Origin of the sequence: Bacillus hominis, from assembly GCF_030348325.1 — a bacterium.
In the GTDB taxonomy this organism is placed as follows: domain Bacteria; phylum Bacillota; class Bacilli; order Bacillales; family Bacillaceae_G; genus Bacillus_A; species Bacillus_A hominis.
The window spans coordinates 3,362,510-3,420,180 of sequence record NZ_JAUCFS010000005.1; the positions used below are offsets into that span (position 1 = coordinate 3,362,510).

Annotated in this window: 50 protein-coding genes and 1 riboswitch (2 of these 51 running past the window's edge); of the genes, 2 read left to right on the top strand and 48 right to left on the bottom strand. The window is 36.5% G+C overall.

The window, feature by feature from the left end:
• From QUF93_RS19925 to QUF93_RS19955, 7 genes are all read right to left on the bottom strand, one after another.
• Positions 1–208, bottom strand: the beginning of a protein-coding gene (locus tag QUF93_RS19925) for an FTR1 family iron permease (RefSeq protein WP_033731173.1). Its footprint begins 698 nt before the window's first position; only the first 208 of its 906 coding nucleotides appear in the window; its start codon is at positions 206–208; its stop codon lies beyond the left edge, outside the window.
• A gap of 18 nt (positions 209–226) precedes the next feature.
• Entirely contained in the window at positions 227–988 is a 762-nt protein-coding gene (locus QUF93_RS19930; protein ID WP_002121663.1) for a hypothetical protein, read from the bottom strand.
• Between the two features lie 64 nt (positions 989–1,052).
• Positions 1,053–1,799 (bottom strand): glycosyltransferase family 2 protein, encoded by a 747-nt coding sequence (locus QUF93_RS19935; protein WP_289359983.1) that lies wholly within the window; start codon positions 1,797–1,799, stop codon positions 1,053–1,055.
• A complete protein-coding gene (locus tag QUF93_RS19940; protein WP_289359984.1) occupies positions 1,796–3,271 on the bottom strand; it encodes an alkaline phosphatase family protein in 1,476 nt (491 codons plus the stop codon). The genes QUF93_RS19935 and QUF93_RS19940 overlap by 4 nt, the downstream gene beginning before the upstream one ends.
• Complete coding sequence (locus QUF93_RS19945; protein WP_353050850.1) at positions 3,259–4,188, bottom strand: lysylphosphatidylglycerol synthase transmembrane domain-containing protein; 930 nt, start codon at positions 4,186–4,188, stop codon at positions 3,259–3,261. Before QUF93_RS19945 ends, QUF93_RS19940 begins: the two co-directional genes overlap by 13 nt.
• The gene (locus QUF93_RS19950) at positions 4,154–5,101 is read right to left on the bottom strand and encodes an SDR family NAD(P)-dependent oxidoreductase (RefSeq protein WP_289359986.1); all 948 of its coding nucleotides are present in this window, start codon (positions 5,099–5,101) and stop codon (positions 4,154–4,156) included. The genes QUF93_RS19945 and QUF93_RS19950 overlap by 35 nt, the downstream gene beginning before the upstream one ends.
• Positions 5,102–5,187: 86 nt before the next feature.
• Complete coding sequence (locus QUF93_RS19955; RefSeq protein WP_289359987.1) at positions 5,188–6,360, bottom strand: hypothetical protein; 1,173 nt, start codon at positions 6,358–6,360, stop codon at positions 5,188–5,190.
• A gap of 721 nt (positions 6,361–7,081) precedes the next feature.
• Between QUF93_RS19955 and QUF93_RS19960 the strand changes: the two genes are divergently transcribed.
• Both QUF93_RS19960 and QUF93_RS19970 read left to right on the top strand, forming a co-directional pair.
• Positions 7,082–8,371, top strand: a complete 1,290-nt coding sequence (locus tag QUF93_RS19960; protein ID WP_289359988.1) for a UDP-glucose dehydrogenase family protein — start codon at positions 7,082–7,084, stop codon at positions 8,369–8,371.
• A 279-nt stretch (positions 8,372–8,650) separates the two neighbouring features.
• Complete coding sequence (locus QUF93_RS19970) at positions 8,651–8,836, top strand: hypothetical protein (RefSeq protein ID WP_002111324.1); 186 nt, start codon at positions 8,651–8,653, stop codon at positions 8,834–8,836.
• A 410-nt stretch (positions 8,837–9,246) separates the two neighbouring features.
• On the opposite strand, the gene mutL is transcribed toward QUF93_RS19970, so the two are convergent.
• From mutL to truB, 41 genes are all read right to left on the bottom strand, one after another.
• Positions 9,247–11,169 carry a DNA mismatch repair endonuclease MutL gene (mutL, locus tag QUF93_RS19975; RefSeq protein ID WP_289359989.1) on the bottom strand — a complete coding sequence of 641 codons (1,923 nt, stop codon included), beginning with the start codon at positions 11,167–11,169 and terminating at the stop codon, positions 9,247–9,249.
• Positions 11,170–11,177: 8 nt separating this feature from the next.
• A complete protein-coding gene (gene mutS / locus QUF93_RS19980; protein WP_289359990.1) occupies positions 11,178–13,850 on the bottom strand; it encodes a DNA mismatch repair protein MutS in 2,673 nt (890 codons plus the stop codon).
• Between the two features lie 325 nt (positions 13,851–14,175).
• Positions 14,176–14,718, bottom strand: coding sequence for an outer spore coat protein CotE (gene cotE, locus QUF93_RS19985; protein WP_001288802.1), 543 nt, complete (start codon positions 14,716–14,718; stop codon positions 14,176–14,178).
• Positions 14,719–14,845: 127 nt separating this feature from the next.
• Positions 14,846–15,277, bottom strand: a complete 432-nt coding sequence (locus QUF93_RS19990) for a YlbF/YmcA family competence regulator (protein ID WP_000649447.1) — start codon at positions 15,275–15,277, stop codon at positions 14,846–14,848.
• 3 nt (positions 15,278–15,280) lie between these two features.
• A complete protein-coding gene (gene miaB / locus QUF93_RS19995) occupies positions 15,281–16,810 on the bottom strand; it encodes a tRNA (N6-isopentenyl adenosine(37)-C2)-methylthiotransferase MiaB (RefSeq protein WP_033711961.1) in 1,530 nt (509 codons plus the stop codon).
• 494 nt (positions 16,811–17,304) lie between these two features.
• Positions 17,305–18,171, bottom strand: coding sequence for a 2-oxoacid:ferredoxin oxidoreductase subunit beta (locus QUF93_RS20000; RefSeq protein ID WP_002088040.1), 867 nt, complete (start codon positions 18,169–18,171; stop codon positions 17,305–17,307).
• A complete protein-coding gene (locus QUF93_RS20005; RefSeq protein WP_289359991.1) occupies positions 18,158–19,915 on the bottom strand; it encodes a 2-oxoacid:acceptor oxidoreductase subunit alpha in 1,758 nt (585 codons plus the stop codon). Before QUF93_RS20005 ends, QUF93_RS20000 begins: the two co-directional genes overlap by 14 nt.
• 227 nt (positions 19,916–20,142) lie before the next feature.
• Positions 20,143–21,066, bottom strand: a complete 924-nt coding sequence (locus QUF93_RS20010; RefSeq protein WP_002121680.1) for a dipeptidase — start codon at positions 21,064–21,066, stop codon at positions 20,143–20,145.
• A gap of 59 nt (positions 21,067–21,125) precedes the next feature.
• Positions 21,126–21,386 carry a stage V sporulation protein SpoVS gene (spoVS, locus tag QUF93_RS20015; protein ID WP_000404341.1) on the bottom strand — a complete coding sequence of 87 codons (261 nt, stop codon included), beginning with the start codon at positions 21,384–21,386 and terminating at the stop codon, positions 21,126–21,128.
• Positions 21,387–21,535: 149 nt separating this feature from the next.
• Entirely contained in the window at positions 21,536–22,330 is a 795-nt protein-coding gene (locus QUF93_RS20020) for a 2',3'-cyclic-nucleotide 2'-phosphodiesterase (protein ID WP_002014601.1), read from the bottom strand.
• Positions 22,331–22,508: 178 nt separating this feature from the next.
• Positions 22,509–24,071: a ribonuclease Y gene (gene rny, locus QUF93_RS20025; RefSeq protein WP_289359992.1), complete on the bottom strand. Its 1,563-nt coding sequence runs from the start codon at positions 24,069–24,071 to the stop codon at positions 22,509–22,511.
• Positions 24,072–24,554: 483 nt separating this feature from the next.
• Entirely contained in the window at positions 24,555–25,586 is a 1,032-nt protein-coding gene (recA, locus tag QUF93_RS20030) for a recombinase RecA (protein ID WP_002121682.1), read from the bottom strand.
• Positions 25,587–25,729: 143 nt separating this feature from the next.
• On the bottom strand, positions 25,730–26,968 hold the full coding sequence (locus tag QUF93_RS20035) for a competence/damage-inducible protein A (RefSeq protein WP_289359993.1): 1,239 nt from the start codon (positions 26,966–26,968) through the stop codon (positions 25,730–25,732).
• Positions 26,969–26,988: 20 nt separating this feature from the next.
• Positions 26,989–27,567, bottom strand: a complete 579-nt coding sequence (gene pgsA / locus QUF93_RS20040) for a CDP-diacylglycerol--glycerol-3-phosphate 3-phosphatidyltransferase (RefSeq protein WP_128281259.1) — start codon at positions 27,565–27,567, stop codon at positions 26,989–26,991.
• Between the two features lie 63 nt (positions 27,568–27,630).
• A complete protein-coding gene (locus QUF93_RS20045; protein ID WP_289359994.1) occupies positions 27,631–28,542 on the bottom strand; it encodes a helix-turn-helix domain-containing protein in 912 nt (303 codons plus the stop codon).
• Positions 28,543–28,563: 21 nt separating this feature from the next.
• Complete coding sequence (locus QUF93_RS20050; RefSeq protein ID WP_000574107.1) at positions 28,564–29,349, bottom strand: DUF3388 domain-containing protein; 786 nt, start codon at positions 29,347–29,349, stop codon at positions 28,564–28,566.
• 138 nt (positions 29,350–29,487) lie between these two features.
• Positions 29,488–29,736, bottom strand: a complete 249-nt coding sequence (locus QUF93_RS20055; protein ID WP_000114449.1) for a DUF3243 domain-containing protein — start codon at positions 29,734–29,736, stop codon at positions 29,488–29,490.
• A 75-nt stretch (positions 29,737–29,811) separates the two neighbouring features.
• Positions 29,812–30,525 (bottom strand): elongation factor P 5-aminopentanone reductase, encoded by a 714-nt coding sequence (gene ymfI / locus QUF93_RS20060; protein ID WP_002121692.1) that lies wholly within the window; start codon positions 30,523–30,525, stop codon positions 29,812–29,814.
• Between the two features lie 116 nt (positions 30,526–30,641).
• Positions 30,642–31,928: an EF-P 5-aminopentanol modification-associated protein YfmH gene (gene yfmH, locus QUF93_RS20065; RefSeq protein WP_289375799.1), complete on the bottom strand. Its 1,287-nt coding sequence runs from the start codon at positions 31,926–31,928 to the stop codon at positions 30,642–30,644.
• Positions 31,929–33,203, bottom strand: coding sequence for an EF-P 5-aminopentanol modification-associated protein YfmF (yfmF, locus tag QUF93_RS20070; protein ID WP_289359995.1), 1,275 nt, complete (start codon positions 33,201–33,203; stop codon positions 31,929–31,931).
• A 210-nt stretch (positions 33,204–33,413) separates the two neighbouring features.
• Positions 33,414–34,373, bottom strand: coding sequence for an ABC transporter permease (locus tag QUF93_RS20075; protein ID WP_000008852.1), 960 nt, complete (start codon positions 34,371–34,373; stop codon positions 33,414–33,416).
• Positions 34,374–35,432, bottom strand: a complete 1,059-nt coding sequence (locus QUF93_RS20080; RefSeq protein WP_001085263.1) for an ABC transporter permease — start codon at positions 35,430–35,432, stop codon at positions 34,374–34,376.
• Positions 35,425–36,957: an ABC transporter ATP-binding protein gene (locus QUF93_RS20085; protein WP_002121699.1), complete on the bottom strand. Its 1,533-nt coding sequence runs from the start codon at positions 36,955–36,957 to the stop codon at positions 35,425–35,427. Before QUF93_RS20085 ends, QUF93_RS20080 begins: the two co-directional genes overlap by 8 nt.
• Before the next feature lie 118 nt (positions 36,958–37,075).
• Positions 37,076–38,152, bottom strand: coding sequence for a BMP family lipoprotein (locus QUF93_RS20090; RefSeq protein ID WP_002121702.1), 1,077 nt, complete (start codon positions 38,150–38,152; stop codon positions 37,076–37,078).
• Positions 38,153–38,242: 90 nt separating this feature from the next.
• Entirely contained in the window at positions 38,243–38,968 is a 726-nt protein-coding gene (locus QUF93_RS20095; RefSeq protein ID WP_002121705.1) for a GntR family transcriptional regulator, read from the bottom strand.
• A 233-nt stretch (positions 38,969–39,201) separates the two neighbouring features.
• A riboswitch (purine riboswitch) is annotated at positions 39,202–39,303 on the bottom strand.
• A 204-nt stretch (positions 39,304–39,507) separates the two neighbouring features.
• Positions 39,508–41,892: a DNA translocase FtsK gene (locus QUF93_RS20100; protein WP_088059895.1), complete on the bottom strand. Its 2,385-nt coding sequence runs from the start codon at positions 41,890–41,892 to the stop codon at positions 39,508–39,510.
• A gap of 214 nt (positions 41,893–42,106) precedes the next feature.
• Positions 42,107–42,310, bottom strand: a complete 204-nt coding sequence (locus tag QUF93_RS20105; protein ID WP_002088064.1) for a YlzJ-like family protein — start codon at positions 42,308–42,310, stop codon at positions 42,107–42,109.
• Positions 42,307–43,056 carry a translocation-enhancing protein TepA gene (gene tepA, locus QUF93_RS20110; protein WP_289359997.1) on the bottom strand — a complete coding sequence of 250 codons (750 nt, stop codon included), beginning with the start codon at positions 43,054–43,056 and terminating at the stop codon, positions 42,307–42,309. Before tepA ends, QUF93_RS20105 begins: the two co-directional genes overlap by 4 nt.
• 102 nt (positions 43,057–43,158) lie before the next feature.
• Positions 43,159–44,829, bottom strand: coding sequence for a ribonuclease J (locus QUF93_RS20115; protein WP_289359998.1), 1,671 nt, complete (start codon positions 44,827–44,829; stop codon positions 43,159–43,161).
• Between the two features lie 607 nt (positions 44,830–45,436).
• Entirely contained in the window at positions 45,437–46,315 is an 879-nt protein-coding gene (dapA, locus tag QUF93_RS20120) for a 4-hydroxy-tetrahydrodipicolinate synthase (protein WP_002121725.1), read from the bottom strand.
• 11 nt (positions 46,316–46,326) lie between these two features.
• The gene (dapG, locus tag QUF93_RS20125) at positions 46,327–47,559 is read right to left on the bottom strand and encodes an aspartate kinase (protein WP_002121727.1); all 1,233 of its coding nucleotides are present in this window, start codon (positions 47,557–47,559) and stop codon (positions 46,327–46,329) included.
• A 23-nt stretch (positions 47,560–47,582) separates the two neighbouring features.
• Positions 47,583–48,629: an aspartate-semialdehyde dehydrogenase gene (gene asd / locus QUF93_RS20130; RefSeq protein WP_289360000.1), complete on the bottom strand. Its 1,047-nt coding sequence runs from the start codon at positions 48,627–48,629 to the stop codon at positions 47,583–47,585.
• 150 nt (positions 48,630–48,779) lie between these two features.
• Entirely contained in the window at positions 48,780–49,379 is a 600-nt protein-coding gene (dpaB, locus tag QUF93_RS20135) for a dipicolinate synthase subunit B (protein ID WP_002121730.1), read from the bottom strand.
• Positions 49,376–50,278 carry a dipicolinic acid synthetase subunit A gene (gene dpaA / locus QUF93_RS20140; protein WP_002111358.1) on the bottom strand — a complete coding sequence of 301 codons (903 nt, stop codon included), beginning with the start codon at positions 50,276–50,278 and terminating at the stop codon, positions 49,376–49,378. The genes dpaB and dpaA overlap by 4 nt, the downstream gene beginning before the upstream one ends.
• A gap of 264 nt (positions 50,279–50,542) precedes the next feature.
• Positions 50,543–50,794: a YlmC/YmxH family sporulation protein gene (locus QUF93_RS20145; protein ID WP_289360001.1), complete on the bottom strand. Its 252-nt coding sequence runs from the start codon at positions 50,792–50,794 to the stop codon at positions 50,543–50,545.
• Between the two features lie 135 nt (positions 50,795–50,929).
• Positions 50,930–52,171, bottom strand: a complete 1,242-nt coding sequence (locus tag QUF93_RS20150; protein WP_212935833.1) for a M16 family metallopeptidase — start codon at positions 52,169–52,171, stop codon at positions 50,930–50,932.
• Between the two features lie 86 nt (positions 52,172–52,257).
• On the bottom strand, positions 52,258–53,157 hold the full coding sequence (locus tag QUF93_RS20155; protein WP_002121737.1) for a polysaccharide deacetylase family protein: 900 nt from the start codon (positions 53,155–53,157) through the stop codon (positions 52,258–52,260).
• Positions 53,158–53,312: 155 nt separating this feature from the next.
• On the bottom strand, positions 53,313–55,466 hold the full coding sequence (pnp, locus tag QUF93_RS20160; RefSeq protein WP_002121741.1) for a polyribonucleotide nucleotidyltransferase: 2,154 nt from the start codon (positions 55,464–55,466) through the stop codon (positions 53,313–53,315).
• Between the two features lie 161 nt (positions 55,467–55,627).
• Entirely contained in the window at positions 55,628–55,897 is a 270-nt protein-coding gene (gene rpsO, locus QUF93_RS20165; protein WP_001229392.1) for a 30S ribosomal protein S15, read from the bottom strand.
• A 100-nt stretch (positions 55,898–55,997) separates the two neighbouring features.
• The gene (ribF, locus tag QUF93_RS20170; RefSeq protein WP_002121743.1) at positions 55,998–56,969 is read right to left on the bottom strand and encodes a bifunctional riboflavin kinase/FAD synthetase; all 972 of its coding nucleotides are present in this window, start codon (positions 56,967–56,969) and stop codon (positions 55,998–56,000) included.
• Positions 56,970–57,012: 43 nt separating this feature from the next.
• A protein-coding gene (truB, locus tag QUF93_RS20175) for a tRNA pseudouridine(55) synthase TruB (protein ID WP_289360002.1) crosses the window boundary here: on the bottom strand, positions 57,013–57,671 show its 3' portion. 265 nt of this gene lie beyond the right edge of the window; 659 of the gene's 924 nt are visible here — the last part of the coding sequence; the start codon falls outside the window, past its right edge; the stop codon is at positions 57,013–57,015.

Consider the following 57,671-nt stretch of genomic DNA (forward strand, 5'->3'; position numbering starts at 1 on the left):
CGCTACCCATAGCAGCAAAACCAGTAAATACAACTTGAAAGACTAGAGCAACAATATAACTTGCTACAACCGCAAGCCCTGCTCCTAGCCAAACATATTTCACATACTGTTTACTATCTGTGCGCTTTAAGTACGTTGTAATAATCCCAACGATAAGCAACGCTTCTAATACTTCACGAAATGTAATAAGAAATGCCTGAAGTTGCATTGCTCTTCCCCCTCATCCCTACTTGCGTTTTCTTACAGCATATACAATGACCCCAACAAGTATAAGTACAATAACTACGATTGGAGCCCAGTTTTTCAGGCTGCTTAAATCTGTCCACTCTGTTTTTCCCGTTTCATCAGAAACTGCTTTATCTTCTTGACTATTTGCACTAAAGTGTCCAACTTTAAAGTCTTTAATTTTAAACTCTTTTTGTAACTCTGTTAAAATAACGTCTTTGCTTTTCTTGAAAGCCTCTTGATTTGCTTCTTTTTGACCTACTCCAAATAAGCCTGGATTTCCTAATGACTCTAACGCTTTATTAAATTCATCCTTTAGCTTGTTATCCAACTCTTTATTGTGCTCACCAACAACTGGTGACAACGCTTCATATGTAGCAAATGCTTTAGCTAATAAACGTTTGCTTGTATCATAGTCTTTAAAATTTTCGTCTACATTTGTTAAACGACGATTAATATTAAGCGCAAGAATTTTTTGCATATCAGCAATAATATCTTCTTTATTTTGTTTATCAAAGTCCTTCATCATTGCTTTAGAAGGTTCTTTTCCCATATGCTGATCAATTTCTTCTTGCACATTTTCATATGCTTTTTTTGCTTCTTTAAAGTTTGCCGGATTTTCATCTAACTTGGTAACCATCTGCTTGTATGCTTCAGCTACTTTTTCTTCGTTCGGATTTCCATACGAATAAGCAAATGCACTTGTTTGCACAGAGAATAGTAAGAAAATACCAACAAATAATGATGTAATGATTCTTTTCATGAACGTTCCTCCCGAGGTTAACGATAATTATTACCACTTTCATTATTAAGATAAGAACCGCTCGCTACGAGCACCTCTTATCTTCTGTTAATACATGTGCAGCATAGTCAATTATAACTTTCTCTACTGGACGCTTCATTTCTTTCCAAATTGCCGGAAGCACACGCGTCATATACTTACGAAAAGATATGAAAGAATCGCCTGTTTCTCTTACTTTATACGTAATCGGTACTTCTTGTACTCGAAAGCCTTTTCGTACTAAATTCAAAGTAATAACTTGGGCATAGTTATAATCATGAATAATTTCCCCATGCTTCATCGCTTGTCTAGAAAAAGCACGCATACCTGATTGTCCATCACGAATCCACTTTCGCAATAACAAGCATTGCAGCGTCGTAAAACAATAATTTCCAAGACGTCGATGTAATCTCATTCCTTGAATGGTTCCACGAAAACGAGAACCCATCGTATAATCTGCTTCTCCAGTAAAGATAGGTTCAAGTACATTCGGAATTTCATTAGCTGGGTACTCATCATCAGCATCAATCATTACACTAATATCAGCCCCAAGACGATAGCTCTCCTGCAAACCTGCTCGAACGGCTGCACCAAGTCCGCCATTTTTTGCAAATGAAACGATGTGATCAGCCCCGGCCTTTTTTGCAACATCTACCGTTCTATCAGTTGAGCCATCATCGATAACAAGTACTTCTACCTTTACACTTGGATGAAAATGGCGCGGTACCTTTTGAATGACATGTGCAATAGAATCCTCTTCATTTAATGCGGGTATAAAAACAATTACTTTCATTCTTTTTCCTGATCCTTTAGTGCCTCTACTAAGACAGGACCACGACTATGAGATGGATACGGCGCTCCTAATAAATAAGCAATTGTAGGGGCCATAGAAACAAGACTCTTCTTTTCTTCTACTTTTATACCTTGAGCGATATGAGGGCCGCACATAAAGAATGGTACAAACCGTTCTCCTTCGTCTAAATGACCATGACCACCAATCCCATCTGCTTGTCCATGATCTGCACAAATGATAAATGTCGTATTTTCTGCTTTTCCTGTTTTCTCTAAATGCTCAATAAATTGCTTCACATGCTGATCTGCTTCATGAATTTTTTGTAAATATTCATCATATAGTACGCCGCGGCTATGACCTGTTTGATCTGTAGAAATAAGCTGAACGATAAATAGATCTGGATCTTGTTCATCCATAATCTTTCTTGCTTTCTCCATAATTTTCGAGTCAACAACATCATTTTTCATCACAGCAGTAAATGTTTCAACATCATCGCCAAACGCGTCGACAAGATGAGCAACCGCCAACATCTTCCCTGTTTTATCCACTTTACGAAGAGAATCAAAAATACTCTCTACGTTCACTCCATGCTTCCAAACCATATTCGATTTAATCCCATGCTCAAAAGAATACGTTCCTGTAAACATAGATGAGAAACATACAACTGTACGAGCTGGATATACAGTTTCCATATTTAAAAACTCTGTCCCTTGTTTTCGAAGGGAATCTAAGTACGGTGTATGTGCCGCCTCAAAACGATCTTTCCGCATACCATCTATCACAATCACAACTACTTTTTCATTTAATGCCTCTTGATTTTCAGGCATGTTTTCTGTATAGCTAGAAATTGCCTTTGGCTGCCAATCAAATAAATTACGGTGTAAAATAAGCGTATATATAAGAAGAGCACCATAAAATATACACAGCACTTTCCAATCTACACCGTTAAATGTACCGCCTTCTTGAAAGAAATCGTAATAGTAATACCAAAGCGAAAGTAATAGTAAGAACTTTGGCATCTGTTCTTGTGCATTCCCACTTGTAGAATCACTATTTTTTAAAACCAGCTTCCAAAATCGTGTGAAGTTCAGCCATGATGTACCAATTCGTAAATGATAATATAAAGTTCCCCAAAATAAAATTGTAAAGAAGAAATATAATCCTAATGCAAAAAAGAATAATGGCAAATGGACCATCTTAAATACAATTAAATATGCAATAAACGGAAACCATAAATAATTTCTTAAAAACAATGGAAAATCAAACAAATAATATAAAACAAGTAAAGGTACAATGAGGACAAAACTACTAAAAAATGCTGAAATAAAACCATTTTGTCCAAACTGCGAGATAGAAAACAATAAAAATGTACCGAATACAAAAATAGGCGTAAACGGTTTTCCTTCATTCAGTAAGTTCCAGCAACGGGCTGCAACTTTTTCAAACTTTGATGCTTTTTTTACTTCTTCCACCGGATGTTTTCCTCCTTCTGACTGACTAGTGAACGCAACTCCATTGGGTATAAGACGAGCAAGATTGCACCCACACCGTAAGAAAATATAAATTTAAAACCGTGACTCATTAATGACCATTCATATGCTGCCACTTCTCCTACTCCAAGCGCCCTTAGCGCAAACGTCATTACCGTTTCATATGTCCCAAGACCGCCTGGTGTTAATTGAAATACTTGTCCTGCTATGGTCACACTATTTACCCAAACCGCCTGTATGAATGTAAGTGAACTCGCAATCTCATAAATTACAAAAGCCTCGCAAATCCAGCTCATTACAATTAGTAATATAATGATAACGCCTTGTAGTGTAAACAAAACGGCCTTTAATTGCTCCCATTGTCCCTCTACAAATTGCGGTACTTTTTTATACAAAAGAAACAACGCCCCACTTCCAATACATATACAAGCGAGGATAACGGGAATATTCAGTAAAACATTCCCCCACAGTATAAACATCCCTACTGTTCCAAATACACCAAGAATAAGTAAATCTAATATACGAAGAATAACAACTGATTGTGTCGCTTCTCCTAACGTCACTTTCTTTTCTTTTGTAATGATCGCAATGCGAACAGCATCCCCTACTTTCAATGGAGAAATATGATTAATAAACAAGCTATAAAACAATCCATATAAAGCCTCTTTCATTGTAATATGATGATGAAGATACAATTTCCAAGCGTATGCACGAAAGAAAAATGCAACGCCATACATCACAATAAGAAACATTAAGGTATAAGGATGTTTCCATAATTCATATAGTTTTCCCCACAAAGAAGACATTTCAAATGACTGCCACGATATAACGAAAAAAACACATAACAAGAAAATACCACAAAGATTAAACAATATCCGGATATTCTTTCGCCCAAGCAATAGTCTGCTCCAACCCTTCTGTAAATGATACACGAGGTTCATATCCCAGCTGATTTTTCGCCTTCGAAATATCAGCCCACGTCGATGTTACATCTCCTTGACGATGCGCCTCTCTATTTACGCGCATAAGCGGGAAGTGCTTCTCTAACTGTGCAAGCAATTCAGTCATTAAAATTGGTGCATTCGAACCTAGATTGTAGACATCGCTTCTATTCGACTCTAACGCAAGAGCAATCCCTTCTGTAATATCATCAATGTATGTGTAATCTCTTCCTGTTCCCTTTCCATATACAACAATTTCTTCACCACGTAATAATTTCCGAATAAAGCTCGCTATCGCCATATCAGGGCGCCCCCACGGACCATATACAGTAAAGAATCGTAAAATATTCATTTGGAATCCATACATATATTGATAAGCATGGCAAAGTGACTCTGCCCCGTATTTCGATGCTGCATAAGGAGATAAGACACGGCCATTTGCCATTTCCTCCTTCAAAGGCATCCCTGTTTGCTCACCATACACAGAAGAAGAGGATGCCACAATGACTTTCCTTATATTTTCTTCTCCTGCACATGTTAATACGTTACTTGTCCCTTTTATATTAATATCAATATAAGCACCTGGCATTTCAAGTGATGGTCTCACACCTGGAAATCCAGCTAAATGAATAACTGCATCAACCTTCTCTTGCTGCATAACAGCTTTCACATCTTCTTTATGCAAAATATCACACTCGTAAAATGGTACATTTCCGTATCGCTGCACTCGTTCAAGCTGAAACTGTTTTCGTGATTTCGCATAATAGGAGTGGAAATTATCAAGTAGTACAACTTGCTTCCCTTGTTCTAACAACTTTAAAGCAAGATGACTCCCGATAAAACCAGCCCCTCCAGTAATTAATACTTTCATTCATTTCACCACCCTTTACCACACTATGTAAAAGAAGAAACCTTGTCAAGACAAGGTTTCTTCAAAAAGGCATACGTATGAGCAGATTATTTCGCTGCTTCAACAGCTTTATTTAACGCACCCTCAAGTTGTGGTAACAATTTATCAGCATCTTCTTTCTTCTTCGCTTTTACTGCTTCTAAATAAGACTGTGCTGTTTTTGTTAACTCTACCGTTTGCTGTTCGCCAAGTACTGCTTTCAAATCATTTTCAATGATATTAATGAACAACGCGCCTTCTAATGCTGTAATAGGACCTTTATCTTTTCCAAAGTTCTCTTGGCTTTCTTTATACTCACCTAATGCAACTTTTGAGAATCCACGTACAAACGCTTGATTTACTGCTTTTGCATCAACTGTTTTTATATCAGTTTTTAAATCAAACTGCTTTAAGATAAAGTCTGCATCTTCAGGAGCTGCTTTTTTGATATACGGATAGATCGCTTGATAAAATGCCCATCCTTCTGCTTGTTCAATCTTCGCTGTCTTCTCATCAGTTTTTACTGCTTCTACCATTTTTGTAGCATAACCATGTGGAACGCCACCTGTCGCTAGGTAGAATGTTTTCATTATCGTTTTATCTACAACTTGCTTACCAAGTGCAAATGCAAGTTTGTCGTCTTTATCAATGGCTGCTTGCATTTCATCAAAGCCGCCTTTAATTTGAGAAGCCATTTGTGTACCATACGCTGTATCGCGTTTTCCAACTGTGCCCTCTACACCTTTATAGAAAGCTAGCGCTTCATCCATCTCTTTTTTCACAACATCTTTTTTGCCCCAGTTTGTGTCGATTTCTTTAAATTCATGGCGCATTGATTGGAAAAACTCTTTTTGCATTAATTTATCAAATAGTTGCTTTACAACCATTGGTTCCATTTCTTTCTTTTTCCCTGCTTCTAATGCAGCTGTAATTGTTTGGTCGATTTGTTCATTGAATTCACCATCTCGCTTTTGAACAAGAGGTTGTAATTTTTCTTTATATAACTTTGTTACTTTATCAAAGTCAACCTCTTTACCCTCTTTCGCTTTTTCAAGTTCAGCTACTCCATCTTTGTAAGCTTGTACAAAATCCACTTCTTGTTGTTTTGTTTCTTCTTTTTTCACTGTCTGTTCTGTCTTTTTATTTTGTGCTTCCGATGTTTTTGTTTCCTCTTTTGCACAACCTGTAAAAAGAAGAGACGTTACTGCAGCTGCAGATAATACTTTTAACTTGAATGTCATGGATTACTTCCCCCTGCTACCCCTAAGTGATAGTGATTTTCATTATTGTCCACTTGATTATAAAAGCGCTTACGTTAAGTGTCAACATAAATATTTCAGCAGTTGTCATATTTTCGTTTGGTAATTTCAACCAATGAAAAAACCCTAATAAAAAGACATCTGATCCTTTTTTAAAAGCTACGAAAATATACGTTTTTTGTTTAGATTTCGTACAAAATTTGGAACTATCCTAACTATTCAGGTTGTGATAGTTTTTAGTCATGGAACTAAAAATACTGAAACATATTATCTTCGATAGACATAATTATTGGAACAAATTAAAATCAAATATAGTATAAGATTACTTCCAATCATACTGGAGTAATATTCTCTCAAAAGACATACTTCAGGTGAAACGAATCATATTCAATCTAAACTTCAAAAAGTATTTTTTATTAATGTGAACAGCTTTGATTTAAATACCCCAAAACAAAAAGGGATCATAAAAGAACACCATCGGTTCATTGGCCATTATATTCGTCGACCTGCTATTATTTTAAACCAGATTGAGAATATAATAGATAGCCTATTTCTTATATACATGGTAAGATAAATCGCCTTAAAAAGGTAAAACGTTATATGTTGGAGCATTCATTTCTCGATTAATTCATAATATCCTAAATGAATTTATCCACCAATATTTAAGTAAAAACTAGTAATAATTTCAGAAGGGTGATTTTTTATGGATATATGCATTATAGGTTCTGGCTATGTTGGACTAACATCAGCAGTAGTGTTAGCCGATTCAGGACATCATGTTATTTGTGTTGATAAAGATCAAAATAAAATTAACGCTCTCCAAAAAGGAGAGTATCCTATCTATGAACCAGGTTTAACAGAACTTATGCACAAAAATCGCAATCGGTTGCAATTCCGTAGTGATATTGATCAAATTATTCAACAAACACCAGTTGTTCTTATTGCTGTAGGAACTCCTGCCATGTCCAATGGAAAAACAGACTTAAAATATATTTACTCTGTAATTGATATGTTAGCTCAAACTATAAAATCATATAAAACCATTATCACGAAAAGTACGGTTCCACCAGGTACCAATCAACTCATGCGGGAAATGCTTATAAAAAAAGGTGTAGAATCCTCACTTTTTAATATCGTTTCTAATCCAGAGTTTCTTCGTGAAGGCTCTGCTGTTCATGACATGCTCTTTCCAGATAGAACAGTCGTGGGCATACAAAAAGATGACACAAAGTCACTAGAAATTATGCAAGAACTATATAAAGGTATTCAAGCACCCTTCTTTCCTACAAGTTTAAATGAGGCGGAAATGATTAAATATGCCTCTAATGCGTTTTTGGCTACGAAAATATCTTTTATAAATGAAATTGCTAGAATTTGTGACGCTTATCACATTGATATTACTGAAGTAGCAAAAGGAGTTGGATATGACTTTCGAATCAATCCCCATTTTCTTCAAGCAGGACTTGGTTATGGAGGATCCTGTTTTCCAAAAGATTTGAATTCATTAATTTACACAGCAAATAGTAAACAAGTACCAGTCCCTATTTTACAAGCTGTACAATCTATCAATTCGACACAAGTAGATCTCTATATTGAAAAAATCAAAAATAATTTAAAAAATCCTTCTTCAAACAGATTAACAATTTTAGGGATTTCCTTTAAACCAAATACAGATGATACACGCCACTCTCTGGCTGTAACACTTATTGAAAAACTAATTCCGCTCGGTTACGAGATTCATACCTATGATCCAATAGCTATTCTCCCTTCGCATGTAAAAAAACAAGTTACACAACATACTGAATTGGAGTCCTCTATTACAGATTCGGATTGTATAATTATTGCCACAGAATGGGATGAATTTAAAACACTTGATTGGCAACAAGTAAAAAAATTAATGCGAGGATGTAAAATCGTTGATGGGCGCAATTGTATTAAACAAAATGAAATAATAAAACACGGTTTACAATATATTGGGATTGGTCACCGATAAATACTTCGTAGGAAATGGGAGTTCTGCTCTTTTGTTTTTCTTCTTCCAAATTTGATAGATAGGTTTTTCTCCTCCATGAACCCATCGCATAATGGTTGTTGGCTGAACCGAGATGCTACCTTCCTTCAAAATTTCAGATATATCACGATAATTTAAAAAAACAACAATAGTTATGTAATTAAATTCCATTAATATTTATAAATAACTAGTCCAAAAAAATATATATGCATATCATGTTATAGTAAAGAACTTAGGAAATCCTAAAAAGGAGGCATTCTCATGTTTGAAGATAAATCTAAAATAAATTACCCATATGAATTTACCGAAACTACAACAATCCCCATAAAAAACCCAGTTTATAAACAATACAAAAACGGAACAGGTACACATAATTTCCCAATAACAAAACATTACAAAGAAAAAGTTCTATATACTGAAAAAATTAATAATAACAAAAATAAATAATTCTATAGAGCATCATTGTGACCATGCACAGTTACGTTTTAAGTAGTGTCTAAATCTTGATTTTTCAGCTCACACACCCTTTAAAAAGGAGAGTTTACTGGAAAACTTTCCTTTTTAAAAGTGCTGATATACCACGCTTTTTTCATTCTTAGTAGGATTTGATAACAGGATAAAGTAACCATAGCCACGAAATTAATTCCTTCAAAAATGAATAAATACTAAAAAACAAAATACCTTTATAACCTCTTAAATACTCTTTCCAATTCTTATTTCAAAACTAAACTGCTTCACACTCATTGAACACTAACAAATCTACATAAAAAAAGAGAGCAACTAATTACTGTTGCTCCCTTTGCAATCTAACTTTATCTTTATTAAATCCAAAACATTTTAGAAGAAAGCAACTTCCCCTACATAACCCTCTTAAACATCTTCTCCAATTCATAAGTAGAATGATGTACAAGAATTGGTCTTCCATGCGGACATGTATATGGGTTTGTTGTTGTACGAAGTTCTTCGAGTAAAGCGAATATTTGATCATTCGTTAAATATTGATTTGCTTTTATGGAAGCTTTACAGCTCATCATGATGGCTGCTTCTTCTCGTAGTTTTTTAATATCTACTTTTTTTAGTTTGACAACTTGCTCCATCATTTCGTCGATGATTTCTGTTTCTTGTCCTTTCGGGAACCATGTTGGATGCGAGCGGACGATAAAGGATTGATGGCCGAATTGCTCTAAAAATAGTCCAACTTTTTTTAATTCTTCTAATTGCTCTTCGACCCGCAAAAATTCAGTAAGAGATAAATCAATACGGTACGGTACAAGTAACTCTTGTACTTCTTGCGTAACTCGTCCCACTTTATCACGGAAATATTCATAATTGATGCGCTCCTGTGCTGCGTGCTGATCAATCATATATAACCCATTATCATTTTGAGCGAAAATATATGTTCCATGCATTTGTCCAATTGGATAAAGCGGTGGTAAATCATTACCGTTCATTTCAATCTCTTTTATTTCGTGAACTTCTTCTTCCAATTCCTCCAATTCAAAATCGTCATCGTTACTGTTCCACGATTTCTCTTCCCGAATTGGTTCTTCAATTATCGGTTTAGTAGATGGCTGCCAACTTTGTTCTTCTCTTACTAACGACTGTGGTGGTTGCCAAAGTTGTGCTGGTTGTTTCAAAGTCGTTGTTTCTTCTTGTTTCTCATCCATTCCAGTAGGTAAAACGATATTTGGCACCTGTGGTTCTTTCGGTTTTGTGTGCTCAAACTGGAACTGTCCTTGCACACTTTCATCTTTTTCTTTTTTCTTCGTCGTTACACCTGCATCTGGGATGAGCTGTATTTTTTTAAATGCATCTTGTAACGTTTTTTCAATAAGCTGCAGTAGTTCTTGCTCTTTACTAAAGCGAACTTCTAATTTTGCTGGATGTACGTTGACATCAACAAGCATTGGATCCATTTCAATTGATAAGAAGCCGATTGGGTATCGTCCAACTGGCAGTAACGTATGGTACCCTTGCTGAACTGCTTTCATTAATGTGTAATTTCGAACGTAACGGCCATTTACAATCGTTGACATATAGTTACGAGACGCCCTCGTTACTTCTGGTAATGTTACATAACCTTTAATGGTAAAGTCTAGAGACTCAGCTTCAATCGGAATCAGCTTCTTCGCAACTTGAATGCTGTAAATCGCTGCAAGTACTTGTCTTACATCACCGTTTCCTGACGTATGAAGCAATTTCTTTTCATTATGAAACAGTTTTAACGATACTTCTGGATGTGACATTGCAATACGATACACGATATCTGTAATATTCCCAAGCTCTGTATGAATGGTTTTCATATATTTAAGACGCGCTGGTGTATTAAAGAATAAGTTTTGTACTGCAATATCCGTTCCTTTTCGGCTCGCTGTTTTCTCTTGTTTTATAATGTCTCCACCTTTAATGATAAGGTGTGTACCAGGCGCATCACCTGTGCTCGTGATTAATTCTAATTCACTTACAGAGGCAATACTCGGCAGGGCCTCTCCGCGGAAACCAAGTGTTCTTATACGAAACAGATCATTTTCATCTTTAATTTTACTCGTTGCGTGGCGTTCAAATGCAACGATACAATCTTCTTCTGCAATGCCATCTCCATTATCAATGATGCGAATTTTCGATAACCCAGCTTCTTCTAAGTGGATTTCAATAGATGTACTATTCGCATCGATGGAATTTTCCACGAGTTCTTTTACAACTGAGGCAGGGCGTTCTACTACTTCCCCTGCCGCAATTAAGTTAGAGAGTTGATCATCGAGTTTGCGAATTTTCCCCATCTACTTACTCATCCTTTCTTTAACTTTTTCTGCAGGCGATACAGTTCGTTCATCGCTTCTAAAGGTGTCATATCGAGTAAATCAATTTTTTTAATTTGTGCAAGTACTGCTGTTTCTTTTTGATCTAACACTGACTTGTCTTGTTTTTTCGAAGACTGTTCTGCACTAAAGAAAGATAGTTGTGATTCTTCTTCAGTCTCTACTTTCGTTTCTTGTATTTCGGCTTGTTCTTCTTTTACAACTGCAGGTTCAGGAATAACTTCTTGTACTTTTACTTCTACACGCTTCGGAATAATAATTTCTTCCTGTCCTTCTAGTTGTGCTAACACTTCTTTCGCGCGAGCGATTAAGCTATCTGGAAGCTCAGCAAGTTGAGCAACGTGAATTCCGTAACTTTTATCAGCCGCTCCATCTTGAATTTTATGAAGGAAGACTACTTTTCCATTCTCTTCAATAGCGGAAACATGTACATTTTTCAATTGTTCTAAGCTTTCTTCTAACACTGTCAATTCATGATAATGTGTAGAGAATAACGTTTTCGCGCCAATTTGGTCATGAATATGTTCAATGATTGCTTGCGCAAGTGCCATACCATCATACGTAGATGTACCGCGTCCAATTTCATCGAATAAAATTAAACTTCTTTCTGATGCATTTGCAATTGCATTTTTCGCTTCTAACATTTCAACCATAAATGTACTTTGACCTGATATTAAATCATCCGCTGCACCAATTCTCGTAAAGATTTGATCGAAGACAGGTAATACTGCTTCTGTCGCTGGTACAAAGCAACCAATTTGTGACATAACAGTAACAAGTGCTAATTGTCTCATATACGTACTTTTACCAGACATATTCGGTCCTGTAATTAAAAAGACATCCATCTTCTCCGGCATAATACAATCATTCGGTACATACAATTTCCCGTTCAATACTTTTTCAACGACAGGATGACGACCATCTTTAATAAAGATTTCGCGCTTAGTTGTTAATACAGGTTTTACAAACTGCTCTTCTTCACTAACTGTCGCAAAACTTTGCAGTACGTCTAGTTCACTAATTACTTTCGCTAAATGCTGTAATTTCGGAATGAATACTTTTACTTCTTCGCGAAGTGCTGTAAATAAATCGTATTCTAATTGTACAATTTTCTCTTCTGCTTCTAAGATTAATGTTTCTTTTTCTTTTAGTTCATCTGTTATGAAACGCTCTGCATTTGCAAGTGTTTGTTTACGCTCATAGCGCCCTTCTGGAAGTGCTGCAAGATTCGCCTTCGTCACTTCAATGTAGTAGCCGAAAATACGGTTGTACCCAATTTTCAATGATTTAACCCCTGTAATATCACGCTCTCGTTTTTCAAGCTCAGCGATCCACGTTTTTCCGTTTTTACTAACGTAACGATATTGATCAAGCTTGTCATTATAACCGTCTTTAATAATAGCTCCGTCTTTAATAGAAAGCGGTGGGTTTTCTTGAATACTTCTTCCTAGTAATTCAGTTAAGCTCTCACATGGATCCGCACCTTGAATTAATCTTGCTGCATAAGCATTATCTAAAAGACTAATCGCTTCTAAAATAGCTGGTACTTGCAGTAAAGAACGTCTTAATTGTAATAAGTCCCGTGCATTTACATTACCAAATGCAACTTTCCCTGCTAAACGCTCTAAATCATATACTTCTTTTAACTTTTCTTTTAAATCTTCACGTAAAAAGTAATCATTTACAAACGTTTCAACCATTTCTAAACGCTCTTCAACTTTTTCTTTCTGGATAAGTGGACGTTCCATCCACTGTTTTAACATACGCCCACCCATAGCAGTTTTTGTTTTGTCTAATAGCCATAATAATGAGCCTGTCTTTTCCTTCGTACGAAGAGTCTCTGTTAACTCTAAATTGCGTTTTGAATGCACATCAATTTTCATGAATTGGTTCGTGTAATAAATTTCTACTGGTTGCAAGTGATCTAACGAACGTTTTTGTGTTCTTATTACATAGTTAAATAAGCGTCCAATTGCTTTAATTAATTTTGCTTGTGAAACATTTTTCACAAGATGTTCTAATCCTTCTGGAATAGTTGTTGCATCTTCATACGAAATCGTCATTTTTAATGTTTCAGTTAATTTATTTAATTCATCTTTTGAAAATGTAGAATCTACAACAATTTCTTTTGAACCAGTTGCATACACTTCTAATAAAATATCTTCTACTGAACCTGTTAACAACGTCACTGTATTTTGTCCAGTCGTTAAGTCATTGCAAGCTAGCGCATAAGATCCATCTTCGAAATGTGTTAATGCTGCTAAGAAGTTATTCTCCTTCTCGTCTATTGTACGCCCTTCCATCATCGTTCCTGGCGTAATTAGTTGTACTACTTCACGACGTACTACACCTTTAGCTGTTTTTGGATCTTCCACTTGCTCACAAACAGCTACTTTATATCCTTTTTCAACAAGTTGTTCAATATAATTTTTAGCTGCATGATGCGGTACACCACACATCGGTATACGTTCACTACTACCACCATCTCGGCTCGTTAATGTAATTTCAAGTTCATGAGCTGCTTTAACCGCATCTTCAAAGAACATTTCATAAAAATCACCTAATCGGAAAAATAAAAAGGCATCTTGATAGTCTGCCTTAACCTTTAAGTATTGCTGTATCATAGGCGTATATTGCGTCATGTCTTTCCTCCATAATTCTTGCATAATAATCTATATTCATCCCGCATTAACGGGCAGTAAGATTCCCACCTCAAAAATCGGCTGGAACAAAGAAGTTAGGTGGGAGATCCACTGCCCGTAAAAGCCCGATTGGTTCAACTAATAATCAGTGGGGATGACCCCCCACTGATTAAAGTTTCACTTTATATATGTCACACTTCACGGACACCCTATCTCCTATTACAGGAGTCTTTCCTCATTATAGCACATTTCATAAGGAATCATGTTCATTCAGCACTACTTATGTATTGTAAAAAGCTAGGAAGAACTTCTCCCTAGCTTTCTCTTACTCTTCTTCTGCATCGACGATAAAGTTCGGATCTAATTCTTCAAACTCATCATCATCGACTTGGAAATCCTCGTCTGATTCTACGCAACCTTCAGGATTTACACTTACACAAATTTTCGTTTCCCCAACTACTTCTGTTACAAATTCACGTTCTACCGTCACAACAATTTTATTACCATTTGGCGATACAAGAGCTTCTAAACAATTTGGCGGCTGAATTACACGAGCGATAATTTCTAAATCGTCACCAGAGAAGTTTTTATCACGATACCCAATGCTTACTTCATCAGTGTAGTTAACACGTTCTGTTACAACTTCAGTCTTTGTGTTTCCATCAAATGAATACCAAGTGTTTACATCATAGAAACCTTCAATTTCCACATGTTTCCCATTCTTTCTCGCTTCGTACGAATGGTTAATTACCCAGCACCCTAAAATACTTGTTGGCTCATTATTCGATTCACATGTATGCGTTGACTTTGTATACTTACGTCCTTTTCCAACCACTGCTTTTGTAATAATCTCTCTAAATTCGGACATTCGTAACCCTCCTCAATCACTATTCACTTAATCATATGCGTGACAATAGCGGAATGTGTCATTCTTTTTTTTGAGAAGAATTTACAATATAACCCACTAAAAAAAGAGATGTCAATAAGACATCTCTTTAACAACCACAATTTCCTTTTTTACTTTCTACCGCTGCACCAGTTTCACCCTTCAACACATCGCCGCCAGTTGAAACTAATATTTCATCTGTTACGTTGTTAGAAATCGTACTTGCAACCAACTGTAGTAAGTCATTTACGTATGTTTGTGAAGATTTAAATTCTTGTACTACTGGGATACTGTCTAACTTATCTTGCAATGCGTCAATTTCAGCTTCTACTTTTTTCAAAGCTTCCCATTTCCCGTAATGTTGCAAGTTTACTGCTTGTTTTTGCAATGCTTTAATTTCATCAATTGCGCGCTTTACATTTTCATTTTTATGAATTTGTGCTTCTGCTCGCTTAAAGAAATCGACTTCTTCTGTTTCAGAAATCATTTTTGCTAGTTCTTTCGCTTGTTCAACAATTTCATCTTTCGTATATGCTTTCATCTATTATTTCACCTCAATCGGCTCTTCAACTAATTCCCCGTTAAGAGACCAAGTTTTTGCGTCCGTTACTTTTACTTTAACAAGCTGACCAATTAAAGATTTTGAAGCAACAAAGTTTACAAGTTTATTCGTACGTGTGTATCCCGCAAGTACTTCAGGGTTATTCTTACTTTCTCCATCAACTAATACTTCTACAATTTGTCCTATATAACGCTTATTTTTATTAACTGCATATTCATTCACTAATGTATTTAAGCGTTGTAATCGCTCTTTCTTCACTTCCATCGGAACATTATCTTGCATTTTTGCAGCTGGTGTACCTTCACGCGGGGAATAAATAAATGTAAATGCCGTATCAAATCCTACTTCACGATATAACGACATCGTCTCTTCAAACTGCTCATCCGTTTCATTTGGGAAACCAACGATAATATCAGTCGTTAGTACTGCATTCGGAATGGTTTCTTTAATTTTTCGTACAAGCTCTAAATAGTGTTCTCGCGAATATTTACGCGCCATAATTTTAAGCATATCTGTACTACCAGATTGAACCGGTAAGTGGATATGTTCTACTAGGTTACCACCTTTTCCAAGAACATCAATTAAATGATCGTCAAAATCACGTGGATGGCTTGTTGTAAAACGAATACGTGCGATATCGATTTTACGAAGTTCATCCATTAAATCGCCAAGACCATATTGTATATCTTCAAAGTCTTTACCGTATGCGTTTACGTTCTGTCCAAGTAACGTAATTTCTTTATAACCGTTCGCAGCTAAATGGCGAATTTCTTTAATAATATCTTCTGGACGTCTGCTGCGCTCTTTTCCGCGTGTATACGGTACAATACAATATGTACAGAACTTATCACAGCCATACATAATATTTACCCAAGCTTTAATATCACCACGACGTACTTTCGGAAGGTTTTCAATTACATCCCCTTCTTTTGACCAAACTTCAACTACCGTCTCTTTCGAGAACATTGCGTCCTTTAAGATATACGGTAATCTATGAATATTATGTGTACCAAACACCATATCTACATGCTGATTTTTTTGCATAATTTTATTTACAACAGATTCTTCTTGAGACATACAACCACATACACCAATTAAAAGATCCGGATTTCTTCGCTTTAATGATTTTAAATGACCAAGTTCACCGAACACTTTATTTTCAGCATTTTCACGAATTGCACAAGTATTTAATAAAATCACATCTGCCTCTTCAGTTGAAAAAGTTGGCTCATATCCAAGTGTTGTAAAAATCCCAGCCATTACTTCTGTATCATGCTCATTCATTTGACAGCCATATGTACGAATGTAAAACTTTCTTCCTGCGCCAAAATTACGGAACTCTTCAGGTAAGCCAAAATCCCGTTCAATTTTAACTTCTTCTTTCCCACGCTTTTTCGCCAGTTTCAAGGAAGGTGGTTGGTATACACTTTCAAAGTATTTACTATAATCTTTCTCTTCTTTTTTCGTAGAGGAATTTGCTTGTCGACTTGCTAATCGTTGTTGCTCGTTCATCGGTAATCTCCTTTCACCCTTAACTATACACTCTGTAGTCCATTTTAATGCGCTTAGACCCATCTCAATGATGTTAGATAGCTTGAGAGATAACTTGCCCTTTGAAACTTGAGTAATCGATCTAATCATCCGTAAGAATGAAGTCTTCCCCACACAAATAGACATTCCCTTTTTATCCCACTTGGTTCAACTAATAATCAGTGGGGGCTGGACCTCTCCACTAATTAAAATTTCACTTTATCATTTCATCTTGTCCTATTGAAAAGCATATTGCTTTATCCCTATACACATTATCATAGTATAGAACGTTTAGCCAATTTTAAAGAAGAAGAAGCCTTATCCTATATTACATTTCACAGTTAATGAACATGCTATTTTTATACAACGATTTATATATTATTTTATCATTCCGAATTTTCTAAGTAAACAAATCTATTAATTATTTTTATTCACTCAAAAAGAAGGTTGCCAAGTGGCAACCTTCTCTCCGATCATTACATAAATTCAGCAACAAGCTCATCAAACATTTTCTGATCCATATTCAAATCAGCTTGCACTAAAGGCTTTTCACTATAGTCTTTTACAAGCTCTTGGTAAGAAGGCTGCTTTGTATTTTGATAAATTAAACCTGTTACTAACCCGTTCTTTTCCATTAATGTTTGCATAGCCATCATGCGGTTAGATGGATCATATCCTTCTACTGTACTTAGTTTCGTTAAATTCTCTTTAAACCAATCATAAGTATTTACTTTATTGTAAGTAACACATGGACTAAATACATTAATTAATGAAAAGCCTTTATGGTTAATACCAGCTTCAATAATTTGCGTTAATTCTTTTAAATCACTTGAAAAGCTTTGCGCCACAAATGTCGCACCAGCTGTTAAAGCCATTTCCATAACATTTAGTGATGGTTCAATTGAACCTTGTGGTGTACTTTTCGTTTTAAATCCAGCTTCACTACGTGGTGAAGTTTGACCTTTTGTTAATCCGTAAATTTGGTTATCCATTACGATGTACGTAATGTCAATGTTACGACGAATAGAATGGATTGTATGTCCCATACCAATCGCAAAACCATCACCGTCACCACCGGATGCGATAACTGTTAAATCACGATTTGCCATTTTCACACCTTGTGCAATCGGAAGGGCACGTCCGTGAATACTATGCAAACCGTATGAATTAATATAACCTGAAATACGACCTGAACAGCCGATACCAGAAATAACAGCTAGCTCATCTGGATTTAAACCAACGTTAGCTGCCGCACGTTGAATCGCAGCCTGCACCGAGAAGTCTCCGCAACCTGGGCACCAGTTTGGTTTTACACTGTTACGAAAGTCCTTAAATGTTGCCATTTAATACAACCCCTTTTTTACATTCGTTGTAAATCTCTTTCGGCAAGAATGGATTTCCATCGTATTTTAAAAGACTAGAAATTTTCTCACCATTGCCAAGATTCATTTTCATAATGTTAGCAAGCTGACCAGTTGCATTGTTTTCTACTACTACAACACGCTTCGCTTTTTTCACAAGTGGATCGATTTCAGCTGTTGGGAACGGATGAATTAAACGTACGTGGGCATGGTTTACTTTCATTCCTTCTTGTTCCAAACGCTGCATTGCCTCTTCGATCGCACCACGAGTTGAGTTAAAGCCAACTAGCAATACGTCTGCTTCTTCATGCTTAACATTTTTATAAACAGGGGTATTAAACTTTAAGTTCTCCATTTTACGGAAACGTTTGTCCATTTGATCTTTACGGTTTATTGCTGATTCAGATGGTTTACCAGTTTCATCATGTTCTACACCTGTAACATGGTGAATACCATTTTTCATACCGGGTAAAACACGTGGTGAAATTCCATCGTCTGTTACTTCATAACGCTTGAAGTATGCTTTATTTTCACGTTCTGGTAATTCTACTTCTAAATCAAGCTTACCACGACGAATTTCAACTTTATCTAACTTAAGTGGTTCTACTGTTTGCTTTCCTAAAGAAAGCTGTAGATCTGTTAAGAAAATAACAGGCACTTGATATTCTTCCGCTAAGTTAAACGCTTCTACAATATCATAGAAAGCTTCTTCAACTGTACTTGGCGCCATTACGATTTTTGGAATTTCACCATGCGTTCCGTAAATCATAGCCATTAAGTCCGACTGCTCTTGTTTTGTTGGTAAGCCCGTACTTGGACCACCACGTTGTGTATCAATGATAACTAGCGGCGTTTCAGTAATACCTGCTAAACCAATTGCTTCCATCATTAAAGAAAGACCAGGACCAGCAGATGCTGTTAATGTACGAACACCAGCATAGTTTGCACCGATCGCCATTGTACAAGCTGCGATTTCATCCTCGGTTTGGATTACTGTTCCGCCGACTTTCGGTAACTTTTTAATTAAATATTCCATAATTTCAGATGCAGGTGTGATTGGATATGCGGACATAAAGCGAGCACCACCAGCTACCGCACCAAATGCGATTGCGTCGTTTCCAATCATAAACATGCGTTTCTTTCCATCAGCTTTTTCAAGCTGCATCATGTTTACTTTCTCACCAAGCAATTCTTTCATATATTGAGAGCCGCGTTTAATTGCGTCCATATTTTTTTGAACGACTTGCTCTCCTTTACGACCAAAGATTTCTTCAACAACATCTAGATAAGCTGTTTCATCTAATCCTAATACCGCACTTGACGCCCCAACTGCAACCATGTTTTTCATTAATGATGTGCCTAACTCTGAAGCAATATCTGTAAACGGTATTACATATAGATTTACATCTGTATTATCAGGTATTGTCGGATTAAATTTCGCATCTGCAACTACAATTCCGCCCGGACGTAGTTCGTGGAAGTTAAAATCAATTGTTTCTTGATCAAAAGCAATTAAAATATCTAAATCATCTGAGATCGCGCGTACTTCTGTTGTACTTACACGAATTTTATTATTTGTATGGCCGCCTTTAATACGTGATGAGAAGTGGCGGTAACCGTATAGGTAATATCCTAATCGGTTTAATGCAATACAGAAGATTTCCCCTGTACTTTCAATTCCTTCACCTTGTTGGCCTCCAACTTTCCATGAAAGTTGACTAATCATCTCCTACACCCCTTTTGGCTGCATTCATTGTAGTGTATTTTTTTACAGTATTAGTTTAGCATTTTTTATGCAAATAAACTACAACGGACGCAAATTATGCCTCTTCTGATTTCCCTGAATCTTTAGTATAATGCTATTTCGTTTACCATTCTAGTATTAGGTCTTAAAAAAATCAATAAATTACCGTGAATTAATTTTAATTTTTCCGAATTTTTAAAAAATAATTTTTAGAAAGTAATACGGTCAATAAAATTTTTATACAAAAAATGTTCTACCATTGATTCACTATACTTTTTACAAAGTTGGTTAATTATATTTTCATAATCCCTATACGTTTCTACACCTATAACCGTTTCTAAAATCCCGTCAAAATCAGAACCAAATCCTATATTTTTTTCTCCACCTAATGAACAAATGTATTCCACATGCCTTAATATATCTGTTACATTCGCTCGTCTTTCATTCGCTAAAAATTGCGGTACAAAAGTAACTCCAATAATGCTATTTCGATTTATGAGAGCCCTTATTTGTTCGTCATTCAAATTGCGTGGATGTTGGCATAGTTGATGGCAGTTCGAGTGAGATGCAATCGGATTTTTTGCAATGTCAATAACATCCCAAAAACTTCTTTCATTTAAATGTGACACATCGGTCCATAAATGTAATGTGTTAAGCTCTTGTATAACTTGTCTACCAAAGGTAGTTAAGCCCGCCCCACGTTCCTCTAGTGCTCCATCAGCTAACAGATTGGCATAGTTCCATGTTAATCCAAAGGAACGTACACCTAAGCGATAAAACAAACGTAATTTCATCGCTTCTTTTCCAATTGCTTCGCATCCTTCTAATGTTAATAATGCTCCAATCTCGTCCTGTTTTAGCATGTTAATATCTTTTTTTGTCTGAATAAACTTCATTCCTGGTAGCGATAGAATTTCATTATGAAAAATATCTATCATTTGCAGCGCAACTTCAAAACGCTTTTCATACGCTACTGTTTCTGGTACATATATAGCAAAGCATTGTATACTTCCTTTTCTTTTCTTTAATTGTTCAAATGTAATATGTAATTGTGAATCGTTTTGAAAGTCTTTTTTTCCCTTTGCACTCCATAGCTGAAAGAGTACATCGCAATGAGCATCAAAAATTTTCATTTTCATTCCTCCACTATAAAAACAACCTGTTTGCATACATGCAAACAGGTTGTTTCAACTTAACGAGGTTCTACAATTAATTTTATCGCTGTACGCTCTTCACCATCGATCATAATATCTGTAAACGCTGGGATACAAATCAAGTCCAAACCGCTAGGCGCTACAAATCCTCTTGCAATTGCTACTGCCTTTACCGCTTGGTTTAATGCACCTGCACCAATAGCTTGAATTTCTGCTGTTCCGCGTTCGCGAATAACACCTGCAAGTGCACCAGCTACAGAATTAGGGACCGACGTTGCTTTAACTTTTAATATTTCCATTCCGCGTTTCCTCCTCGTTTCTATAAAAAGTAATAGCAATTATTTCACTTTAACTTATATTCACGAGGAATGGCACGTATTCCTGCTAAATTTCTGTAATTTTTCTAAAAAATTAAAATATAATAAATTCTCTAACTTTTCTTTAAAAATCAATCAAAAAACGGCTGGTCATCATTAATTAAAATACGCTCAATTTTCTTCGCTTTCCCTGTATTAGGATCCACATCAATTAACACTGCACTTAATTGCGTTCTACCATTTGTCACTTCAAAACGTACTGGTAAGTTCGTTAAAAACTTCTTCAATACCGCTTCGCGATCCATACCTAAAATCCCATCATATGGGCCTGTCATACCAACATCTGTAATATAAGCTGTTCCGCTTGGTAAAATACGATTATCAGCTGTAGGAACGTGTGTATGTGTACCTACTACCGCTGTAGCACGACCGTCTACGTACCAACCTAACGCCTGCTTCTCACTTGTTGTTTCAGCATGAAAATCAACAAAGATAATGTTTGTACGTTTTTTTGCAATGCTGATTAACTCATCCACTTTACGGAATGGACAATCAATTGGAGGAAGGAAAGTACGTCCTTGTAAGTTAATAACTGCAACTTCTGTTCCATTACAATTTACAAAGATGAGCCCTTTTCCCGGCGTTCCTTCTGGGAAATTAGCTGGTCTTGCAAGATATTTTGCATCATCAATAAATTCAAATACTTCACGGTTATCCCAAGCATGGTTTCCAAGCGTAACCGCTTGTGCCCCGCACTCTAAAAAGTTTCGATATATTTTTTCCGTAATTCCACGTCCACCCGCAGCATTTTCTCCATTAATAATTGTTACTGTGGGTGTATATTTTTTCTTTAATGCCGGTACGTACTGTTGAATCATGTCTCTACCAGGAGATCCTACTACATCCCCAACAAATAATATTCTCATATGTCTTACCCTTTCTATGTACTACATTTTTTATTACCATACTATAACTTGAAGCTATTTCCTTACAACAGTTACAATTTATCTATTATAAGTTTCTTTCACTTGCATACTGCTCATAAATAATTTTCTTTATTTTACCCAATTCCAACACAAAAAAATAAAGTGGTGTTTCACCACTTTATTTTGCGTATTCCACTGCACGTGTTTCACGAATAACAGTTACCTTAATATGTCCTGGATAATCCAGTTCATTTTCAATACGTTTTCGAATATCACGAGCTAAACGATGAGCTTCTAAATCATCAATTGTATCTGGCTTTACCAGAATACGAACTTCACGTCCTGCTTGAATTGCGAAAGATTTTTCTACGCCTTCATAAGACTCTGAAATCTCTTCCAACTTTTCAAGACGACGAATGTAGTTCTCAAGAGTTTCACTACGAGCTCCTGGTCTTGCAGCTGATAATGCATCTGCTGCAGCAACTAGAACTGCAATGATAGAAGTTGGTTCTGTGTCACCATGGTGAGATGCGATACTGTTTATTACAACAGGATGCTCTTTATATTTCGTTGCGAGTTCAACACCAATTTCAACGTGGCTACCTTCTACTTCATGATCGATTGCTTTTCCGATATCATGTAATAGACCAGCACGTCTTGCTAGTTTTTCATCCTCACCAAGCTCCGCTGCCATAAGTCCAGTTAAGAATGCAACTTCCATAGAGTGTTTTAAGACGTTTTGTCCGTAACTTGTACGGTATTTTAAACGACCTAAAATTTTAATTAAATCTGGATGTAAGCCATGAACACCCACTTCAAACGTTGTTTGCTCTCCGACTTCACGAATATACTCGTCCACTTCACGTCTTGATTTTTCGACCATCTCTTCAATACGCGCTGGGTGAATACGTCCGTCCTGTACTAGTTTATCAAGAGCGATACGAGCTGTTTCACGACGAATCGGATCAAATCCAGATAGAATTACCGCTTCTGGTGTATCATCGATAATAAGGTCAATACCTGTTAACGTTTCTAACGTACGAATATTACGCCCTTCACGTCCGATAATACGTCCCTTCATCTCGTCGTTTGGAAGATTTACAACCGAAACGGTTGTTTCAGCAACATGATCAGCTGCACATCTTTGCATTGCAAGAGATAAAATCTCTTTTGCCTTCTTATCCGCTTCTTCTTTCGCGCGAACTTCACTTTCTTTTACCATAACGGCAATTTCATGAGAAACTTCACTTTCCACTTTACCAAGAATAATTGCTTTCGCTTGTTCGCGTGTCAGATTGGAAATGCGCTCTAATTCCGTTTGTTGCTTTTGAACTAACTCTCCCACTTTGCTTTCCAACTCTTCAATCTGTTGTTGTTTCGCTACAAGAGATTCCTCTTTCTTTTCTAACTGTTGCTCGCGCTTATCGAGCGTTTCGTCTTTACGATCAAGGTTCTCTTCTTTTTGCATTAAACGATTTTCTTGTTTTTGTAATTCGCTTCTACGGTCACGAATTTCTAATTCAGCTTCTGTACGAAGTGTATGAATTTCATCCTTTGCTTCTAAAAGCGCTTCTTTCTTAAGTGCTTCAGCATCACGATTCGCTTCGTCTAGAATACGTTTTGCTTCATTAGCTGCACCATTAATCTTCGCTTCAGCAATAGACTTTCGAACAAAAAAGCCAACAACTGCACCGACTGTTGCAAGCAAAATGGAGATGAGTATCCAAACTGTACTACTCATGATTTCACCTCCCCTTGCTATGAATGAAAAAAGACTGTCGGCATGTACATTAAATTACAACGTACAGCAAAGACCGTCGTCCCGCTTTTTTAAGGGACTTTCTTCATTTCACAATTAAAATGTCATATTATTATTTCGGCAAGATTTAAGTCTTACTCCGAATATTACTTCTCTTCTTGAGAAGAGTGTATCGTATATAAGAAAAAATATACATTCTCATTGTATCTATCGCAATTTTCATTGTCAAGCGTTGTCTACTTTTACTTTCTTTACCTTCAACCCTGAATCTTATATGGATTTTAAAAATAGACTGCATATTATCCTGGAAAACCTTAGTAAATCCCAATTCATTCACTTAAAACATATGAATATTCCTCTTTATACATAGCCTTTTGGATAGAATAAATATTTTATCTCCAGCTATGTACAGCGCTTTCAAAGTGAATCAAAAAATAAAAGACACGGTCTCGTGTCTTTTATTTTTTAATCTTGAAGAGTTGAATCTTCCGTGCCTTCAACACCAGAGTCTTCACCAATTCCGTGATGTTCACGAACAAAGAAAGCAATTTCCTCTCTTAAATCCGTATTCTCTTTTAAGAATTGCTTCGAATTTTCACGACCTTGTCCTAAGCGTTCTTCATTATAAGAGTACCAAGCACCGCTCTTTTGAACGATATCAAGTTCAGAAGCCATATCTAAGATTTCACCTTCTCTTGAAATCCCTTCTCCGTACATAATATCAACTTCAGCAACACGGAATGGTGGTGCTACTTTATTTTTAACTACTTTTACTTTCGTTTTATTACCAACGATATCGTTACCTTGCTTTAATTGCTCAGCACGACGTACTTCAAGACGGACAGTTGAATAGAATTTCAACGCACGACCACCTGGAGTTGTTTCTGGGTTCCCGAACATAACCCCAACTTTTTCACGAATTTGGTTGATAAAGATTGCGATTGTTTTTGATTTGTTGATTGCACCTGAAAGTTTACGAAGTGCTTGTGACATTAAACGTGCTTGTAAACCAACGTGAGAGTCACCCATGTCCCCTTCGATCTCAGCTTTCGGTACAAGAGCTGCTACAGAGTCAATTACGATAATATCAACCGCGCCACTTCGTACAAGTGCTTCTGCGATTTCTAGACCTTGCTCTCCTGTATCAGGCTGTGATAATAGTAATTCATCGATGTTAACACCTAATTTTTGTGCATATACAGGATCCATCGCATGCTCCGCATCGATGAACGCCGCTTGTCCACCTTGACGCTGCACTTCCGCGATTGCGTGTAATGAAACTGTTGTTTTACCTGAACTTTCAGGTCCATAAATTTCAATAATACGTCCACGTGGGTATCCGCCTACCCCTAGTGCCACATCAAGTGCTAAAGAACCACTTGAAATTGTAGAAATTCTACGCTCCGCTTGTTCTCCTAATTTCATAATTGAACCTTTACCGAATTGCTTCTCTATTTGTTTTAACGCCATATCTAATGCCGCTTGACGATCACTCATTCAAAATTCCTCCTTAACTCAATTGCTAATCTTATTATACCTATTTTCAATTCAATTTGCCAACAAAAATCGAACATTTATTCGATTTTTTTATTTTCTATCAAATATAACTCGATTTATCCACAAAAAAAACTAGAAGAAATTTATATCTCTTCTAGCCTTTTATATAAATGATAAAATCCATATTTTGCAGAGCGTTCTCGAATTTGTTGACGACTTCCACTCAAATTAAGAGCGAAGACTTCAGTCGGTTCATCCTTAATCGCCAATCCAACAAATACTGTTCCTGGTTCTTTATGTTCTGAAGCATCCGGTCCTGCCACCCCAGTGAAACTAATTCCGATATCCGCTTTTAACAATTTCTTTACATTTTCAGCAAGATAACGAGCACACTGCTTACTAACCGCACCATCAGTACGTAATACTTCTTCAGGTACATGTAAAATTTGTTGCTTCACATCATTTTGATAACAAATGACACCGCCTTTAAATACAGACGAAACACCAGCATTTTCTGTTACTTGATTTCCAAAAAGACCACCTGTTAAACTTTCTGCACATGCTAAAGTTAACCCTTTTTCCTTCAAAAGCCTTATTGCCTTGTAATGAAGGAAATCTTGGTCATATCCGTAGAAAAATTCGCCTACTCTTTCTAAAATCAAATCTTCCACATGCTGAATCAGTTTCTCCGCCTCATCAGCATCATGATGTTTGGCAGTTAAACGTAATGTCACTTCTCCATCATTTGCAAGTGGTGCAATTGTTGGATTCGTTTGTCCATCAATTAAATCTTGGACTTTCACCTCTAATTGAGATTCACCAATACCAAAAAAGCGAAGAACACGAGAATAAATATTTTCCCCCGTTGTAAAGTTACGTAAAAAAGGCTCTACATAACTTACAAACATCGGCTTCATTTCTTTTGGTGGCCCTGGTAATAAAATATAAACTTTTCCGTTCTTATTTAATCCCATACCAGGCGCCATACCGTGATCATTCGCAAATACAGTCGATCCATTTAAAACGAGCGCCTGCTTTTTATTATTCTCCGTAAATTCACGGCCTGTACGCTTAAAATAATCGCTTATCGATGTTAATGCCTTTTCATCATACACAAGCTCTTCATCTAAACTAGACGCTATTGTTTCTTTCGTTAAATCATCTTTTGTCGGTCCTAATCCACCTGTAAAAATGAGCATATCAGCTCGTTCTTCAGCAACTTCAATTGCCTTCTGTAACCGCTTGTTATTATCCCCAACAACAGTATGGTAGTACACGTTAATTCCAATTGAAGCTAACTTTTCAGACAAAAACTGGGCATTTGTATTTGCAATTTGTCCAAGTAATAATTCCGTTCCAACCGCAATAATTTCAGCATTCATCCCAATTCCCCCATAAACTTCTATTTTGAGTTTACAAAAGCATCTTTATTTTTCCAGAAATAATCCCATCCTGAAATAACGGTAAAGAATAATGCAATCCATATGAAAATATCTGCAACTGGAATATGAAGTAAATTTAACGGTACATCATGTAATAAGTATGCTGCAATCGCAATAATTTGTGTCCATGTCTTAATTTTCCCTAACTGATTTGCTGCAACTACTTCCCCTGTTCCAGCAAGTACAAGGCGTAAACCTGTTACTGCAAACTCACGGCTTATAATTACAATAACGATCCAAGCAGGTACGTATTGCATCTCTACTAACGTGATAAGTGCTGCCGAAACAAGTAATTTATCTGCTAACGGGTCAAGGAATTTCCCTAAATTCGTTACAAGATTATACTTTCTTGCATAATGTCCATCAATCCAATCTGTAGCCGAAGCAATAATAAAGATAAGCGCCCCTACTAAATGTTGAATCGGTAACTCTACATCACCAATTATAAATGAGCCCCACTCAAAGGGCGCTAGCATAATTACCATAAAAATTGGAATTAAGCAGATTCTAGATATTGTAATTTTATTTGGTAAATTCACAGCTATTCCTCCATCATATCAAAAACATTTGTTCATTGAAAAAAGTCATCGAAGCGATGACTGTTATTGCGCAGCTTGCCCTATCCCTAGATTTTTAATCACGAATTTCTGATGATAATTCTCGTCCGGATTCAATGGGAATGTAACGACTTGGCCATTCAATTTAAATTCAACATTCGGTGCACTTCCTATATTAAGGTTTACCTCTTTCGCTGTTGATAAATCATATTTTTGGGTCTGGCCTGCCTGTAAAGTACCGCTAAAGATATCATTTCCTGCCTCATTTTTAATACCTACATAACTTGCGTTTTTTGTTGTAATTTCCAATTCTAACGCTTTATTATTATGAATTTCCAAAGTAGATGTTATCTTATCGGTCCCAACTAACTTAATTTCATTCTCACCAGTTGGCTGTCCTTTTTCTTCCTCTTTCTTTGGCTCTTCTTTCTTTGGCTCTTCTTTTTTTGGTTCTTCCGCTTTCGCTTCATCTTTCTTCGTATCTAGCGGAGAATTTTTTGCTTTTTGAACCTCAATTTTCTCACTTTGAGCATTTGGAACTTGCCTATCATCTTTTCCAGTTAACGCTTGAATAACAAACCAGACTACCACTCCACATGCGATTACTAACAACGCAATCAAAATTTTTGGCATATGATCTGCAATTGGCCATGATGAAGATTTTTGCATTGTTTCTTGTGTTTTCTGTCCAGTTGATACTTGCGGAACATCGTGTTTTTCAGATTGTGGTATCGTACTCTGATATTCTACAAGCAGTTCCTCTCCATTTAATCCAACCGCATCTGCGTGTTGTTTAATGAATGCACGCGCATAAAAAGCTCCTGGCAACACATCATAATTGCCTTCTTCAATCGCTACTAAATGGCGTTTTTGAATTTTTGTAATTTCATGTAGCTGATCAATAGACAAGCCTTTCGCTTCTCTTGCTTCTGTCAGCTTTTGTCCTAATTCCGTCACTACTAACACCTCAATATTTCTTTAAAAGTCGAACATAGAGAAATTATTTTGCGTACCTTGCTCAATTTCATCTACTAAATTATATTGAATTTCTTCATCATAATCGTTACGCAATTCGATAATATAATCAAAATCATCCAATGTGTATTCTGACTGACTCACAAACACATCCGGATGTTCTACAACTTTCGTTGCAGGCAATCTCATGATTTCACGAACGAGCTGCCAGTGTCTTTCATTGGCACGCTTTGTCGACACAATTCCATCTAGTATGAAAATATTATCGTCGCTATACTCATCTTCAATCAATTGGCTACGAACAGTTTGCTTAATGAGAGTAGATGATACGAATAACCATCTCTTATTTGCACAAACACTTGCGGCAACAATAGATTCTGTTTTTCCGACACGAGGCATTCCTCGTATCCCAATTAGTTTATGACCTTCTTTTTTCATTATCTCCGCCATAAAGTCTACAAGTAATCCTAATTCATCACGCACAAATCGAAATGTTTTCTTATCATCTGCATCTCGTTGTATGTACCTACCATGTCTAACTGCTAGCTTATCTCTAAGCTTTGGCGGACGATATTTCGTTACCGTTATATTATCCATCGTATTTAAAATTGATTCAAGTCTAGAGATTTGTTCTTGATTATCACACATAAGCAAAAGTCCACGTCGTGCATTATCTACACCATTAATTGTGACAATATTGATGCCAAGCATACCGATTAACGAAGAAACGTCACCAAGTAAGCCAGGTCGGTTTTTATGTATTTCATATTCAAAATACCATTCAATCATCCAAGATCACTCCCCCACGCTTACTTTACACCTACGTACTATATTATATGATTTCACCTTAATAGGGAAGCTAAATGTATAATCTATTCCTCCTAATTATTATACAAAAAAAGAGAGAGGAGCTTCTCCTCTCTACTTTTACTTATGTTGTACAAATTTCACCATTAAATTTGCAATTGTATGTTGTTCTTGTTCGTCAGCAACTTTCCAAAGCTCAGACAATAATTTTTCTTGATCGTTGCGCGCTTCTACTTCATTTGCTAAATAATCACCAACACGAAATGCCATATCTGATACTGCACCGCCATCAAGCCCTTTTCCTCCGGCTTGTTCTAAACGTTCTCCTAAAAAGCTCTTCCACTGATCAAAATTATCTAACACTGACATGTTTAAGCACCTCACTATTGAGTAATAGAATCATGCTTAATTTGTACATTTTTTTATTTTTTATGTAAGAAATTTTTAACAATGCCAACCGCCATTCACTCCGATAATTTGCCCCGTAATATAAGAAGCTCCTGGCGAAACAAGGAAGGAGACTGTTTTTGCTACCTCTTCGGGTAGTCCTATTCTACCTAATGGAATATCTTCAGCAATTTCATTTTTATCATCTTCTGAAAATACATTTAACATTTCTGTTTCGATTGCACCTGGCGCTACCGCATTAACGCGCAATCCACTTAAAGAAACTTCTTTTGCTAAAGCCTTCACATACGAATTTTGTGCACCTTTTACCATTGAGTACAGCACCTCACAAGATGCTCCTATTTGCCCCCATATGGATGAAATAATGACAACATTACCACTTCTCCTCCCGATCATCGGTGGAAGCGCCATCGATAGAAGTCTATATACACTCTTCACTTGAAGCTCCACCATATAATCTAATTCTTCATTCGTAACATCTGTTACTAATCCAAAGATACTCTTTCCAGCTGCGTATACAATAACATCAATAGGATGTTCGATTTGCCCCCACAATTCCTCCGCTCCATCGATAGAAGCTAAATTTGCTTGCACAGGAATCACTACATCAAATTCCTTTTGTAACTCCCTTACCTTCTCTTCGCTTTTATTGTAATGAATATAGACTGTATAACCATCCTCGATTAACTGCTTCGAAATAGAAGAGCCAATCCCTCCGCTTCCTCCAGTTACTAATGCATACTTTTTCATAAATTCCCTCTCTTATCTTTTATGTATAAATAAATAATACCCTCATCTTACCATTTGGCAATAACCAAACGTTAGATGAGGGATATAGATACTGCGTTTTTTATTCAAATATTACTTTACTTTTTTGGTAACACTTGGCAGATGCTCATTTTCTCTTCAACTAATAATGTTTTTGCTGCTTGTTGTAGGTCTTGAACAGTTAATCCTTCTAACACTGTAAGAGCATCAAATAAACTAGATTCATTAAACGCATATCGTGTAAACTGATTTGCAATATATTCCGGTGAATTCAGCGATCGTAAAAATCCACCAATTTTCTTTTTCTTCACCCGTTCCAGCGCAGTCTCATCTAACTGATCATAATTCGTTTGCAGTAAAATACCTTTTAATCGCTCTGCCAATTCATCAGGTTGCTTCGTATCTCCACCAACCATTGCAAAACCGAAGTTATTTTCTTCTGTATAGTCATACGAGAACGAATCATCAATAAGACCTTCATTATATAAAGATTCGTAATGAACTGACCCTTTTCCAAATAAATAATCCAAAAGTAATGTAAGCGCAATTTCTTGTTTTAAAAGGGCTTGCCCTTTTTCTTTTAAATTCGTTGCCTTAATACCAACTAAACATTTTGGAGTTTGAACAGGCATTGAAATAATCTTTTTCTTTTCATTTACTTCTTCTGGTTCCTCTTCAAAAGAGCGAACGATTTCCGGTTGATTTTCGTAATCTTTTTTCGCTTGATTTTCACGAACTAAATCCATTGTTTTTTCAGGATCAATCGCTCCAACAACAAATAATAACATGTTGCTTGGATGGTAAAAAGTCTCATAACATTCATACAGTAGGTCTTTTGTAATTTTACTAATAGACTCAATCGTCCCCGCAATATCAATTTTAATTGGATGTTTCACAAACAAACTATCGATTAACCCAAAGTATAAACGCCAATCTGGGTTATCTTGGTACATTTGAATTTCTTGACCGATAATACCTTTTTCTTTTTCAACCGTTTTTTCAGAGAAATACGGTTCTTGTACAAAGTCTAACAACGTATTTAAATTTTTCTCTACATTTGATGTACAGGAAAAGAGGTAAGCGGTTCTTGTAAAAGATGTAAAAGCGTTCGCTGAAGCACCTTGTTTACTAAACAATTGAAACGCATCATGGTCTTCTTTTTCAAACAATTTATGTTCAAGGAAATGAGCAATTCCATCTGGTACACGGGTCATGTCTTCTTTTCCAAGTGGAACAAATGTATTATCAACAGAACCGTACTTCGTCGTAAATGTTGCAAATGTTTTGTTGAAGCCTTGTTTCGGTAAGATATATACGTCTAATCCATTCGAAAGTTTTTCATAATAGAGCGTCTCTTTTAATTGCTCATACACAATTTTCTCCATTTATTCTCCCTCCGTTCCATGTAAAAAGTAAATTGTATCTAGTTCAATATTATTAGCAACTTTCACAATCTCTTCTTTCGTCACGCTTTCTATGCCCGTTAGCCATTCTTCAACTGGACGCGTACGCTCCGATATTACCCCGTGATAAAGCATTTCAACAAAACCACGTGGTGTATCAATTGCCTCTAAGATTTGATTTTGAATTACACTTTTCGTTTGCTGAATCTCTTCCTCTGAAAAATCACCGTTTTGCATTGCTTTCATCTGTTCTTTAATAATTTCAACAGCCTTTTCAAAGTTCTTCGCTTCAATTCCAGACATAACGAAGAGCAAACCTTTATGACTTTCAAATCTCGATGCTGCATAGTACGCTAAACTATTTTTTTCACGGACATTTACAAATAACTTCGAATGAGAAAATCCTCCAAATAATCCGTTAAACAATTGTAATGCAAAATAATCTTCATCTTTATACGTAATGAATGTGCGATAGCCGATATTTAATTTACTTTGCTTTAGTTCTTGTTTTTCAACAATTTCTTTTTCTTCATTATTTCGTTTATGAAGAAGTACATTTCTTTCTTTCCTAGCGCGAGGTGAAATCGAAAAATACTTATTTACAAGCTCCATGGCATCTTCTGAAATGTCACCAATGATATATAAATCCATTTCATCTTCAGCTAACACTTTTTGATAATATTGATACAAACTTTCATTTGTAATAGAAGCAACACTTTCTTTTTTCCCATTTGCACTTAAGCGATATGGTTCTACTTTGCACATTTCTTCAATTAAACGCTCGTTTGCATAACGCATTTTATCATCATAAGTAGCTTCAATTCGTTGCAAAAGTGCTCGTTTCTCACTTTCTACAATAGAAGATAGAAAACCGTCCCCTTCTGTTGCTGGATGTAAAACAATATCAGATAACATAGAAAGCGCTTTTTCAAATAACGGTGGTGCATCGCGTAAATATGTTTCATTTGCAATGTCTACATAAATAGAGATGATATGGTCTTCCCCTTTTTTACTTACATCTACCGCTAAAGAAGATCCATATAATTCTTCTAAATATTGACGAAGACGAATTACAGAAGGCAGTTTTTCTGTCGCACTTTGCAATACGTATGGCAATAGGGCACGCTCTGTCACCGTCTCCTCATTTAAAGGTGCTTTCAAACGAAATACAAAGGTATTTGTTTTATATTTATCAGTCGGAATAATATGTACTCGCAATCCACCTAATTCATGCAGTTGCTGTTCCATTAGTTTCATTAATAGCCCTCCTTTACGTATGTAGGAATATTCCTCTTCAATATACAGTTTTTAGAAATAAAAAATCAACTTTTCTTCCTTATTATGCTTACATTTGAGTCTTTCTAAAAACTTTAATATGTAAGGAACATAGTAAAATTCCGTATTACATATATTCTATGTAAAAAAGCCCGCACTAATGTGCGAGCTTTTCTTATACTTTCTAAATACTCATCGTTTTCCTTTTTCATAAGGCGTTCCGAGTGCTTTCGGAGCTTCAGATCGGCCTACAAAACCAACAAGTGCTAATATTGTGAATACGTATGGTAATATCGTTAATAGAACACTTGGAATTTGATCTAATACAGGAATTGTTCCACCTGTTACACTAAGAGATTGTGCAAAACCAAAGAATAGAGCTGCACCTAGTGCGCCTAGTGGATTCCACTTCCCAAAGATCATAGCAGCTAAAGCTAAGAAACCTTGTCCTGTAATAGTTGCCCCTGAGAAGTTATTAGAAATTGACATTGCAAAAATCGCCCCACCAATTCCGGCAAATACACCTGATATACAAACGCCGATATAGCGCATTTTATATACGTTAATCCCCATCGTATCCGCTGCCATTGGGTGTTCACCAACAGCACGCAATCGAAGACCGAACGGTGTTTTATAAATAACATACCAAACAACAAATGCTAAAATAATCGCAATATACGACGTTATTGGTACATTTGAAAAGAATATTTTCCCTATCACCGGAATATCCGAAAGACCTGGAATATCAATCTTTTCAATACGGTACTGAATAAAGTCAGTTTGCCCTTTATCAAAGATCTTCTTAATTGCAAATACTGTTAAACCAAGAGATAAGAAGTTAATTGCTACACCACTTACAACTTGATCCGCTCGGAATGTAATAGATGCTACTGCATGAAGCAATGCAAATAACCCACTACCAATTGCCGCAAATAATAACGCAATCCACGGCGTCATCGTTCCCCAAGTATCACCCATTAATAAGTTTGTGACAACTCCAATAAATGCACCAAATAGCATTAGTCCTTCTAATCCGATATTTACAACACCCGATCGTTCACTAAATACACCACCTAGTGCTGTAAAAATTATAGGTGCCGATGTATATAACGTACCCGTCACAAGAATGGCTAATATATCTAAAAAGCTCATTTATTTCCCCTCCTTGCTCATGCGTGTAAGCGCCCATCTTAACACATAACTACATGCAACAAAGAAGATGATACATGCAATAATTACGTTTATAAGCTCTGATGGCACATCTGCCTCAAAGTTCATTTGAGGGGAAGCACTTTTCAAACCACCAAATAATAAAGCTGAAAGGATAATGCCAAACGGATTATTTCCTCCAAGTAAGGCTACGGCAATCCCGTCAAATCCTACCCCTGTAAAGGAAGACATCGCTGTCATGCTTTGGAATGTTCCTAATCCTTCCATCGCTCCACCAATCCCTGCAAACGCACCAGCAATTGTCATGGAAAACACTACATTACGAGAAACTTTCATACCTGCATATTGAGAAGCATGTTGATTAAATCCTACCGACTTTAATTCATAACCTAAAGTTGTTCGATCTAATAAGAACCACATTAAAATAGCGATTAAAATTGCTACAATAATTCCCCAGTGAAGGCGTGAACCGTCAGTAATGGAAGCAAGCCAGTCTGAAGATAATGACGCACTCTCTTTAATGTCGTACGTTTTATCGTTACCCTCGTGTAAAAAGCGCTTAATAATATCATATGTTACATATAACGCGATATAGTTCATCATAATTGTTACAATAACTTCATTAACTTGAAACTTTCCCTTTAAATATCCAGGGATGAAACCCCAGATTCCGCCTACCAACGCTGCGAATAAAATAGATAATGGAATGTGAAGAACAGCTGGTAGCGAGACTGCATAACCGAACCAAACCGCTGCAAGCCAACCAACTAACAATTGACCCTCTACCCCGATATTAAATAAACCTGTACGAAATGCAAACGCCACCGATAAACCAGCAAGAATAAGCGGTATCATTGTACGAAGCGTTTCACCAATCGCACTTGGGCTGCCGAACATGCCTGTCCAAAGTGCACTATAACCAACAATTGGGTCATAGCCACTAACTAGCATTACAATTGCTCCTACAAGTAAGCCAAAAATAACGGATAGTACTGGGACTAAAATATTTATCGTTCGTTCTGTTAAAAGTTTTTTAGCCATTTGTACCCACCTGCTCCTTCTTTGTTCCTCCAGCCATTAACAATCCAAGCTGTTGTTCATTCGTTTCTTTCGCATCAACTATTGCTACAATTGTTCCTTCATAAATAACAGCAATTCGATCGCTAACATTTAAAATTTCCTCTAACTCTAGTGATAAAAGTAATACACCTTTTCCTCTATCTCTTTGCTCTATTAATCTCTTATGAATAAATTCAATTGCCCCTACATCTAAACCACGTGTCGGCTGTGCTGCAATTAATAAATCTGGATCACGGTCTACTTCACGTGCAATAATTGCCTTTTGCTGATTCCCCCCAGATAGTGCACGAGCTAACGTTTGCTCACTAGGTGTACGTACATCAAACTGTTCAATAAGCGCCTTAGCTTTTTCTGTAATTTTGCTGAAATTTAAAATCCCTTTCTTTGAAAACGGATTTTTATAGTACGTTTGCAAAACTATATTATCTCTAACAGAAAAATCAAGAACGAGTCCGTGTTTATGACGATCTTCTGGAATATGACCAATTCCCTCTTCTGTTATTCTTCTAACAGGCCAATTTGTTATTTCTTTCCCTTTAATTGCAATAGAACCTGACTCAACTTTTCGTAAACCAGTAATTGCTTCTATTAATTCACTTTGTCCGTTTCCATCAATTCCTGCAATACCAACAATTTCCCCCGCACGAACAGTTAAGTCAAGGCCTTTTACAGCAGGTAGTTGACGTGCATCGTGAACAACAAGATTTGCAATTGAAAGTACCGCTTCTTTTGGCTTCGCGTCTATTTTTTCTGTTTTAAAATTCACTTGACGTCCGACCATTAATTCTGCAAGTTTATTTTCATCCGTATTTGCAACGTCAACCGTTCCAATCCCTTTTCCTTTACGAATAATCGTACAACGATCGCAAACTTCCATAATTTCTTTCAACTTATGTGTAATAAGAACAATAGATTTTCCTTCTTGCACAAGCTTTTTCATAATTTGAATTAGCTCATGAATTTCTTGTGGTGTTAACACAGCTGTCGGTTCATCAAATATTAAAATTTCTGCCCCGCGGTAAAGTGTTTTTAAAATCTCAACGCGCTGTTGCATACCGACAGAAATATCTTGTATTTTCGCATATGGATCTACAGCTAAACCGTATTGTTCAGACAGTTTTTGAATTTCTTTAGCAGCTTCCTCAACAGCAATTTTCCCTTTTTTCTTCGGTTCGTTTCCGAGAATAATATTCTCTGTAACTGTAAAATTATGAACAAGCATAAAGTGCTGATGTACCATTCCAATACCAAGGTCATTTGCTATATTCGGATTTGTAATCTTTACAGTTTTTCCTTTAATTTTAATTTCACCTTGTTCTGGCTGGTACAAACCAAATAGTACATTCATCAATGTGGATTTCCCTGCACCATTTTCTCCAAGTAAAGCATGTATTTCTCCCTGCTTTACTTGCAGCGTAATATCATCATTCGCTACAATGCCTGGGAATACTTTCGTAATGTTATTCATCTCAATTACGTATTCCATTGTGTTCCTCCTTTTAACAGGGAACATTCCCCTATTACACTATTAACTTATTAAGCAATTCGGAAGTTTTATACATACAAAGGTTAGTTCTATGAACTAACCTTTGCTATTTCTCTATTTATTTTTTTAGAGAAGCTTCATATTCTTTATACTCTTTATCTGTAGCTGGTACTTTAATTGCACCATCTGTAATTTTCTTTTCAAACTCTTCTACTTTTGTTAAAATTTCAGGGTTAACTTTTTTCACGTTGTCAGTTGTTTTTGCAATACCAACGCCGTCATCTTTTAAGCCAAACGCTTCTACTTTACCGCCTTTTAATTTACCGTCTTTCGCTTCTTGTGCTACTTTTTCAACAGCGATATCTACACGTTTTACCATTGAAGTTAATGTTACGTTTTCAGGCATACCTTCTTGGTTTTGGTCACGGTCAACACCGATTACCCAAACGTTTTCACCTTTTTTCTTACGGTTTTTCGCTTCAGTGAACACACCATTACCTGTACCACCAGCAGCATGATAAATTACATCTACGCCTTGACCATACATTGCTGAAGCAAGAACTGTACCTTTTTCAGGTTTATCAAATGCTTCTGCATATTCAGATACGATTTCAATATTTGGATTTACTGCCTTGGCACCGGCTTTAAATCCATTTTCGAATTTACTAATTAAATCACTCTTCATTCCACCAACAAATCCTACTTTATTCGATTTCGTTGACATAGCTGCTACTGCACCTACAAGGAATGAGCCTTCATGATCTTTAAATGTAATGCTTGTTACGTTTGGTGCATCTACAACAGTATCAACGATTGCGAATTGTTGTTTTGGAGATTCTTTTGCTACTTCTTTAATTGCACCTTCTAATTTATAACCAATCCCGAAAGATAAATCATACTTATCTTTTGAAAATTTCTTTAAGTTCGGAATATAATCTGCTTCTTTTTCAGACTGTAGGTAACGATAATTTGTCTTTTCCTTTAAATCGTTTTCTTTACCAAACTTTTTTAGTCCTTCCCAAGAAGATTGGTTGAATGATTTGTCATCAACGCCCCCAACATCTGTAACCATACCAACCTTAAACTCTTTATCCCCTTTTTTGTCACTATCCGCTTTATCCGAGTTACCACATGCACCTAACACTGTACTTGCTGCTAACGTTAACGATAATAAAAGACCTGTTTTTTTCTTCATACTAGAAACCCCTCCTGAAATGTTTTGTCTAATGATTCATACGCTGCTGTCCCTTACTTCTTGCTGTCACCTCCCTAAAAAGGAACTTCCCTACATACGTTTTCTTAATACGTGGAAGCTAAACTTATCAGCTCTAAAGTAATTAATAGAATATAAGATTGGCTCATCATTTTGATCATAGTGCATTTGTTTTAAAACTAGCAGTGCCGTTTCAGGTTCACATTCTAAAATCGGTGAAATTTTCGGGTGATAACCAATCGGTTCAATATGAGCAACTGCGTATGTGATACGCTTGTGCGTATTATTATGTATTACTGTAAGCAGCGATTCCTCATTGTATCCCGATAAATCTGGTAATATCTCTTTCGCTAGTTTATCAATGCAATACACAACTGGTTCCCCATCCGCTGTACGAACACGTTCAATCATTACTGCACTAAAACCATCTTCACAATTAAATTTCTCTTTTTCTTCTTCTGTTAAAGTTGTTGTAGATGATGATAAAAAGATTGTTCCTGGTGTTTTCCCCACACTAGAAATCATATCTGTAATACTAGAAAGTTGCTCTATTCCAGAAGAAAATAACGGCTTCGCATTTACAAATGTCCCTACACCATGTCTACGAATAACAACATTTTCTTCTTCTAAAATGCGCAGTGCTTCCCTTAAAGTTGCCCTACTTACACCAAGTTCTTTCGCTAGATCAAACTCTGAAGGTAACTTTTGTTTTTCTTTGTAAGCCCCATCTTTAATTTTTCCTTTGATGTGATCAATCACCCGCAAATATAGGTGACGACTATCGGATTTTACTGACATAAGACTCCCCCGCATTTCAATTATTCGACCTCTGATGTAAGACTTCTTTTCTCTTTTTTCAACTTACAACATAGTAAAAATTACTAAATACTAAAAATAAGCGTAATTATCGAATAAATATTAATAATTTTTCAAGATGAAATTTTCACTCTTTATTCCATAAAAAAAACTTTGCACCATAAACATTTCTCATATAGAGAAAAAGTTCGGCACAAAGATTCCTTACATCCTTTGTTACACACTTTTCCCCTCATAGTCTAGCAATTCATGGTTGCCAGGTAGAAACTTATGGACCTTATTTCCAAGATTATATGAGGCAGTGGTTCTTTTCGAAGTAATCTTACCACTTGCTCCCATATGTGTCAACAGAATTCAACATTTTTCTCCATTAAATATCGAACGTTTAGAAAACCAAAACGATAAGCATTCGTATTCTAAAGAGCTACCTGTTATGTAAGCACTTTCTTTTCTAGTGACTATAGTATATAACAAAAACAGCATATAAAAAAGCCTAATTGTAAAAACAATTAGGCTTTTTTTTAAGAACTTTTTTCTTGCACATCTTTAATGAGTACTCCCCTTGGTTTACTACCTTCATAAGGACCTACTACACCATTCATTTCCATGGCATCAATTAAACGAGCTGCTCGCGTATATCCTACTCTAAATCTACGTTGTAACATAGAAACAGATGCCGTTTGCATTTCTACTACAAGCTGAACCGCTTCATCGTATAATTCATCTTCTACTTCCTGCTTTGTTTCAGGAACATCTTGTGGAATCATATCCTCTTGATATTGCGCTTTTTGCTGCGCAATAACAGATTCTACGACTCTCTCAACTTCATCATCTGATAAAAATGCCCCTTGTACACGAACAGGTTTCGATGCACCAATTGGTATGAACAACATATCTCCACGACCTAACAACTTCTCTGCACCACCACCATCAAGAATCGTTCGTGAGTCTGTCTGGGAAGATACAGCAAATGCAATACGCGATGGAATATTCGCCTTAATAACACCCGTAATTACATCAACTGACGGACGCTGAGTCGCAATAATTAAATGAATACCAGCAGCACGTGCCATTTGCGCTAAACGCATAATTGCATCTTCTACATCAGAAGAAGCAACCATCATTAAATCAGCTAACTCGTCCACAATTACTACTATATACGGCAATTCAGGTTGTTTCGCTTCTGATTGACTATTATGTTCTTTAATATGATCGTTATACCCTTCAATATTACGCGTTCCACTATGCGCGAACAATTCATAGCGACGCTCCATTTCACTCACAACTTTTTTCAAAGCCTGTGACGCCTTTTTCGGATCAGTTACAACCGGTGTTAATAAATGCGGAACACCGTTATATACATTTAACTCTACCATTTTCGGGTCAATCATCATTAATTTTACTTCATGCGGTTTCGCACGCATTAAAATACTAACGATTATTCCATTAATACATACACTCTTTCCACTACCAGTCGCACCAGCTACTAATAAATGGGGCATTTTATTTAAACGTGCCAATACAGCCTCTCCTGTAATATCACGTCCAAGACCGATTAATAACTTCTCTTCTGGGTGGTTATTCGCCTTTGAATCAAGAACTTCTCTCAGCGTTACCATAGAAACTTCTGAATTTGGAACCTCAATCCCTACAGCTGATTTCCCGGGAATAGGTGCTTCAATACGAATGTCTTTCGCTGCTAAAGCAAGCGCTAAATCATCACTTAAACTAACAATTTTACTTACCTTTACTCCCATATCAGGATACACTTCATACTTCGTAACTGCAGGACCTCTATGTACTTTTGTTACTTTCGCTTTCACACCAAAACTTTGGAATGTACGTTCCAATTTACGAGCATTTTCATAAATTTCCGCATTTTCATTTGTAACTTGCTTATTTTGGGGAAACTTTAATATATCAAGCGAAGGAAGTTTATAATCTTTATTTTCCACATTAGAAAATTGCATAGGAGGTGCTTTCGTTTCACCTTCTAGCGATTCAACGATTTTTTCTCCTCGTTTTTTTTGAGGTTGTTCTTCTGGCGTAGGCGGAACTGCCTCTTCAATAAACGGAGGAGTGATTAAATCATTTTCTTCTATCTGCTTTTCCATCTCTTCACTTACTGGATAATTCTCAGTAAAATTCGAAATAATTGGTGGACCAATTTCTATTTCTTCTACTGGCTCAATAGCTTCTTCTTGTTCAGCAACACGTTCACGCCTCTTGCTTCTTGTTGTTTTTTTCTTTTCAGTTTGCTCAGCGACCCTTTGAGATTTCCAATCTTTATAATCCCCTTGCATTACTTGAAATTGACTTCTAAGAATTCTCCCTACCGGAGCAAGTACTTCTCCAATATGCTTATTTGTTATACAAAGTATTCCAAGAATAACTAAAATAATTCCAATGATATATGCCCCTACTTCGTCAAATAAGAAGTAGCACGTTGCAAACATCAGTGCACCAAACATACCACCACCTAAATGAACACTATCCGGGCCCTTTTTCATTTCAAGGAAGAAGTAATCTTTTGTACTAACAATTACAGAAGTATTTTGCACAGCTCCATCTTTCGTAAGAAGGTTAAATAATGTAATATGACTAAACATTAATATTGCTAGTACAATTAAATAAACACCTATTAGCCGTTTATTTAAAAGGTTTGGCCATCCACGCTTTATTACAAATGCAACAGATAAAGCTATTACACCTAACACACCAATTATGTACCACTCACCAAAGAAGAAGCGAAAAAATAACACAAACGATTTCCCTACAACACCTAGCTGTAAAATCGTAATAATTGAAAGTGCAAAAAGAGTCAACCCGACGATTTCATAATACAAAGTTGGCTTTATCGTACGTCTTGCCTTTGCCTTCGTCCCTCTTTGCTTTTGTTTTGCCATTTCTTCACCTCGTGTTCTAAAAATTAAGTACAACTTCCTTATAAAAAAGCTCTACTTATATGTCTTTCTCTCTATTTTTCAGGTCTTTATATCTTCTATTTTTACACTTCTTGTAAAATGTTAAATAAACAGAAGAAAGCAGCCTACTCATGGCTGCTCAACCGTCTTGTTTTTTATATTATACCATAGCTCCTAAACAAAATCCTTCTTTTTGCTAAAAGGTAATTTTCTGTCCAGGCTCAAACTCTAGGTAGTGAGACGGATTCGTACTTAATACACGCACAATAGAGTAACATTGATTATCCTCCTCAGAAACCACTAATTCCACGCCATTTATATTCACAACTTTTTGGCTTTCGCATTGTGAATAATCGGCCGGATACACAAGTTGCTCTGGCATAATTGTGTATAAAATCATTGTAGTATTGTCCCCTCTGCACTATTATCCGTGCGTTCATCAATTAATTCGTTTAATTTTCGAAGTGCGCTACCAATACCACCGACATCATCTATAAGACCATACTTCACTGCGTCTCCACCTATTACATTCGTCCCAATATCTCGCGTCAAATTCCCTTTTGCAAACATAAGCTCTTTAAAACGATCTTCCGTTACTTTCGAATGCTTTGTCACAAATCGAATGACTCTTTCTTGCATTTTATCCAAATACTCAAATGTTTGCGGCACACCTATAACAAGACCTGTTAAACGAATCGGATGAATTGTCATCGTCGCTGTTTCAGCAATAAATGAATAATCAGTTGAGACCGCAATCGGTACACCGATTGAATGCCCTCCTCCTAAAACAAGAGATACAGTTGGTTTTGAAAGCGAAGCCACCATTTCAGAAATCGCTAACCCAGCTTCAACGTCACCTCCAACTGTATTTAATATTAATAGTAAACCTTCAATTTTTGGATTTTGTTCAATCGCGACAATTTGCGGAATGATGTGTTCATATTTTGTTGTTTTATTTTGTGGTGGCAACTGAATATGACCTTCTACCTGCCCAACAATTGTTAAGCAATGAATACGCGATTCATTCATTTGTGGTACATTCGTCTGTCCAAGTTGTTGAATTTTCTCCACTATAGAAGCTTCTTTTGGAACTTCCTTCGGCTCAGCTTCTTTTTCTTCATTTGTATAACGATCACGTTCTGTCATATCGCATCCCCTTTCACTCGTATATAACTATTATTTCTTAAGTTATAAATTTCATTCGATAGGGTTAAAAAAGAAAAAGATCACCTGTAAAGGTGACCTTCTTTATACTTCCATAATAATCGGTAAAATCATTGGCTTTCTCTTCGTTTCTTCGTACAAGAACTGCCCTAATAATTCACGAATATTTTGTTTCAACATAGACCATTCAATTGTATACTCTTTAATTGATTGTTCAACAATCATACGTACAATATCTGTGGATCGTTCGATTAATGCTTCTGATTCACGAACATATACAAAGCCGCGTGAAATAATTTCTGGACCAGAGATTATTTTCTTTTCATCCTTACCTAGTGTTACAACAACAACTAAAATTCCATCTTGAGATAACATCTTTCTATCTCGAAGAACGATGTTACCGACGTCACCTACACCTAATCCATCAATTAAAACATTGCCAGCTTGCACTTTACCAGCTAATTTTGCTTCATCGTCACCAAAAGCAATTACATCACCTTTTTCTACGATAAAGATATTCTCTCTCGTAATACCTACATCTTCCGCTAAATATGCATGTGCTTTTTGCATACGGAACTCACCATGTACGGGTACAAAATACTTCGGCTTCATTAAATTTATCATCAGCTTTAATTCTTCTTGGCTACCGTGACCTGAAACGTGAACTTTTCTTTCACCGTAATAAACAACCTCAGCCCCAGATCTAAATAACAAGTCAATAATTTTTGATACAGATATTTCATTTCCTGGAATTGGAGAAGCTGCAATAATAACAGTATCACCTTTACGAATTGAAATTTGTTTATGAGCTTGCTTCGCCATTCTAGAAAGGGCTGCCATCGGTTCCCCTTGACTACCAGTCGTTAAAATAGCTACCTTTTTTTCCGGGAAATTGTCTATTTCTTGTAATGAAATAACCATACCTTCTGGAACATCTAAATAACCAAGACGTCTTGCAATATCTACCACTTTCACCATGCTACGTCCTACTACCGCTACCTTCCTTCCAGTTTCAGCAGCTGCATCAAACACTTGTTGAATACGATGTACATTGGAGGCAAATGAAGCAACAATAATACGTCCTTCTGAACTATAGAATATTTTAGAAATTTCTATACCAACTTCTTTTTCCGAACCTGTATAACCAGGACGTTCAGCGTTTGTACTATCAGATAACAAGCAAAGTACGCCTTCATTTCCAATTTGCGCCATTTTTCCAAGATCAGCTCCACTATTTCCGATTGGAGTTTGATCAAATTTAAAGTCTCCGGTATATACTACAGCACCTTTTGATGTATGGAAACAAACACCCACAGAATCCGGAATACTATGTGTCGTTCCGAAGAATGATACAGTTGTTGAATTAAACTCTACTGTTGAATTCGAGTCAATTGTTTTTAAGTCTACACGGCCTAACATTCCTGCTTCGCCAAGCTTTTCTTGTATAAGTCCTACCGTTAATTTCGTCGCATATACTGGAATAGATAATTTACGAAGCACATAAACAATTCCACCAATATGATCTTCATGACCATGGGTAATAAATAGTCCTTTTACTCGCTCTTGATTTTCTACTAAATATGTAATGTCAGGAATAACAATATCAATCCCAAACATTTCATCTCCCGGGAACATCAATCCTGCATCTACAATAAAGATTTCAGAATCAATTTCAACACAGTACATGTTTTTTCCGATTTCACCTACTCCGCCAAGAGCAAATACTTTAACAGACTCATTCTCTTTTCTCTTCATGTTGTTGCCTGGTTTAAAAATCTTGCAAACACTGATTTCACTAAAATTGCAGAGACACCAGGGGAAACTCTGCAACCACCATATATTCACCGTCCAAGACGAATGTCCTTACCGTTATGCGATATCATGTCCTTGTTAATTTTTTAAACCAGGTTTCACCTCTCTTTCATTATATAAATCAAATATCTTATTCGATATGATATGAAAATTTCATTGAATTATAATTTTTTCCAATTTTGCTAAGCATACCCGTACTAAGCTACTTAGCCATATTATAACTGATACAAGAAATAGAACACAAGTTAAATTATGCGAAAGACAAGAGAAGACGCTAAAGTGAGGCTGTAATTTTCGGGGGGTATCTTCATATCATACTCACTATTTTCCCTACGTAATAAGAGTTTAATGGAAAAATATGCATGTAAGTTCTTTACATAAACATGAAACGATATTCACTAAAAAATCTTATCTCTGTAATCAGTTTCTAACTAATCCCATACTCTGCCATCCCCTTCTTATTAGAGCCTATTAACTATAGCTAATTTTCACCACTTACATATAGTTAGTCAAAATAAAAATGACCTAGTTTCACACTAGGTCATTTTTATTAACGAGGAATAGATTGCATTACAGATTGTAACGTTACTCTTTCTTCTTCCGTTAATGGAAGAAGTGGTAAACGTACAGAACCTACATCTAATCCAACCATTTGTAATGCTGTTTTTACTGGTGTTGGGCTTGGCGCCATAAATAGTGCATCCGTTACTTTTACTAGTAATTGATGTAATTTCTGCGCTTTTTTGAACTCTCCAGCTTGGAATGCAGCAATCATTTCTTGCATTTCATTCCCGATAACATGAGATGCTACAGAAATAATACCTTTTGCTCCAATTGCCATAGCTGGTAATGTTAAACCATCATCACCGCTGTATACTGCAAAGTCGTCCGCTGTTTTTTCAATGATTTCTGTCATTGTTAACACATCGCCGCCTGCATCTTTAATCGCAACAATGTTTTCTATTTCTGATAAACGAACAACTGTATCAACGGAGATTTGTACAATAGATCGCCCTGGAACATTATATAGCATTACCGGAAGCGGAGTGCTTTCAGCGATTGTTTTAAAGTGCTGATACATCCCTTCTTGACTCGGTTTGTTATAATACGGTGCCACTAGCATAACTGCATCAACACCAACTTCAGTTGCCTTTTTTGTTAAATCAACAGAAGCATGCGTATTATTACTACCTGTTCCAGCGATTACGGGCACCCTTTTATCGACAACAGATACGACATGGCGATATAACGCTACTTTTTCTTCTGATGTTAATGTAGGAGATTCTCCAGTCGTTCCTCCTACCACGATTGCTGTTGTACCGTTATCAATTAAATAATTTACCAATTTCGTTGTCTTTGCAAAATCGATATTACCGTTTTTATCAAACGGTGTTACCATCGCGGTTGCAATTGTCCCAAAATCTATCATGATCTCACTCCTTATTGTTCCAGTTGCTTTTCTTTTGAAAGCTCAAATGCACTATGTAATGCATTCACAGCCTCCACTAAATCGGCTTCTTTTACAAGAACCCAAATTGTCGTATGACTATCTGCTGATTGCAGAATTTGAATACCTTTTTCCGCTAAAGCTGTGACAATTTTCGCTGTAACCCCTGGAATACCTGCCATTCCAGCGCCAACGATAGAAACCTTCGCACAATGCTCTGTCACAGCTGGATCATATCCAAGTTGCTTTAAGACTTCAACTGCACGCGCTGATACGCTATCATTTACTGTGTAAGCTACACCAGTAGGAGAAATGTTAATTAAGTCCACACTAATCCCTTCATTAGCCATTTCTTTAAACACATGTTGTTGTAAATCATATGCAGTTTCTTTTGCAAGCACTTTAATTTGCGTTACGTTTGACACATGGGCAATCCCTGTAACAGGACGTTCTTCTACATCCTGCCCTTTTGTGGCACCATCATATGCCGCAATAAGCGTACCTTCACTATCAGAATACGTAGAACGTACACGAAGTGGTACTTTTGCATGCATCGCAATTTCAACCGCACGCGGATGAACAACTTTCGCACCTTGATAAGCCATGTTACAAATCTCGTTATATGTTACAGTTTGAAGATGACGCGCATCTTTTACGATACGAGGATCCGCAGTCATAACACCTTCAACATCTGTGAAGATATCGATATATTCAGCTTGAAGCGCAACACCTAATGCTGAAGCTGAAGTATCACTACCTCCGCGGCCAAGTGTTGTCGTATCTCCATTTTTCGTTTGGCCTTGGAATCCAGTAACGACGATAACATCTACATTTTCTAACTCTTCATGTATACGATCGCAATTCATTTCAATAATCTTAGCATTCGTAAAATCACCATTCGTTACAAAACCAGCTTGTGCACCATTTAATGCTGCTGCTTTTATACCATTCTCATTCAACATGTTAGAGAAAACAATCGCTGAGATTAATTCTCCGCATGATAACAATAAATCTTGCTCCCGTTTAGAAATATTAGATTCCTCTTGATTTACAAGACTTAATAACGTATCAGTTGCATACGGTTCACCTTTACGGCCCATTGCTGATACGACAGTAACTACTTTATAACCAGCAGCTAACGATTTTTTTATATGGTGAAGCGCATGCTTACGCCCATTGTCATCACGTACTGATGTACCACCAAATTTTTGAACAATAATTTTCATATTTTGCACCTTCTCTTAGCCGTTTACACTAATTGTAATTTTACTAAGCGCTCTGCAATTTGAACAGAATTCCATGCAGCGCCTTTTAATAAGTTATCAGATACGACCCAAAGATGGAATCCTTTATCATTATTTAAATCTTTACGGATTCTTCCAACGAATACTTCGTTTTTACCTACTGCAGTAGCTGGCATTGGATATAACTGCTCTGCTGGATTATCTTGCAGTACAATACCTTCTGCATTTGCAAGTAAGTTTTTCATTTCTTCTACTGTTATGCCTTCTTTATCTACTTCAATGTACACAGACTCAGAATGACCCGATACAACTGGTAAACGTACACATGTCGCAGCTACTTCTAATTCAGGCATATGCATAATTTTTTTCGTTTCATTAATCATTTTCATTTCTTCAAATGTAAATCCATTATCTTGGAATTTATCAATCTGTGGAATAGCATTAAAAGCGATTTGGAAATGCTTTTCGTCACCTGATACAGGTAAAACATTCGCCTTTACTTCTTCACCATTTAAGATTGCTTGTGATTGTTCATGAAGTTCTTCAATAGCTGCCGCACCAGCACCTGATACAGCTTGATATGTGGAAACGATTACTCGTTTTAAACCATATTGCTGGCGAACTGGCTCAAGAGCTACTACCATTTGAATTGTAGAACAGTTTGGATTCGCAATAATACCATTATGTTCTTTTAAATCATTTTCATTTACTTCAGGTACAACAAGTGGCACGTTTTCTGTCATACGGAATGCACTTGTATTATCAACAACAATTGCACCGCGCTTTGCTGCTTCTGGCGCTAATTGTTTCGATACAGATCCACCAGCACTAAATAGTGCAATATCTACTCCTTCAAAAATTTCAGGAGTTGCCTCTTGAACTGTAAATTCTTCGCCTTTAAATACAAGTTTCTTACCTGCAGATCGTTTAGATGAAAGTAACGTTAACTTCCCAATTGGAAATTCTCGTTTCTCTAAAGTATTTAACATTTGTTCACCAACTGCGCCGGTTGCTCCAACTACAGCGACATGAAAAGTTTTTTGCTTTTCCATCACTATGCCCCTTTCTAGATACCAATCCTTCTATAACTTAGAATTAGAAGGAGCTTACAATGCCCCTTCTAATCTTAGTAACGTTAATTTTATCATATTCTACAGTAAGAATGATGGTTTCATCAAAAATTGTCCGTTTTTTTTCGTTTTTTAATTCATATATCTGAATTTTTCTACAACAACAGGTTGTAATTGTTTTCCTTGCAATGCTTCTAATACTGTATCTTCAAGTAGCTCCATACGAGCTACCATTGAGTTCGGTTTTTTCTCTGGTGCGTCTTGGCCAAATGGGACGAAGTATATGTTTTTTGTAGCCATTAGGCGCATTAGGTTTACGCCATTTAATCCTAAAGCATCATTCGTCGAAACAGCTAACACAACAGGCTTTCCATTTCTAAGCGTCGCTTTTGCTGCCATTAATACTGGAGAATCTGTCATCGCATTCGCAAATTTACTCATCGAATTTCCAGTTAAAGGAGCAATCACCATACAATCTAGCGGGATTTTTGGTCCGAGTGGTTCTGCTCCGACAATTGAATTAATTGCTTTAAACCCTGTTATTTCTTCGATTTTTTTAATCCATTCTTCCCCTTCGCCAAATCTAGTATTTGTTGATTGGACAGTATAAGAAACAACGGGACGTACTTCTGCACCTTCTGCAATTAACTTCTCTAAATGTGGCATAACTTCTTCATACGTACAATGTGAGCCTGTAAATCCGAAACCAATTCGTTTCCCCTTCAAACTCATTTCTCATCCTCCTCCTTTGCGATTGCATCTGCTATTAATAACTGAGAAAGAACATTCGCTAATATTTGTCCTGCTGTTTTCGGTGCAACAATCCCAGGAAGACCAGGTGCTAATAGTGCCTTCACTCCACGCTTCTCCGCATAGCGAAAGTCCGTGCCACCTGGCTTAGAAGCTAAATCAATAACTAACGTGTGAGCTGGCATCCGCGAAATTACACTTGCTGTTACAACGAGATGTGGAATTGTGTTAATAACAATATCGATATTGCCTACTTCTTTCTCTATGTCTTGCATATGAAAAGGAGAAAACATCATTTCTGTAATACGAGCAATATGTTCCGAACGTCTCGCTCCAACTTTGACATGTGCTCCTAATGATTGAAAGGCTCTTGCAACACTCATACCAGTTCTACCAAATCCTAAAACCATTACATTCGATCCATGAATTGTGTAATCAGTATGTTGAATAACCATCATTAGTGTACCTTCTACAGTCGGAATAGAGTTATAGATTGCAACATCATCACGGTCAAATAATTTAACAAGTTTGCGATTTGTAGTAGATACGAGATTTTCCAAGTAAGGTGTACCAATGCCTGAATATATAGTAAAGTTTTCTGGCGTCTTTTCAATTTGTTCTTTCGTTATGGAAACTTTTTCATTTGAAAAAATAGTATCTACTTCTCCTTTGGCATTCGTCCCTGCAACCGGCAAAATAATTGCATCTAAAGAAGTGAAATTTAAATCTTGTATACTTTCTTTTGCTGCCCCTGTGAAGCCATGGTCTAACTGTTCAAACCCTATTAATGAAAGTTTCGCGTCCAGTTCGACTAGCTTGCGAATTACTTCTAGCTGCCGTGCATCTCCTCCTATGACAGCAATATGCATCTCAGTCAACATTCCCTAATTCACCTTCTTTTTCTTTCATTTATAAGAAAAATGCCTACTTTTTCTTTTTCCTCCACATCATATGTAATGTACGAGTTTGAGGTGATTGAAAAACAAAAAGCACACGTGATTTATCTTCTTTATCCCACTATTTGCGAGGAGTAAGACTCCCACCTCAAAATTCGGCTGAAACAAAGAAGTTAGAGGCAGTCAGGTTGCTCGTAAAAGCCTTCACTGTATATAAAGATAAAAAAAGACAACCAAAATGGTCATCTTTCACTCCGATCTTGAAGGATTCGTAAGATCGCAAAGTATCATATCATTTCCCACCTTCTTAATTTTGCTCCATTCCACTCTCACTTCTTGCTGTTCTCTTTTAAAACCTCCCCATTTCCCAGCAGGTATAATAAGCGCTTGTATTTGTCCATCTCTCTCATCAATTTCTAAATCTGCATGACCTAAAACCCCCATTTTTTCTGCTCTTTCTAAATCCACAATCTCTTTGCCACTTAATTCACTTAAACGCATTAAATCTCCCCCTATCCTACTTTTCATGAAGGTTATCCTATAATAAGTACCTATTCTGCATATATAAAAAAAATAACCGTATCTCATATAAAAGAGATACGGTTATTTCCGAAAGCGAATGAATTGCAAAATCGATTAAAGTTTCATTCCTTTTGGCAGTTTTCCATCTGGACTAATAAGTGCCGCAGAGAATTCATCAGTAAACATATTGCGAATTAACTCGTCTACATTTTGCTTTGTTACAGTGTTTACACTTTCAATAATTTCATCAAGAGAACGATGTTTACGAAGAAGCAATTCGTTTTTACCATTACGGCTCATACGACTATTCGTACTTTCTAAACTTAACATTAAGTTTCCTTTTAATTGTTCTTTACTGTTAACAAGCTCTTTTTCTGTAATACCTGTATTTTTTAACGTATTTAACGTTTCTTGCATTGTTTCATACAGTGTATCTAATTGTTTGCTACCTGTCCCACCATAAAGCGTTAACATCCCTGTATCTTCATAAGAAGAGTGATACGAGAATACTGAGTACGCCAATCCACGTTGCTCACGTACTTCTTGGAATAAACGGCTACTCATACTACCGCCTAAAACATTATTTAATACAATTAAGTTATAAATATCTTCGTGTCCCATTTGCAAGCCTTTATATCCTAAACATAAATGAGCTTGTTCTGTTTCCTTCTTACGTGCTACTTTATTGAAATGGAAAATTGGGCTATGTACTTGTTCACGATTTGTTGTTCCTTCGTAACTACCGAAATATTGCTCTACAGTTTGTAAAAATGCTTCATCAATATTCCCTGCAATTGATACAACAACATTTTCAGGTGTGTAATGATCTTTTATATATTGACGTAACGTATCACCTGTAAATGTTTCAAGCGTTTCTTCTGTTCCTAGAATAGGATATCCAAGCGGATGCGTTTCATATGTTGCTTTCGTTAACATATCATGCACAATATCATCTGGCGCATCTTCGTACATTTTTATTTCTTCACATACAACATTCTTCTCTTTTTTCAGTTCTTCCTCATCAAATGTTGAATTAAAGAACATATCTGCTAAAACATCTAACGCGTATTTAGCATGCTCATCTAGCACTTTCGCATAGTAACATGTATATTCTTTTGAAGTAAAAGCATTTACTTGTCCACCAATGCTATCAAATGATTCTGCAATCTCTCTTGCACTTCGCGTTTCTGTCCCTTTAAAGAACATATGCTCTAAAAAGTGTGAAACCCCATTATTTTTTTCATTTTCATTTCTTGAACCTGCATGGATCCATATACCAATCGCAACCGAGCGTACAGTTGGTATATTCTCCATAACAATTCTTACACCATTTTTACAAGTATATTTTTTAATCAAAAACTTTCCTCCTAATGCCAGTTTCTCTAAAAAATTGCTATTATTTAATGATAACAAGTTTAGAGATGAATGTCATGCAAATGTATTTAATCCACACGTTTTTCATCTAGTAATTCTGTAATATTCCCCACTTTATATCCTTGTTCCTTTAAATTTTTAATCATAATATCTAGCGCTTCTGTTGTAGATGAAGTAGGATGCATTAGTACAATAGCACCTGGATGTATTTTTCGCATTACTCTCTGCAATAGCACACCCGGTTCTGGCCGCTTCCAATCAATTGTATCTACAGTCCACATAATCGTCCCCATTTGGAAATCATCCGCTATTTTTACTACCTCATCCCGAAAGCTTCCGCTTGGCGGAGCAAACCATCTCACTTTCTGATTTGTAGCTGCTTCTATCATCCGATTTGTTTTTTGTAATTGATCTCGTATTTCCTCTGTAGACAGCGTTTTCATATTAGGGTGTGTGTAAGAATGATTTCCTACTTCTTGATTTGCATCGACAATCATTTTGGCTAATCGTAAGTTTTCTTTCACCCAGCGTCCTTCTAAAAAGAAAGTCGCCTTCACATCATGTTTTTTCAATATCTCTAGTATACGTGGCAAATACTCATTACCCCAGGCCACATTAATTGTTAATCCCACCATTTTTTTATTTGGATGTCCTCGATAAATGGGAGCTGGTGGTAAATCTTCTAAGTGAACACTCGGTGATACTTCCTTAAATTCAAGTTGTTTTTGATCAAACTTCTTGATTTTCTTCATATTATTATAGGACGCTTCTATATCCACTTGTTTTCCATTATACCCAGGCGTCGCCTTCCAAATCTTATCAATCATCGCATTTTGCGGCATAATCTCGTATTGTTTTGCATGCTTTTGAATCTCTTCATGCAAGTTATCCTGCGCTAAAACGGAATAAGAACCAAAATCCACATATAAAGAAAATATAAATATGTATGCTAATATACGAGCTTTCATATAAACCCTCCCATTAACTATAAAAAAGAAACCATTTTCTTCTTATCTTTGTTAATTTGAGCGTTATGATGAAAACTATACCTAATACTCACATAAAAATCTAAATGAATCACATTTTTTACATAACAAAAAAAGCCAGCTAAACTGGCTTTCACTTATTGTTGCTCTTGTGCGTTTTCTTCTTTAGCTGCTTCTTCTTTAGCAGCTTCTTTTTCTTGCTCTTCTTTTAGCAATACTTTTCTAGATAAGTTTACACGACCTTGTTTGTCAATCTCGATAACTTTAACTGAAATCTCATCACCGATTTTCACAACGTCTTCTACTTTACCTACACGCTCAAGTGCAAGTTCAGAAATGTGAACAAGTCCATCTTTACCGCTAAATAATTCGACGAACGCACCGAATTTTTCAACACGTTTAACTTTTCCTAAGTAGATTTCGCCTACTTGTACTTCGCGAACGATATCTTCAATAATTTTCTTCGCTTTTTCATTCATCTCTTGATTAATTGATGAAATGAATACTGTACCATCTTGCTCGATGTCAATTTTAACACCAGTTTCTTCAATAATTTTATTAATTTGTTTACCGCTTGGTCCAATAACGTCACGGATTTTATCTGGGTTAATTGCCATTGTAATAATCTTTGGAGCGTAAGCTGATAACTCAGTACGTGGTTCTGCAATAACAGATAACATATGATTTAGAATGTGCACACGACCAATTTTCGCTTGTTGTAATGCCTCTTCTAAAATTTCACGAGATAGACCATCGATTTTAATGTCCATTTGCAGTGCAGTTACACCTTTTGCAGTACCTGCTACTTTAAAGTCCATATCACCTAAATGATCTTCCATACCTTGAATATCAGATAAAATTGTGTAATGCTCACCAGATTTAACTAGACCCATTGCAATACCTGCAACTGGAGCTTTAAGTGGAACACCAGCATCCATCATCGCTAAAGTACTACCACAAATACTTGCTTGTGAAGTAGAACCATTTGATTCTAACACTTCAGATACAAGACGTACTGTATATGGGAAATCCTTTTCAGATGGAATTACAGGCTCAAGAGCACGTTCTCCTAGTGCACCATGACCAATTTCACGACGACCTGGTCCACGCATCGGTCTTGTTTCACCAACACTAAATGATGGGAAATTATAATGATGCATGAAGCGTTTTGATTCTTCTACACCAAGACCATCTAAAATTTGCACATCGCCTAATGCGCCTAATGTACAAATACTTAACGCTTGTGTTTGTCCACGTGTGAATAAACCAGAACCGTGTGTACGCGATAAAATACCAACCTCTGATGCTAAAGGACGAATTTCGTCACCTTTACGACCATCTGGGCGGATTTTTTCAACTGTAATAAGACGACGTACTTCTTCTTTTACAATTTTATATAAAATTTCACTTACTTGTCCTAATGTATCAGCGTCAACTTCCTGAGCTTCGTAATGCTCAATTACACGCTTTTTCACTTCATTAATTGCATCTTCACGTGCATGTTTTTCGTGCACTTGAATTGCAGAATGCATATCCTTCTCAGCCATCTCACGTACAGCTTGATTAAGATCAGCATCTACTTCATAAAGTTTCACTGCTGTTTTCTCTTTACCGACAGCTTGTACAATCTCTTCTTGGAATGCAATTAGACGTTTAATTTCGTCATGACCAAACATAATTGCCTCTAACATTGTTTCTTCAGGCACTTGATCTGCTCCTGCTTCAACCATGTTAATTGCATCTTTCGTACCAGCTACAACAAGGTGAATATCACTTTGTTCTTGCTGTTCTACTGTTGGATTAATAACGAACTCGCCATTAATACGACCAACTGTCGCACCTGCGATTGGACCTTCAAATGGAATATCTGAAATAGATAATGCTAATGAAGAACCAAGCATAGCTGCCATCTCAGAAGAACAGTCTTGATCAACACTCATTACGATGCTGACAACTTGTACTTCATTACGGAAACCATCTGCGAAAAGTGGACGGATTGGGCGGTCAATTAAACGACTTGCTAAAATTGCTTTTTCACTTGGACGGCCTTCACGCTTAATAAAACCGCCTGGGATTTTTCCAACTGCATATAAACGCTCTTCATAGTTTACTGTAAGTGGGAAGAAATCTACATTTTTTGGCTCTTTTGATGCAGTTGCTGTAGATAAAACTGCTGTGTCGCCATATCTTACTAATACTGCTCCGTTTGCTTGTTTTGCAAGCTGACTTGTTTCAATTGTTAGCTGACGACCAGCTAGATCTATCGAGAAGACTTGCTTTTCCTGACTCATTTAAGTACCCCTCTCAATTTAAAATATTCAATTCTTCTATGTAAATGGATAGTATATCACAATATTCTTTCCTCTAGTATTGCCGAAAATTAAGTAAGCTATAAAGAGTAGAAGATATATTTTTACCTAACAAAAAAGCGGGAATATTCCCGCTTCTTTGACTATCGACGTAAGCCAAGCTTTGTGATTAATTCACGGTAACGTGTGATATCGCTATTACGAAGGTAAGTAAGTAAGTTACGACGTTTACCAACCATCTTTAATAGACCACGACGTGAATGATGATCCTTCTTGTGAGTACGTAAGTGCTCGTTTAGAGTGTTAATTTGCTCCGTTAGGACAGCAATTTGAACCTCTGGAGAACCAGTATCAGTCTCATGAGTTCTAAATTGTGCAATGATTTCATTTTTACGCTCTTGTGTTAAAGCCATCCTATTTCACCTCCTAATAATTAAACCCCCAGTTACCTAGCAAGCATCGGTGAGTCGCAATGCCAAGTAATGGTTGTCATAAAGTACATAACATAGAATACTACTTTTCATTTGAAAAAGCAAGTATATTCTTTACGCTCGCAAAATATTCTTGGGCAACCTTTTTATCTTGAGCGATTTGCGCAACTAACTCATCAATTCCATTAAACTTTTTTTCTTCTCTTATACGCATGTGCCACTCCACTGTAACACTTTGATCGTATATGTCTTTATTAAATTCAAATAGATGCACTTCAATGGATAATTGACGCTCATTCTCTTTGAAAGTTGGTTTATACCCGATATTACATACACCATCATGCCATTCATCATGAACCTTCAACCTTACCGCATATACACCTACAGGTGGCAACAAATATTCATCACTTAAACCTACATTTGCAGTCGGAAAACCAATTTGACGTCCACGCTTATCACCGTGTACAACTGTTCCTTCTACCGTGTAAGCTCTCCCTAAAATAGATGGAATTTGTTCCATTTCACCGTTTCGAATTAACTTTCGTAATGAAGTAGAACTTACTTTTTCTTCTTGATATTCAACTTTTTCGATCACGGTCTGTGTAAGCTCCCCTCTTGCATGAAATGGTAAAGTCTCCATCTTCCCTTTTCCTAAACGTCCATATGAATAATCAAAGCCTGCTACTACATGCTTTACATTTAAACCAATAATATACTCATCGACAAACTGTTGTGGCAATAATCCAGCAAATGGTTCATCGAATTTCACCACATATAAGATATCAATTCCTAAACTTGCGATGATTTCTTCTTTAAGGCGCATCGGTGTAATATACTCCACATGCGCTTCTTTTTTTCCTAATACAACAGATGGGTGTGGATGAAACGTCATGACAGCACTTTTACATCCTCTTTCATCCGCTATTTTTTTCGCTGTTCGAATCACACGTTGATGTCCTAAATGAATGCCATCAAAATATCCTAATGCCATTACAGTAGGTGGTAATTCTATTTTATTTTGTTCATGTGGATGAGTTAAATGAATAAGTTTCACGCTTGAATTCACCTTTTTCTGTAATAATCCTTCCAATAATTCATTATAGCTTTAGTTCTTGATTATTCACAAGTACTTTCATTGGCTTTAGCATGCCAGGGTGTTTTGGGTGATGCTCATAAATCGCTAAGCAACGATCATTTTTATCAAATACTGTAATAAATGGCGCTGTTGTTTCTAATTCATTCTTTAAGAACATACCGTTCTTTATTTTTTCAGCTTGCTTTTCATCTACAACCATTTTTGGAAACTTACTTAACGCCTCATCAATTGAGATGAAAATAGACTCTACTGTTCCATTTTGCACCTTTTCTTCAATTTCTTCAAATGATATGCAATCTTCTAGTAAAAATTCACCAGACGCTGTTCTTACAAGGTGAGACATATGTGATGGAAATCCAAGTTTTTCACCAATCATTACTGCTAGTGTTCTTACATATGTTCCTTTACTACACGTTACACGGAAACGAAATGAAATGTTTTCCCCTTCAAAAACTTCACGTTCATCAAGTAATACAAATTCATGAATTGTAATTGTACGAACCGGACGTTCAACTTCTTGTCCTGCCCTTGCATATTCGTATAGTTTTTTTCCGTTAACTTTTACAGCTGAGAACATCGGTGGCATTTGTTCAATTGTCCCTGTTAGTTCCGCTAATACCCCTTCTACTTCTTTACGTGTAATGACACGATTTACATCTT

Bases quoted from the DNA above. Each gene is read 5' to 3' on its own strand.
- rpsO (WP_001229392.1), bottom strand. From the start codon at position 55,897: ATGGCTTTAACACAAGAGCGTAAAAATGAAATCATTGCACAATTTAGA.
- miaB (WP_033711961.1), bottom strand. From the start codon at position 16,810: ATGAACGAGCAACAACGATTAGCAAGTCGACAAGCAAATTCCTCTACG.
- dapG (WP_002121727.1), bottom strand. From the start codon at position 47,559: ATGAAAATTATTGTTCAAAAATTTGGTGGTACATCAGTACGTGATGAC.
- QUF93_RS20000 (WP_002088040.1), bottom strand. From the start codon at position 18,171: ATGGCAACATTTAAGGACTTTCGTAACAGTGTAAAACCAAACTGGTGC.
- QUF93_RS20020 (WP_002014601.1), bottom strand. From the start codon at position 22,330: ATGAGAATATTATTTGTTGGGGATGTAGTAGGATCTCCTGGTAGAGAC.
- QUF93_RS19950 (WP_289359986.1), bottom strand. From the start codon at position 5,101: ATGAAAGTATTAATTACTGGAGGGGCTGGTTTTATCGGGAGTCATCTT.
- rny (WP_289359992.1), bottom strand. From the start codon at position 24,071: ATGAGTAGTACAGTTTGGATACTCATCTCCATTTTGCTTGCAACAGTC.
- yfmH (WP_289375799.1), bottom strand. From the start codon at position 31,928: ATGGAGAAAATTGTGTATGAGCAATTAAAAGAGACGCTCTATTATGAA.
- QUF93_RS20105 (WP_002088064.1), bottom strand. From the start codon at position 42,310: ATGATTTTATACACAATTATGCCAGAGCAACTTGTGTATCCGGCCGAT.
- QUF93_RS19960 (WP_289359988.1), top strand. From the start codon at position 7,082: ATGGATATATGCATTATAGGTTCTGGCTATGTTGGACTAACATCAGCA.
- QUF93_RS19955 (WP_289359987.1), bottom strand. From the start codon at position 6,360: ATGACATTCAAGTTAAAAGTATTATCTGCAGCTGCAGTAACGTCTCTT.
- asd (WP_289360000.1), bottom strand. From the start codon at position 48,629: ATGGAAAAGCAAAAAACTTTTCATGTCGCTGTAGTTGGAGCAACCGGC.
- QUF93_RS19930 (WP_002121663.1), bottom strand. From the start codon at position 988: ATGAAAAGAATCATTACATCATTATTTGTTGGTATTTTCTTACTATTC.
- dpaB (WP_002121730.1), bottom strand. From the start codon at position 49,379: ATGAGTTTGAAGGGGAAACGAATTGGTTTCGGATTTACAGGCTCACAT.
- QUF93_RS20085 (WP_002121699.1), bottom strand. From the start codon at position 36,957: ATGGAATACGTAATTGAGATGAATAACATTACGAAAGTATTCCCAGGC.
- QUF93_RS20050 (WP_000574107.1), bottom strand. From the start codon at position 29,349: ATGATTGAATGGTATTTTGAATATGAAATACATAAAAACCGACCTGGC.
- yfmF (WP_289359995.1), bottom strand. From the start codon at position 33,203: ATGAAACTAATGGAACAGCAACTGCATGAATTAGGTGGATTGCGAGTA.
- QUF93_RS20090 (WP_002121702.1), bottom strand. From the start codon at position 38,152: ATGAAGAAAAAAACAGGTCTTTTATTATCGTTAACGTTAGCAGCAAGT.
- QUF93_RS20145 (WP_289360001.1), bottom strand. From the start codon at position 50,794: ATGCGTTTAAGTGAATTAAGTGGCAAAGAGATTGTGGATTTAGAAAGA.
- spoVS (WP_000404341.1), bottom strand. From the start codon at position 21,386: ATGGAAATATTAAAAGTTAAAGCAACGTCGGTCCCTAATTCTGTAGCT.
- pnp (WP_002121741.1), bottom strand. From the start codon at position 55,466: ATGAGTCAGGAAAAGCAAGTCTTCTCGATAGATCTAGCTGGTCGTCAG.
- QUF93_RS20035 (WP_289359993.1), bottom strand. From the start codon at position 26,968: ATGAATGCTGAAATTATTGCGGTTGGAACGGAATTATTACTTGGACAA.
- QUF93_RS19990 (WP_000649447.1), bottom strand. From the start codon at position 15,277: ATGAAAGCATATACGAAAGATGAAATTGTTGAACAAGCGAAAGAACTA.
- QUF93_RS20075 (WP_000008852.1), bottom strand. From the start codon at position 34,373: ATGAGCTTTTTAGATATATTAGCCATTCTTGTGACGGGTACGTTATAT.
- mutL (WP_289359989.1), bottom strand. From the start codon at position 11,169: ATGGGGAAAATTCGCAAACTCGATGATCAACTCTCTAACTTAATTGCG.
- QUF93_RS20155 (WP_002121737.1), bottom strand. From the start codon at position 53,157: ATGAAAGCTCGTATATTAGCATACATATTTATATTTTCTTTATATGTG.
- QUF93_RS20080 (WP_001085263.1), bottom strand. From the start codon at position 35,432: ATGGCTAAAAAACTTTTAACAGAACGAACGATAAATATTTTAGTCCCA.
- QUF93_RS19970 (WP_002111324.1), top strand. From the start codon at position 8,651: ATGTTTGAAGATAAATCTAAAATAAATTACCCATATGAATTTACCGAA.
- QUF93_RS20100 (WP_088059895.1), bottom strand. From the start codon at position 41,892: ATGGCAAAACAAAAGCAAAGAGGGACGAAGGCAAAGGCAAGACGTACG.
- cotE (WP_001288802.1), bottom strand. From the start codon at position 14,718: ATGTCCGAATTTAGAGAGATTATTACAAAAGCAGTGGTTGGAAAAGGA.
- QUF93_RS20010 (WP_002121680.1), bottom strand. From the start codon at position 21,066: ATGAAAATTTTTGATGCTCATTGCGATGTACTCTTTCAGCTATGGAGT.
- dpaA (WP_002111358.1), bottom strand. From the start codon at position 50,278: ATGTTGACTGAGATGCATATTGCTGTCATAGGAGGAGATGCACGGCAG.
- recA (WP_002121682.1), bottom strand. From the start codon at position 25,586: ATGAGTGATCGTCAAGCGGCATTAGATATGGCGTTAAAACAAATAGAG.
- QUF93_RS20005 (WP_289359991.1), bottom strand. From the start codon at position 19,915: ATGATTAGTCAACTTTCATGGAAAGTTGGAGGCCAACAAGGTGAAGGA.
- tepA (WP_289359997.1), bottom strand. From the start codon at position 43,056: ATGACAGAACGTGATCGTTATACAAATGAAGAAAAAGAAGCTGAGCCG.
- ymfI (WP_002121692.1), bottom strand. From the start codon at position 30,525: ATGAAAAAGTATGCATTAGTAACTGGAGGAAGCGGAGGGATTGGCTCT.
- mutS (WP_289359990.1), bottom strand. From the start codon at position 13,850: ATGACGCAATATACGCCTATGATACAGCAATACTTAAAGGTTAAGGCA.
- QUF93_RS19935 (WP_289359983.1), bottom strand. From the start codon at position 1,799: ATGAAAGTAATTGTTTTTATACCCGCATTAAATGAAGAGGATTCTATT.
- QUF93_RS20115 (WP_289359998.1), bottom strand. From the start codon at position 44,829: ATGAAGAGAAAAGAGAATGAGTCTGTTAAAGTATTTGCTCTTGGCGGA.
- QUF93_RS20095 (WP_002121705.1), bottom strand. From the start codon at position 38,968: ATGTCAGTAAAATCCGATAGTCGTCACCTATATTTGCGGGTGATTGAT.
- dapA (WP_002121725.1), bottom strand. From the start codon at position 46,315: ATGATAGATTTTGGGACAATTGCAACCGCGATGGTAACACCGTTTGAT.
- QUF93_RS20055 (WP_000114449.1), bottom strand. From the start codon at position 29,736: ATGTCAGTGTTAGATAATTTTGATCAGTGGAAGAGCTTTTTAGGAGAA.